This window comes from Stenotrophomonas sp. STEN031, assembly GCF_056759975.1.
Genome location: NZ_JBRREA010000005.1, coordinates 113,069 through 167,551 on the forward strand (window position 1 = coordinate 113,069; position 54,483 = coordinate 167,551).

The window sequence follows — 54,483 nt, forward strand, 5'->3', positions numbered from 1 at the left end:
TCGCAGGCCTGGTGGATCTCCGGCTCTGGCCGCTGCTCCGGTAGGACCAGTGCGGGCAAGCCATCGATCTGGGAGGCGTTGAACACCCGGGGGAAGAACACCTTGGGGTGGGCCTTGGCGATGAGCTCGGGGTCGCCGCTCTTCTTCGCTTCTTCGACCGGTGACCAGTCCCAATACTCGATGACACTGGCCCTCTCCCCCTTGCGCACCTGGGCGCCCACGGCCGCGGCTTGCTTGTAGGTCATCCAACGGTTGTCCTTCACGTCCCAGGCGTTCTGCAAGGTCCAGAGGTGGAGCAGGTTGCCGCCCTTGTAGGTCTTGCCGGTCGTGGGGTTCATCGGGCGCCCCAGGTCCATGCGGGCGTCCCAAGGTTGGACGAAGGGGCCGGTGCCCTCCTCCATCTGGCGGATCAGGCGCTCGACGACGTCGCGCGAGTGGCGCTGAAGGAAGCTTTCGTTGGTTGAATCGGACACGACAGGGATCTCCTGGGAAGAAGACGCACCCTGTCGGCGGTGCGGATGGTGGTGGGTGGGCTAATCGTGGAGGGTGACCGCGCGGCCTTGCTCCAACGCGCTCTCCAGCAAGGTCAACACGCGGTCGATGGTCAGCCGCGTGTCGGGGTCCCCATCGTCGTCCTGGAGCTGGAGGCGGACGCCGCCGGGGGTCTTGAGGACCACGAAACGGGGGGATGCCGCCAGGGCGTCCTGGCGATCGAGAGCGGATTCGTGGAGGGCGTCGGAATGGTCCATCGCTTCAGCATGCGACGGCGTCGGGATTTGGCAAGCCCCGGTCACAAACGCATCCTTGAGCCAGGAGATGCTTGGCGCAGCTGCCTTTCCAAGCGCTTGTGTCGCTCACCCGCGCGCATTTCATAGGCTCGATGAATCAGCATGCCAGGTTGAATGCCTACCCATTCCATGACGGCGCACGCGCCTTCTGTCAGTTCATACCCCTCTTTGAGCAGAAAGGCAGCGATGTCTAACCCGCTCCTGCCTTGGAGCATGCGCACCACACTGACGATGGGTGAATCGCTCCTGTTCCTGGGGGATCCATGGGCAACAAGCAACTTGGCCATCTCCAAAGTGCCCGCATAATTGAGGGGCACAAAGGTTCTGACCAGTTGAGGCTCGTCGCATATGACGCCTGCCGCCACCCGAGTCTCCGTCGTCACTTCTTCCGCACCAACATTGCTCCCTGCTGCCAGCAGCAGTTGTGCGCATCCAAGGTGGTCGGGGCACATTGGCGTTGAATATCGCCCTCCCGCCGCTGCAGCAAGGTGTAACGCTGTCGTTCCGATGACTTGCCTCAGAAACCCTGTCTGCTGCCTCTGCGCACCTACAAATGTGGAATGTTCGATGCGAGCATTCACATCGGCACCCGCGCCGATCAAGGCCTTCAAAGTCTCTTTGGACCCATAGAGCGCGGCGAGGCATAACGGGGTTCGACCTTCCTCATCCGGCCTTTCAATGTCGGCGCCAGCCTCCAACAGGGCAAGCACCAGGTCCGGGCGGTTCAAACGTGCGGCCTCGTGAAGAGACATCTCAAACCTGTCACGCGATCTCATAGGCGCATCCGTTGGCGGGGTGCTTCTTGGACGGCGACTGGCTGCGCCTTGACGTCATTGCGGGCGCTCCATAACGCCCCGCCGATGACCATGCATGGAGCACTTGGGCTGCTGCCATGGGCTACGGCGGGCGAGGCCTGATTCAACGTTTCTTCCAGGCGCCTGTGCCGTTCCTCCGAGCGCATCTCATGAGCCCGGTGGTCGAGCGCACCTGGCTCCATCCCCACTCTCGCCATGACCTTTCGATCGTGATCGTTGGGCCGGTAGCCCTGGTTCAACAGGAAGGCCGCGATGTCCATGCCTTGCTGCCCCTTCACAACGCCCACGGCACTGGCAAACGGGGATGGGTTGCCTTCCAGGGGTGACCCGTGAGCCACGAGGAGCTTGGCCATGTCCAGGGTGGTGGCCGCGTTGAGCGGCAGCAGCGCGAACGAGGATTCAATCTCATCCCCAGTGGGCAGCACGTTCTTCAACGTCGCCCTCACCCGCTCTTTCGCGCCGATGCCCGCCCCAGCGGCCAGCAATGATTCTGCGCAACCCAAGTGGTCGGGCCGGTTGGGCGATGAACAGTTGGCGCCGGCTTGAGCGGCTGCGTGCAGAGCCGTGCCGTTGGTGAACGTCGTTTCCCGCACGACCTGGGCGTCGTAGATGAGCTTCCGGGTCACAGTGTCCCACTTCGTGTGGCAGATGCGGGCGTGGACGTCCGCCCCCTCGGCAATGAGCGCTTCCAACGCATCCTTGGACCCGTAGAGCGCGGCTTGATACAGCGGAGTTCGTCCTTCGTAACCCGGGCGTTCAAGACATGCACCTGCGTTGACCAGGGACGTCACTGCTTGGGGTTCGTTGAACCGAGCGGCTTCGTGGAGGGGGGTGTTGTTCGTCTTGTCGACCGCGTCTACCTGCGCCCCCTGCCCGATCAACCATTCGCACACCTCGGGATGTCCGCCTTGGGCGGCTTCGTGCAGCGGGGTGAACCGGTCCTTGTCGGCATGGTTCACGTCGGCACCAAGGGCATGGAGCCGCTGGCACTCGGCGAGGTTGCCGGCCAGGGCGGCTTCGGCAAAGCGAGATTGGAGATCGTCGGATGAGGTGCTCATACAGGCATTTCCAGATCGGCCAAGTCCCTCAACGGCTTGATCCCAGCAATCCGAATCTCTGCCACACGTGGCTTCTTGCCCCCATGGGAGATTTGGTAGATGCCGGCCTCGGGAAACTTCTCGCGAACGCGCTTCCAGAAGTCTTCCGCGTTGACGGGCTTCTTACCCAGTTCCTCCAACACGTATTGGCGGTAATCGGCATAGATGGCGGTCTTGTCGGTGCAAACACCGCTGTCGTAGGTTGCCTCGCGGTCCGCCATGTAGGCCATGGTCGTGTCCGACTCCATTCGGTTCTGCTCGGCCAGTGCGACCACGGCATCGGGCAGCTTCTCGGAGAACCCGCCTCGCTCCATGAGGCGCAGCGCTCCTTCCAGCACCCAGTCCAACACCTGGGCCATCTCCTCCTCGCTTTCGGTGATCTGCAGGTGGAAATCAGGCTCGCGCTTCTTTCCACTTCCACCGTTCGCACTCTCGTGGGTCTTCTCCCCCATTCGAACGTTGAAGGGGATGGCCAGGACCTTTCTCCAGAACCCGTGCTCGTGCCCTGACACCGTGAACCAGGAGTTGACGCTGGCAAACAGGGTGCCGATCGGCAGCGTGGTGTAAGCATCCTTGCGCTTGGCCTCCACTTGGATGGGGTCACGCGAAATGAGCGCCTTCAGCACTTCCTGGATGGATGCGGCAAGGACCTTGGGCGTCTCCGTGACGATGTAGGCGCTCTTGCCCACCAAAGGGGCCATGGCAAAAGTTCCGTCCAGCTTCTCCAGGCGCAGCGACACGTTGCGAGGGTGAAGGGCGCGCAGGATGTGGAGGAACGTGGACTTTCCATTGCTGCCCGACCCGACCAGGAAGAAGGCCTTTTCAAAGCAGATCGACATCAACGAGCTGGCCACCGCTTCCTGTAAGAGCGCGCGCACCTCCAGATCGGGCTGGAAGAGATCCAGGTATTGACCGAACTTCGAATGGGGGTCCAACGGCTTGGGGATGTAATACCCCTCTCCATCCACCTGGTCCAGCCGCAGCTTGGCCGGCACTTGGTAAGTGATGCCATGTTCCTTGCTCGGCGCCAGCACCCGGATACGCGTCCTAGAGGGCGCCACGTCTTCCGGAAACAGGATGGCCTGCCGCAGCCCCAAGCTCTGTCCGTAGGTGGGTGAGAAGACGTCTTGATCGATGACTTCTTCACCATCAGCCGCAGCTGGAGCACGGCTCGGTTCGTCCGGCTTGACGATCTCAAGGTAGCCCCCTTTGAGGGGAACGATGGCCCGGCGATCGGACTTCTTGGGCAGCCAGCATTGCCGATCACCCATCAACTCCAGCACGGCGGTGTTGATGCAGCTGGTGGCGTGACCGGCGTTCGCCTTGTCCTTGCGCTCCAATCGGAGCCAGGAAAGCGCCTTGGCGGCCATGTCCTTCTCAGAACACCGGTCCCAATAGCCCTGCTCAGGCAGCCATCGAAAGAAGCTGCAATCGTCATCGCCATCTGGCAGCTTGCCGCCGATCGCATACTCCTCCGTCGCTTTCAGATGGTCGGCGAAATCAGCCTCAAACGCTTGATCGCTCAAGGTTGCTTTGGGCGCTGGTGCGCCAAACGCGGCCTTGGGAGCCGCATTTCCTCGAAAGGAGAGGACATTGTTGGGGCGCCCATTGACACCCGAGGTTGTCGTTGTATCGTTCATGTGTGTGTTGTCCGTTTTAGAACCCCGGTTGGCGCCGGGGTTTTTTATTGATTACGCGGCTTGCTGGACGCGACTCATCCATTCCACCAGCGCTTGGCGCATGGCTTCCGATGGAGTCTTGCCCTGGGCATCAGCCGCCGCTTGTAGCCGCTGCTTGAACGCTCGGCTTACCCGAGCCTTCAACAATTCGTCTCGCGGTTGAGTCGCCTTCTTCGATCTCGGGATGTTCGTCATTGCTCGTTTCCTGGATGATGTGGCCTTGTTGTGGCCACAACTCCATCCAAACAGAGCTCACGAACTTGTCCATACCGATCATTTGACTAAAACCAATTTCTGCTTCCTCAACAGCATTTTCTGCAAATGCGTGAGGTAGTTCGCACTTTTGGACCAAGGTGTAACAGGTGCTTGTTACACCCCTTGTTACCGCTGGAACCCTTGTCAGATAAGGCTTGTCACGGGTGTAACAGGTGTAACAAGTGGATCCATCAGTTTGAAAAACTCATGAGTCATTCAAGCCCACACTTCCTATGCACTGGAAAGTAATACCCACCTACCCGTTACACCCGTTACAAGCACTGACACGACTGCAAAGCCATTGAATCAACGGGAGATTCCTCCGTAACAAGCACCTGGGACGGGTGTAACGGGTGCTTGTTACGGCGGGGCGGGAGGCCACACTTGACTAAACAACCATCACCGCCTTTTGCTCCAACAACTCCTCTACCGTTCCCTTCCACCGGTTGGTGATGTAACCCAGCTTCAGTGGGCCAGCCAAGGTGTTTCCTACCCAGAGCTCGACGTGCTTGAGCGGGACGCCATGCAGCACTTGGGCTGCCTGCAGCTGCAAGGCCGTCATCGCCACGCAGAACGGATCCAGGTCCACGGCGCTCACCTCGATCGTGTCGCTGGGAAAGCCTTCCATTCGCGAGCGAACAGCGCCCAACAGCAACCCACCGGCACCGCATGCCGGCTCGTGAATCCTGAAGCAGCGAGGGTTGGCCGGGTGACGGATGAAATGATCCTGAGCGATACCAGCGGTCAGTTCCACCAAATCCGTTGGCGTAAAGAACTGACCAATGCCTTCCCCGCCTTTGGTGGCCAACAACTCGGCATGCACCCAAACCAGCAAGTCTTCGAACGGGCGGCACTCGCCCACCAGGTCCGTATAGGCCTTGATGGCATGAGCCAACGGCTCGACCGGAGGGCTGTGTTCCTGCAACGTGGCGAAGCCGAGCGCCCGGCCGCTAAAGCATGCGCCCAGCTTGTCGATCGCCATCATGTTGCCCGCGTGGATGAGACTCACCAAGGTGTGCTGAACGAACAGCTCCATGGCCTCGCGGGCATTCCACGGACGGTTCGGTCGCGTGGGAATTCCACGGATTGCTTTGACCAGACCACTGGCCAGACCAGGGGACATTTCCTTATGCGTCATGGGGGTTCTCCTTGAAAGTGGTCGACTCAGTCGTCCAATGGGCGATCACCGTGCCAAACACCGGTTTCGGTTTCAGGTATTCCGTGATCGTGTCCTTGCACTCCACGTTGACCAGGCCAATCGGCTGTTCCCACACCAGCTGATTCATCAGCAACTGGAGGGCCGTCGTTGCGGCGCAAAGCGGGTCCCGATCATTGGCCATGACCACAAGGTTCTTCAGTGCGTCAGGACGGTTATGGCCATTCCGAAGATGGCCTTGGATCTGAGCCAACAGCAGCGTTCCAGAACCACACGCGGGATCCATCACCGTGACCGGCGCCACCATGGCGTCGCCCGTCAACGTCCTGCCCTCGGGGAGAAGTCGCGGAATTGCACTGGCCATGTCCCAGGGCGTGAAGTGCTGACAATCCGATTTTTGGCCCGCCCCCACTACGACGTTGAACACCTCTCCCAGCAGGCACTCAAAGGGCGCTGCATGCTGCATGGCAGTCACGTAGGCATCGGTCACCTGTCCGTGCCAATCGGCCTGCCCTTCCTTCACGGGCCCCAACAGATCCATGTCCACCCACGGCATCACGGGCAATCCCAAGTTGGCCTGGAACTTCTCAAGCTGCCGATGGACAGCCACTTTCAGCGCGTAATTCACAAACAAAGTCATTCGCTCGCGGTTGTTGCTGGCGGGAATGGCTCGGATGGCCTTCACCAAGCGCTTGTTCGCAGCTCCCTTGCGGTGGGCGACCTTCTGTTCCCACTCCTTGGCGTAATCCCTCGGACACGTGTGCATCGGAAGATTTCCGGGCACCTGACGCCAGCCCTTGGTATGCGAGTTGTTGACGCGAGCCTCCATGCTTCCAAGCCACTGCAAGACGCGCAGAGCGCCTTCGGTCTGATTACTCATCGTTGGCACTCCCCTGGTTGGCGTTGGCCACCTTCGTCACCCGCTGGATCGCAAAGAACTTCCCACGCAGCACACCGTCTTCCTGCGCCCTCTTGAGGTTGCGGGCAGCCCGCTGGCCGTAAGCCACGAACACCGACCCGGTCGGCGCGGCAGTTCCAGTGGTTCCGTCCGGACGCACGAACTTCAGTCGTCCGCGGGTGAGGAGGATGGCGGTGGTGTTGGGATGGTTGAGCACGAAGTCGTGCATCCAAGCCGGGTCCATGTGGGCCGGCACCAGCGCGATACCACCTCCGGGGTGGTTGGCCAGCATGGCCATCCACTTGTCCATGCCCTTCCCGTAGGGCGGGTTCATCCACACGAAGGCCTGCGGCCACCACACCGTCGCCAGGCCATCCTGGCTGGGCGGGATCATCCGGCAGGCCGTCGGCGCCGGCAGATCGGAATGGTCTTCCGGCGTGCAAGGATCGAGGTCAAACCCCTCCTGGCCACCCAGCGCTTTGACGATTGCCGGCGGGGTATACCAATCGACGGCCGAGTAGTCTTTGTCGCACGCCTTGTAGCAAGCGGTGGTGAGCCGGGTGGCCTTCGGCGCCAAGAGGCGCTTGGTGCGGGTAGCCGGTTTGAACTGAAGAACGTTGGACTGCATGTCGATCTCGCCTGTCGTTCCCGATCGGAACGGACGCGAGCTTGCGGGCGCGGCGCTGTAGGATTTCCGCGCGAAAAGGCCGCTTTATCGGGACATTTGTCCCGATAACGGCCAGCATGCATTGATATGCCTCATCCGAGCGTTTCCCGATAAAAAGACGGGAACAAGGAGCAATCGGTGGCTTTCGCAACGCTCTCGGCGGCGGACTGGAGCACGTCCATGGCCCAGTTGTGGAACGGCTGACGCGCCTCGCTGCTCACCCAAGGGATTTCGAGGGCTTCAAGCACCGTGAGCGCACGCGCGGGTCGATGGGGATGAAATACGGCGAGCCCCATCAGTCGATCGGACTCGTTCAACGCCATGGGCAATTTCTGTTCCAAGCCGGGGATGCCCGCTTGTCGAAGAGCTGCAAGAGCTTCTGCCAGAAGCTTCTCAGCCGATTCCAAGCGGTCTTCTGTTCTCCGTAGCCGCTCATCCATCATGGACCGTTGATACCCTTCGGCATCGCGGCATTCACACACCGAAGACCAACGGTATTGCACTCCTTGACGGTTGCTTCTCGCCGGTCGGTGCACGGGGATCAACCCTTCGTTTCTCTGGCGTCGCTTTTTCAGCGCGTCCTTGGAAATACCCAGCATGTAGGCCGCCACACCAGGACCGACCCACTCCCGCTTTCCATCGATCGCTTGGGTAAGCTCAACGTCCTCTGAGTAGGTCAAGACGAAAGGACCAGGATCTTTCGGAGGGCGTCCTGGACGCCGCCCACCCATCCAGCCGGATTCGTCAGCGCTCAAAGCCGACTGCTCCCCTTCCCAAAGGGCCGAACCCCAGTGCTCTCCACCACATCGACGCTCAACCGCTCTTCCAGATCACTGGCACGCTGGCGCGACCGTGACGCATCGATGGCATGCTGGGTTGCGGCGAGGACGCCTAGGAATGCGTCCTGGTAGGGTTGTCGGCTCTCGGTGTTGATCCAGGGTTGGGCCAAGGCAACTTCCACGGTGCCTTCCCAAATGTTGCCATCGGCCAAGGCCTGAGCAAGCGTGGCGTCGTCCACAGCCAAGACATGGCCCGCAATGCGATCCCCATCCAGCGCCCAGTCGTGCGACACCACCGCCACGTCCGAAAGGGTGGCCAGGTTCGAGATGCGGCCCAGCTTCTTCTGGAGCTTGGCAAGTTCTTCCTTTGCCTGGCGGAGGGAAAGCTCCAGTTCCAGCTCGCGCACGCGCTGTTGCGCCATATCCAGCTCATTCTGCAGGCGGCGTTCTTTCGGTGACTTGCCCAACCGGGCGTTCTGCCACTCCACCAGGTCGCTGTAGAGGTAGCGCACGTGCTGGTTCAGCCCACCCCCAACCTGCCCCGCCCCTTTCTGGAAGGGAGGACCCAGTGGGGGCGAGCGCCGCCGCCATTCACCCAGGGTGTCGAAGTGGACGCCCAGGAACTTGGCCGCGGCCTTGGTGCTCACGGTAGGAGGCGGCAGGCCAGCCGCGGCCCGTTCCAACTCCCGGTCTACCGCCGTGGCCTGCAATGCCAGGTATTGCTCTTCGGCGCGTTGAAGCTCAATCGTCATCCAGCGCGGTGATCTGGTTGCGGGGAGCAAAGATGGTAACCGGTTCGTCCTTGGATTCGTCCAGCCGGGGCTTGTCCACGCCTTTGAGCCGGTTCCATACCCTGGGGCTGGTGGCGATCATCATTTCCTCCACCTCGGAGAACGCCTCACGCAATCGCTTCCACTCCTGGTCGGTGTAGCGCAAGCTCACCTCCGACATGCCCTTGTCGTCCGGCTGCGACACGTGGTGGTGGAGCATCTGGGAGACCACCCGGCTGTCTCCAAGGAGCAGGCCGGCGTAGCGTCCCAAGGTCCGGCGCAGATCGTGGGTGGTCAGGCCTTGGTCGACCTCGTCCCGAAGGTCAATGAGCCCGGCATCCCGGCGCACATTGGCCAGGATCGACTTGCTATCGGAGTAGTGCCCGGACTTGCTTCGGCTGGAGCGGGCGGGAAACACATATTTCGTTCGCTGAACCTCGTGCTCCGCCTTTTCCACGGCCTCCTGGAGGCCCACGATCACGGCCTTGCTCGCACCACTCTCGCGCGCTGACTCCAGCAGTTGACGAGCGGCGGCTAATTCCTTCTTTGCTGTGGCGTTGTCCAAACGGCCTTCGAAACGACGGCGCAGGATCCGTTCCGCAAAGTAGGTCACGGGCAAGAATCGGCTCTCGCCCGATTTGGTGTCGCTCATGAACACCTGCGGGCCGGTGCGGCCGGTGTAGGGATTCACCGCATCCGCTGCACCCAGCCAAACCCAGGACACTTCCCGCTGGGACAGCTCGCCCTTGGAACAGCGATCAAACCAACGCAGCTGCACCGCTTCACTGCGGCGCGAGCCCCAGAGCAGCGTCAGCAGCAGATAGTCCGAAGCGGCGGCATTGTGACCACCCTGCTCGTCTCGGCGGGCCACGATCGCCTTGAGCACCTTGGGGAGAGTGTCGTCGTTGAGAGGGTTTCGAACCTCGGCCCGTTCGTAATGTTTCCGCAGTGCCCTTGCGCCTCGCACCAGCTTCTTGCTGAAGACGACTGAGAACGGGTTGAAGGACAGCACGAGGGGACGCCCCTCTATGCTGGCCAACTCCAGCTCCTTGCGCAGTATGTGCTTCACGCCGCGGTATGCATCGGTGAAGGTGTGCTCGGCCGCGGCCACTCCGGCGGCTTTCACCCGCTGGATGTATTTGCCCGTGATGCCCAGTGATTCGAGCTTGGCGGTGTCGAGCTCCGCCCAGTCCTCATAGCCCTTGAGGACGGCTTTCATGTGAGTGGGGACGCGGTTGGAGCGCTCCATGGCGCTCTTCCGCATCTTACTGTAGGCGGCCGTGATGTCATTCTCGCGCAGATCCTTGACGACCCGGTCGGCCATGTTCACTTCCGGACGCTCCAACCGCGCCATGCTGTCCCGATAAGCCTCCACGCTGTTCGCCTTGACCTGCCCCAAGGCCAGGCGCTCTTCCATGTCCGCCAGGTAGGCAGCCATGCACTCGCGAACGGTGATGTTCGCCAGCCGTTTGATGCTCTGGGCTGCTTCCTTGGCCTTGGCCTGGTGGACCTTTGGGTTTTCCCCGGTGCTCAGCAGGATCGCCACGTGCTGCCGCGCTTTCTCGTGGGCCTCAGCCAGGCCCATGTCCGTCACGTTGCCCAAGGCGAAGCGGCGCACCCCGTTGGGGCCGCGCCGGACCATCTCGTAGGTCACCTTCGTCTTGCCCACGTAGAAGCCGAAACCCACGGGGGCACCCTGGCTGGCGTCCACGATCCGGTAGGGCTTGCCCTGGTCGGCCTTGGGACGGGGAACCAACTTGATCCGCCCGCCCCCAACGACCTCCGGCACGACGCTGGTGGAAAGCTGCATCACCTGCGCGTGGGTCAGACTAAACTTGAAGCCCGCTCGGCGGGCACCTGCCTTCGTCGCAACACCGTTGGCCATCGCCGAAACCCCGATCCTTGTCGTCGCAACAGGATTCTGGCCTCAACCGGAACCTGTCGCAACATGATCGCAACAGAAAACCCCGTTACTTGCCGTTTCTGACCGGTAACGACCGCTACAAACCGAGGCAGATTATTTTGCAAGCCACTGATTCCAATCAAACAAGCAAGCCCAGCAAGGGTGGCGCAGAACACACGCCTTTAATGAAGCAGTTCTTCGCAGCCAAGTCCGAGTATCCGGACCTGCTGCTGTTCTTCCGGATGGGCGATTTCTACGAACTGTTCTATGACGACGCGCGCAAGGCCGCGCGCCTGCTCGATATCACCCTGACCCAGCGCGGCAGCTCCGGCGGTGCGCCGATCCCGATGGCCGGCGTACCGGTGCACTCCTTCGAAGGCTATCTGGCGCGGCTGGTGGCAGTCGGCGAGTCGGTGGCGATCTGCGAGCAGATCGGCGACCCGGCGCTGGCCAAGGGCCTGGTCGAACGCAAGGTTGTGCGCGTGGTCACCCCCGGCACCGTCACCGACGAGGCCCTGCTGGACGAACGCCGCGATACCTTGCTGATGGCGCTGTCGCGCAGCAAGGCCGGCTACGGCCTGGCCTGGGCCGATCTGGCCGGCGGTCGCTTCCTGGTCAATGAAGTAGACAACGACGACGCGCTGGAAGCCGAACTGGCCCGGCTGGAACCGGCCGAACTGCTGGTGCCCGACGAGGAGAACTGGCCCGAATTCCTGCGCCACCGCAGCGGCGTGCGCCGCCGCGCACCGTGGCTGTTCGACGCCGACAGTGGTCGTCGCCACCTGTTGAACTTCTTCAAGCTGCACGACCTGAGCGGCTTCGGCATTGACGACAAGCCGCGCGCCACTGGGGCCGCCGGCGCCCTGCTCGGCTATGTCGAGGAAACCCAGAAGCAGCGCCTGCCGCACCTGACCGCCATCGCGATGGAGAACGCTGGTGAGGCGATCGCGATGAATGCTGCCACCCGCCGTCATCTGGAGCTGGATACGCGCGTTGATGGCGACACCCGCAACACCTTGCTCGGCGTGCTCGACAGCACGGTCTCGCCGATGGGCGGGCGCCTGCTGCGGCGCTGGCTGCACCGCCCGTTGCGCCTGCGCAACGTGCTGCAGCAACGCCACCATGCCGTAGCCACGCTGATCGATCGCGGCGCCGATGCCGACCTGCGCGACAGCTTCCGCGCGCTTGGCGATATCGAACGTATCTTGACCCGCATGGCACTGCGCTCGGCGCGGCCGCGCGATTTCTCCACCCTGCGTGATGGCCTGGGCCTGTTGCCGGCCATCAACGCGCAGCTGGACACGCTGGATTCGCCGCGCCTGCAGCAGTTGCGCGCCGAGCTGGGCTCGCACGATGAAAGCGCGCACCTGCTGGCCAGCGCTATTGCCGAACAGCCGCCGCTGAAACTGTCCGACGGCGGCGTGATCGCCGAAGGCTACGACACCGAACTGGACGAACTGCGCCGCCTGTCCACCCACGCCGACCAGTTCCTGATCGACCTGGAAGCGCGCGAGCGCCAGGCCAGCGGCATCGCCACCTTGAAGGTTGGCTACAACCGCGTGCATGGCTATTACATCGAGATCAGCAAGGGCCAGGCCGACAAGGCGCCGGTGCACTACACCCGCCGCCAGACCCTGACCAATGCCGAGCGCTACATCACCGAGGAGTTGAAGAACTTCGAGGACAAGGTGCTGTCGGCACGCGAGCGCTCGCTCAGCCGCGAGAAGCTGCTGTACGAAGGCCTGCTCGACATCGTCGGCGAGCAGCTGGAGCCCTTGAAGCGCTGTGCCGGCGCCCTGAGCGAGCTGGACGTGCTGGCGGCATTCGCCGAGCGCGCGCAGGCACTGGACTGGGCGCAGCCGGAACTGCAGGAAGACGCCTGCCTGCGCATCGAGCGCGGCCGCCACCCGGTGGTGGAAGCAGTGCGCGAAGCACCGTTCGAGCCCAATGACCTGGACCTGCACCCCGACCGCCGCATGCTGGTCATCACCGGCCCGAACATGGGCGGTAAATCGACCTATATGCGGCAGAACGCACTGATCGTGCTGCTGGCGCATATCGGCAGCTTTGTGCCGGCCAGCCGTGCGGTGATCGGCCCGATCGACCGCATCCTGACCCGCATCGGCGCCGGCGACGACCTTGCCAAGGGCCAATCCACCTTCATGGTGGAAATGGCCGAGACCAGCTACATCCTGCACCACGCCACCGCGCACTCGCTGGTGTTGATGGACGAAATCGGCCGCGGCACCTCCACCTATGACGGCCTGGCCCTGGCCGACGCGGTGGCCCGCCACCTGGCTTACCAGAACCGCTGCTACACCTTGTTCGCCACCCACTACTTCGAGCTGACCGCGCTGGCCGACGAGAGCCATGAAGGCGGCGCCAGCGGCATCGCCAACGTGCATCTGGATGCGGTGGAACACGGCGACACCCTGGTGTTCATGCACGCAGTGAAGGACGGCCCGGCCAACCGCAGCTTTGGTTTGCAGGTAGCTGCACTGGCCGGCCTGCCCAAGTCGACGGTGGCGCAGGCGCGCCGCCGTCTGGCCGAGCTGGAACAGCGCGGCGGTGAAACCCAGAGCGCGGCGATGGCTCCGCAGGCCCTGGATGCGCCGCAGCAGTTTGGTCTGTTTGCCGCGCCGAGCTCAGCGGCTCTGGATGCACTGCAGGCGATCGATCCGGATGAGCTGACACCGAAGCAGGCGCTGGAAGCGCTGTACCGGGTGAAGTCTCTGATCTGAGCAGCAGCGGCCCTGTAGTGCCGAGCCATGCTCGGCAAGGGACTTTCTCGGCACCGCTCAATGCCGAGCATGGCTCGGCACTACAACTGCCACTCCCTCCCTTTGGCCGAAGGCCAAGGGGAGGGTTGGGGAGGGGTTGGCTCTTTCCGCCTTTCGAGCAATCCCCGACTCGCGGCTTACGCCGCTCCTACAAGCGGTAGCAAGGCATCATCCAACTCGCCCGCACGCACCGACGCCGGCCGCTGCAGATGCACATCACAGTAATCGGTGAACACCGGCTTGGCCTCCAGCTCGCCCACGCGCATGTAATAGCTCAGGAACGAGGCCATATACAGGTCGGCGACGGTGAAACCATCACCCACCAGATAACGTTTACCGGCGACGGCAGTTTCCAGCGTGTGCAACAGGTCCTCTGCGGTGCCGTAACCCGCCTCCATCGGCGGCGCCAAGCCGCCATGGCGACGATCCGTAACGAAAGCTTCCAGCGGCCCGGCCGCAAACAATACCCAGCGGTAGCATTCGCCGCGTTCCGCACTGCCTACCGGCGGCAGCAAGGCCTTTTCCGGCGCCAGATCGGCCAGGTGCAGGCAGATCGCGGCATTCTCGGTGATCACCGTCTTGCCCTGCAGCAAGGCCGGAACCTTGCCCATCGGATTGATCGCCAGATACTGCGCGGACTTCATGCTGGTGCCGTATTCGAGCATGACAGCGTCGTAGCGCAGGCCGGTCTCCTCCAACATCCAGCGGGTGATGCGGCCGCGCGAATGCGGATGGGTGTAGAAGGCGAGCGTGTCGGTCATGTCAGGCACCTGCGTTTGTTGGGAGCCGTCAGTGTGCGCAGGGGCTGCTGACAACCACTGTCAGCAGTGATGCATCAGTTGTCCATCATGCATTGCGCACGCCAGCGCTTCAGCAACTGATGGCGCTGCGCCGGATAGCGTTGCGCAGTGTCCTCCAATGCCAACAATCGATCAGCGCGGAAGTGACGGAAATCACCGCGCATCTCGCACCACGCCGCCAGCATCCGTACATCGGCCATGAAGGCCATCGCGAACGGCCAGATCATGCGCTCACTGACCCTGCCCTCGACATCGCGATACTGGATGCGCACAGCGTTGCCGTCGCGGATGGCACGGCGCAGAGCCGGCAACCATGGCTCCGGTGGCACCGCGTGCCAGTGCGGCGCGAACAGGCCGCTGGTTTCCACCTGCAGCCGCAGCGTCTCCGGTAACACGCCAATGACACGCTGCAAGGCCGTGTCGGCGGCAGCCGCCAGTTCAGGGTCGCCGTGCGACGCCACCCAACGCGCGCCCAACAACACCGCTTCAAGTTCTTCGGCGGAAAACATCATCGGCGGCAACAGAAAGCCCGGCCTTAGCTGATAGCCGACACCAGGATCACCCGCGATATCGGCGCCCTGCCCGCGCAACGCATCGATATCCCGATACACGGTGCGCAGGCTCACCTCCAGCCGCTGCGCCAGCTCGGCGCCGCGCACCGGCGTGCGGCGCCGCCGCAATTCATCCAGCAGGTGCAGCAATCGGGCGGCGCGTTGGCTCATGGGTGGATCCGGGACAGTCAGCTGACCAGCATAACGGCTGGCAGCCGGTGGATTGCTCCCGGGGCTTCAACAGAGCGCATTTATGTGGGCAAGCTGAGCAATAGATAAGCCCTATCAAAGCGAACGTTTCATTTGATTACTCATTTAACGCTTCCATGGTTACAGTCGGTGAAAGCAAAACCCCAACGCCAGCAGGAGCCAGCCATGAGCAATGACACCAAGCCCACCTGTCCGTACCACACGGCCCCATCCCCCGAGCAGGCCGCGCAGTCGCAGCGCGATACCAGCACCACGCCTGCACAGAAGCATGGCGACGCGCCGGTAACACCCATGACCACCGCCTTTGGTGCACCGGTGGTGGACAACCAGAACAGCAAGACCGCCGGCCCGCGTGGCCCGCTGCTGATGGAAGACGTGTGGCTGCTGGAGAAGCTGGCCAACCTCAACCGCGAAATCATTCCCGAACGTCGCATGCATGCGAAGGGCTCAGGCGCATTCGGCACCTTCACCGTCACCCATGACATCAGCAAGTACACCCGCGCCAAGCTCTTCTCGGCAGTGGGCAAGCAGACCGAGATGTTCGCCCGCTTCACCACCGTGGCCGGTGAGCGCGGCGCGGCCGATGCCGAGCGCGACATCCGTGGCTTCGCGCTGAAGTTCTACACCGAGGAAGGCAACTGGGACCTGGTAGGCAACAACACGCCGGTGTTCTTCCTGCGTGACCCGCGCAAGTTCGGCGACCTCAACAAGGCGGTCAAGCGCGACCCGCACACCAACCTGCGCAGCGCGCGCAACAACTGGGATTTTTGGACCCTGCTACCGGAAGCACTGATGCAGGTGACCGTGGTGATGAGCGATCGCGGCATCCCGCGCAGCTTCCGCCATATGAACGGCTTTGGTTCGCACACCTACAGCTTCACCAATGAAGGTGGCGAACGCTTCTGGGTGAAGTTCCATTTCGTCACCCAGCAGGGCGTGCAGGCACTGACCGACGCGCAGGCCGAAGTGCTGGTCGGCAAGGACCGCGAAAGCCACGGCCGCGATCTGTTCCAGGCAATCGAGCGCGGTGAGTTCCCGAAGTGGAAGCTGTTCGTGCAGGTCATGCCGGAGTTGGAGGCAGAGACCTACCGCATCCATCCGTTCGACCTGACCAAGGTCTGGCCGAAGAGCGATTACCCGCTGATCGAAGTCGGTGAGTTCGAGCTCAACCGCAACCCCGACAACTGGTACATGGACGTGGAGCAGTCGGCATTCGCACCGAGCAACCTGGTACCGGGCATTGGCCCGTCGCCGGACAAGATGTTGCAGGCACGTCTGTTCGCTTACACCGACGCACAGCGCTACCGCCTGGGCGTGAACCACCACCAGATCCCGGTCAACGCCGCCCGCTGCCCGGTCTTCAGCAACCACCGCGATGGCGCCATGCGCGTGGACGGCAACTACGGCGGCCTGCCGCACTACGAGCCCAACAGCTATGGCCAGTGGCAGGAGCAGCCGCAGTACCGCGAGCCGGCCCTGAAGATCCGTGGCGATGCCGACTTCTGGAACTTCCGCGAAGACGACAACGACTACTTCAGCCAGCCCGGTGCACTGTTCCGCAGCTACAACGCCGAGCAGAAGCAGCGCCTGTTCGAGAACACCGCCCGCGCCCTGGGTGATGCCCCGGACTTCATCAAGCAGCGCCACATCGACAACTGCAACAAGGCTGACCCGGCCTACGGTGCCGGCATCGCCGCTGCGCTGCAGAAGCTGGCCGCGGCAACCGCCCCGGCCGATCCGTTCGCACCGCCGCCGCACCCGGGCAGCGATTTCCCGACCGCCACCCCGGGCGCCGAGGACATCGAGCTGTAAGCCCGATTCACTGATCCAATGACGAAACAGCACCGCCCGCCCTGCGCGGGCGGTGCTGTTTCTGCCCACAAACCAACACGTCATTGCCCCCTTCACCTACGCCCCCTTGCGGGGGTTACCATGCCGCTCGGCAACCCACCCATTCAAGGATCTCCCGATGAGCCTGACCGACGACCTTCTCTCCCAGCTGCAAGGCGCACCGCTGCAGCAGGTTTCCCAGCAGCTGGGCATCGACAGCCAGCAGGCGTCGGGCGCCATCAGCGCCGCGCTGCCGCTGCTGATGGGTGCGCTGGGCAACAACGCAGCCAAGCCACAGGGCGCCGAAGCGCTGTTCGGCGCGCTGCAGAACAACCACAGCGGCCTGGACATCGGCAGCGTGCTGGGTGCGGTGATGGGCGGCGGCAACAGCCCGGCCGCCAACGGCGCCGGCATCCTCGGCCACATTTTCGGTGGCAACCAGGACCGCGCTGAAACCGGCCTGGCCCAAGCCACGGGCCTGAGCCCGAGCAGCTCCAGCCAGTTGCTGAAGATCCTCGCCCCGATCGTGATGGCTTATATCGCCCAGCGCATGAGCAGTGGCGGCCAGGCCAGTGCCGGTGGGCTGGCGCAGATCCTGGGGCAGGAGAAGCAGCAGGTGACGCAGGCCGGCGGTATCGGCGGAGGCCTGCTGGGCAGCGTGATGGACCAGGATGGCGACGGCCAGTTCGGCGTCAGCGACCTGATCAAGCTGGGCAGCGGCTTGCTGGGTAGCGGCAAGCGTTGAGCTGATGAAGATTGATTGAAAACGCCACCGCAAGGTGGCGTTTTTGTTTCTGTAGTGCCGAGCCATGCTCGGCAGAGGCTTCACTGGTAGAGCCCAATGCCGAGCATGGCTCGGCACTACAGGGTTGGCTTCTTCGGTAAAGCCCCTGCCGAGCATGGCTCGGCACTACAGGTGAATCGCTTGGGTCAGAGTGCGTCGAGGTCGCCCAGGGCGCGGATCAGGCGGCGGGCGCGCTTGTCGGGTTTGTGCTCCGGGGCCTGGTAGCCGGTGCGTTCAGCGGCGCGGCGAAGGTGCAGTTCGTGACGCGCCTGCTTCGAAGCTGCCGATTCTTCGTACATGGCCTGCGCTACCGGCGCCGAGCCGCGTTTGTCGCTGAGCCCGCGTACCGCGATCTCGAAGATCTCATCGCCACGCTGCACCCGCAGCGCATCGCCCACACGTATGGCGCGGGACGACTTGGGGCGTTGACCATCCACATCCACCTTGCCGGTCTCCACCGCCTGTTTGGCCAGGCTGCGGGTCTTGAAGAAACGTGCCGCCCACAGCCATACATCAAGACGAATGCTTGCTACCGCTACGACTTCACCACTCATCGCGTTGCCATCACTCCTGTGTAAGCGACCTACCGTTGATACCTGACGCCGGCACCCTCACCTGCAAGATGCTAGTGTGCCTGCCCCGATCCCGACAACGTTGTCCATGTCGAAAACCAAGCAAACCCGCTCGCTGACCGAAGGCCCGATCGGCACCAGCCTGCTCATGTTCGCGCTCCCGATTCTGGCTGGCAACATCGCACAGTCGCTGAACGGGTCGGTCAATGCCATCTGGGTCGGCAAGTTCCTCGGCGAGGCAGCGCTGACCGCCACGGCCAACGCCAACAACATCATGTTCTTCCTGATCGGCTCGGTGTTCGGTATCGGCATGGCCGCGACCATCCTGATCGGCCAGTCCATCGGTGCCAAGGACCTACCGCAGGCGCGGCGGGTAATGGGCACCAGCGCCACCTTCTTCATCAGTCTGTCTGCGGTGATCGCGGTGCTGGGCTGGTTCCTGTCGCATCGCCTGCTGCTGGCGATGGGTACACCCGCCGAATCACTGCCGATGGCCGATGCCTATTTGAAGGTGATCTTCCTGGCGATGCCGCTGCTGTACGCGTTCGCCTTCATTACCGCCGCCCTGCGCGGTGCCGGCGACGCGCGCACGCCGTTCCGCTTCCTGCTGTTGGCGGTGCTGATGGATATCGCCTTCAACCCATTGCTGATCTTCGGCGTCGGTCCGTTCCCGGAACTCGGCATTGCCGGTGCAGCGTGGGCCACCTTCTTCTCGCAGGGCCTGGCACTGGCCGGCCTGATGCTCTACCTGCGCAACAAGCGGCACATGCTGTGGCTGGGACGCAAGGACATCGGCCTGCTGAAGATCGACACGGTCATCCTCAAGGCGCTGGTGGTCAAGGGCGTGCCGATGGGCCTGCAGATGATCCTGATCTCGCTGGCGATGATCATGATGATCAGCATGGTCAATGGCTACGGGGTGGAAACCGCCTCGGCCTATGGCGCGGCGATGCAGTTGTGGACCTATGTGCAGATGCCGGCCATGGCCATTGGCGCGGCCTGCTCGACGATGGCCGCGCAGAACGTCGGCGCCGGCCTCTGGCCACGGGTGGAAGCCACAGCGCGTACCGGCGTGCTGTTCAATTTCCTGCTGACCGGGGCCTTGATCGCGCCGATCATCCTGTTTGATCGCAGCACCCTGGCGTTGTTCCTGCCAGCCGCCAGCGAGGCGCTGGAGATCGGTCGCCACCTGAACCACATCGCGGTGTGGTCGTTCCTGTTCTTCGGGGTCAACTTCGTGCTGTCCGGCGTGGTCCGCTCCACCGGCGCGGTGCTGCCGCCGCTGTTGATCCTGGCAATCGGTATGTGGGGCATCCGCGTGCCGTTCGCGCTGTGGCTGCAGCCGCGCTTTGGTGCCGATGCGATCTGGTGGAGCTTCCCGGTCAGCGCGCTGTGCTCGATGCTGATGATCATGGCCTATTACCGCTGGGGTAAATGGCGCAGCGCCAGCATCCTCGACAAGCCGGCGCAGGCCACCCCGGCGGAAGTCCCGGCTACGCCGCCGTCGCCGGTGGCGGATCCGGACGTGGAATTGGAACGCTAGTCAGCGCTGTAGGAGCGGCGTAAGCCGCGAAGCTGGCATTGCGGGAAGGGTCTAAAACCTCAACCCCTCCCCAACCCTCCCCTACGCCTTCGGCGCAAGGGAGGGGGCTGAAACCCGGCTGATCAATAACTGCCGTCGAAGGCGAAGATCGGCTTGCGCTGCTGCCACAGGCCCTTGGTGAAGTCCGGGAACTCCAGGGTCTGGAAGCTGTTGGCAATCGACTGCTCGGACAAGGGGGTGATCGCGCTCCAGGTCACCGCATCGTAGATGTCGATCGGCATCGGTGCCTTGGCCTTCAGTGCTTCCACGAAAGCGTGGATCACGAACCAGTCCATGCCACCGTGGCCGGCGCTGGCGGCGGTATCGGCATGCTGCTTCCACAGCGGGTGCTCGTACTGGTCCTGGTAGGTCTTGAACTCTTCCCACTGGTGCGGCGGGCTGCGGCCTTCGATGTGGATGCCGTGGTTGACGTCCATCCACAGGCCCTTGGTGCCCTGCACACGGAAGCCCATCGAATACGGGCGCGGCAAGGAGGTGTCGTGCTGCAGCAGGATGGTCTCGCCGTTCTCGCAGGCCAGCGTGGTGGTGACGATATCGCCGAGCTTGAACTTGACCTTGGTGCTCGGATGCGTAGTGCCACCGCTCTTGGCCACGGTGTACTCATGCAGGCCACGCGCCTTGCTGGCGAAGGCATTGATATGGGTGAAACGGTTGCCACGGTTGATGCCGGTATACATCGCGCAGGGGCCGATGCCGTGGCTGGGATACAGCTCGCCATTGCGCTGTACCGAGTGCTCGGTGCGCCAGCGTGCTTCCGACCAGCCCTTGGCGCCGAACTCGACGCCGCTGTCGTAGGGATGCTCCGGCGTGCCGTCGTTGAACTTCACCCCGCGCAGGTCGTGCTGATAGCCACCCTGCAGGTGCACCAGTTCGCCGAACAGGCCCTGACGCACCATCTGCAGCGCGGCCATCACGTCACGGCGGTAGCAGACGTTCTCCAGCAGCATGTACGGGGTGCCGGTGCTGAGCTGGGTATTGAGTACATCCCAATGGTCCTGCAGGGTGATGCCGGCAACCACTTCGCAGCCCACCGCGACCTTGGCCTGCATCGCCGCGATCGCCATCGGTGCATGCAGCTCCCACGGGGTGGCGATGATCACGCCGTCCAGGCCGCGCTGCTCCAGCAGGCGCATCCAGGCATTCTGGTCACGGTCGGCGCCATAGGCCTGCGGTGCCGGCTTGCCGGCCTTGGCCACCATGTCCATGGCGCGGCCGAGCATGATCGGTTCGATGTCGCACAGGGCAACCACTTCGACGTCGTCGCGGCGTACCAGTTCCTTCAGCAATACCAGACCGCGCATGCCGGTGCCGATCACACCCAGACGCACCTTGCGGCCACGTGCCCAAGCCGGCGTGTTCGGCAGCAGGCTGGTGGCGGCAAGGGCCGCGCTGGCCATGATGAATTCCCTACGCTTCATTGTGTTTCCTCTTTCAGGGGTCGTGCCGGTCATGGCAGGCGTGCCGCGACCATGCTGACGGTGTCACTGTCTTCCCCCTCATGCAATGCATGAGGGGGAAGCGCTGTTGCGGTGGATCAGAACTTGTAGGTGGCGGTCACGCTGTAGATGCGACCAAAGTTGTTGGCATAGCCGGAGAAGTTCATCCAGTCGTTCGGGTCATAGAACGGCAGGCGGTTGAACAGGTTCTTGACGGTCACGCCGACGCTCAGCTTCTCGATCGGACGCCAGTTCACGCTCAGGTTTGCAGTCCACCAGGCCGGTGCGCCGCCGCAATGGCCGGGGGCCAGGTCGAGGAAGCTGCCGGTGCAGGTCTGCGCGTTGTTGTCCTGCGCGTCGATGCGGTCATAGGCCCACTTGGTGCCACCCACATAGTTCACGTAGAAGCCGGTGTCCCAGTTGCCATAGGTCCAGTTGGTATTGAACGTGGCGCGCACCTTCGGGTTGTTGTAGTAGCCAACCAGGTTGCCGTAGTACCAGCCGTCACCGTTGTCGGAGTTGTACATGTTGCGATTGGCGATGGTAGCTGCCACGCCAATGTTCAGGCGGCCCCATTCACCCAGGTCGAAGCGGCTGCGCAGATCGACGTCGAAGCCGTCGATCAGGGTGCGGCCACGGTTGCTGTACTGGCCGATCACGCTGGCCACGTTGCCGATGCTGTAGCCCGGCAAGGTGCCCGGACAGGTCACGCCGCTGGCAGGGTCGCTGCACATCGCAGCCAGTGCAGCGAGGTTGGACTTGTCGGACTCGGTGATCGGGAAGCGCGTCATCGAATCGATGTCTTCTTCCTTGCTGTAGTCCGGCGCGACGATTTCATCGCGACGGTACACGAACCAGTAATCCGCCGACACCGACAGCCAATCGGTCGGCTCCAGCACGACGCCCAGCGTGGCGATCTTCGCCTTCTCCGGCTTCAGGTCCTGGTTGGGCTGGGTCATGCGCGCCACGTTGCGGCTGCAATCGCTGTTCCACAGGCTGTTGCCCAGATCCTTGTCCACGACGCGGTTGGACTGCCGCAGCAGGCCGGCAATTGCATTGGTTTCGGCGCAACGGACTTCATCGCGGTAACCACCGATCTGCGCATACACGCCACCGCTGCCGGCCTCGGCCAGACTGGGTGCACGGAAGCCTTCCGAATAGGTACCACGCAGCATCAGCTGCGGCAGGGCCTGGTACTTCAGGCCGATCTTCGGCGCGGCATTGGCGCTGAAGCCCGGGTACTTGTCCAGGCGCAGTGCCAGGTCCATTTCGAGCTTCTCGGTGAGCGGCACCACGGCTTCGGAGAACAGCGCGTAGGTGTTGCGCTTGCCGTCGAACCACGAGCCGCCCTGCTGGGTGATCAGGCCGTTGGCGGCATCCGGGTTGCCCGGCGTGTAGAAGGTTTCGCGGGTGGCATTGAAGCCGAAGGCCGCACGCACTTCGCCGGCCGGCATGTTGAACAGCGGGCCTTCGATCTTGCCGTCCAGGGTGTGCAGGCGCGTCCACGACTCGATGTCGAAGGTCGGGAAGGCTTCGCGGATCAGCGCCGCGTTGGCTTCACTGATCTCACCGAACTTGTAGGCCGGATGATCGGAAATGATGACGCGACCGGTACCCGGATCGATGGTGTACGGACCGAAGGCTTTCTCGAAGCCCTTCAGGTTGACGTTGGTGGTCTGGTAGGTGACCGAGTGCGAGCCGGCGGTGGCGAACGCGGTTTCCCAGTTCCAGTCGCCGGCAGCACCACGCAGGCCTGCCACCACACGGTAGCTGTCGTCGGTATTGCGCTGACCGAAGTGGCCACCGCCGACGTCCTGCAGCAGGTAACCCAAACCGACCACACCGCCATTCATCGCCTTCAACTCCGGGCTGGCGTGGTTGTATTCGTTGTTCGGGCCAAGCCACGGGGTCAGGAACTGGTTGACCGTATTGCCGGTGTTGCGCGAGAACCAGCTCTGCGGATTGCCGGTGGTGGTGCCATACGCGCGTGGGGTGCCGCCATTGGCGTGCAGGTCGATGTCGGTATAGGTGACTTCGGCGAATGCCTCGGTGCTGTCATTGAGCTGGTAATGACCATTGACGTAGGCAGTGACGCGCTTGGAGTCCGCGCCGCCGTTGATCTGCCGGTTCATCCAGGTCTGCCAGATGCAACGGGTGCCACTGCTGACCTGCAGCACGTTGTTGCAGCCCGGTGCAGCCTCGTCCTTGCGCACGCCGGTGACCGGATCGATGGCGTAGTAATAGCCGGGGTTGAACACGCCCGGCGCACTGCCGGTGTCCAGCCGCAGGTTCTTGATGTAGTCCGGATTGTTGACGTAGAACTGGCCCGGATGCTTCAGGTACCACTCGCTGTCCGGAATACCGTCGCGCTCATACAGGTTGACGCTGGCATAGACGTTGTAGCCATCCTCGGCCATGTCGCCGAAACCGCCGGTGACACTGGCCTGCTTTTCACCGAAGGAATCAAAGCGCGAAGCGGTATCCCAGGTACCGCTGACTTCCAGGCCCTGGTAGCTGCTCTTGGTGATGACGTTGATGACGCCGGCCACCGCGTCGGTGCCGTATACGGCCGAGGCGCCGTCGGTCAGCACTTCCATGCGCTCGATGACGGCGGCAGGAATGGCATCGATGTTGACGAACTGGGTCTGGAAGCCAGCCGGTGCGCCGTAGTACGACAGGCGGCGGCCATTCAACAGCACCAGCGTGCCCTGTGCGCCGAGGCCGCGCAGGTTGGCCTGTGAAGCGCCGTCGGAACCGGTGAACAAGGACTTGGAATCAACCTGGCCCGGTCGTGCCGCTGGCAGATTGTCGAGCACCTGCAACAGCGTGCGCGCGCCCATGTTTTCGATGTCCTGCTTGCTGATCACCTGCACCGGCGAGGCGGTTTCCACATCGGTGCGGCGGATGTTGGAACCGGTGACCTCGATGCGGGACAACTCGGTGGTCTTGTCCTTTTCCTTTTCAGCCTTGTCCTGCGCGAAGGCAGGTGCGGCGATGGCGAACAACACGCTGGCGACAGCCAACGATAGTGGAGCTTGCAAACAGCGTTTGGCACTGCGGTTGGCTGGCAACATCGGGGTTCTCTCCTGGCAAGGGCACGCAAAAAAAACAGCAGTTGGCGGGCAAAGCGATCCCATGCCACGGTTCTTGGACCGTAGCCGGGGGTAATCCGGTGGGAGGAGCGGTGTTACGGGTGGGTCATGGGGCGAGGATGTCGGCGGAATCGCCCTCCTCGCCGATCAGTACGGCATTGGCCCAGTTGGCGCAGACCTGGGACGGTTGGCTACCCTGCGCGCCCAAGGTGCGCAGACTCAATCTGGACAGACCACGGATGTCGAGCTCGGGCTTGACCACGCCCGGTGCTTTCACAAAACCGCTGTCATAGAGCAGGCGGTCATCGCCCCAGACCTGGAACTGCAGACCACCGGCTTGACGGCATTGGTCATCGACGCCCAGGTCGGCACGTAGCGTTTTCCACTGCCCCTTCAAGTTCATGTCGATGCGGCTTTGCGCACCGACGCCGAGACCGCGGCGGAACTGCAGGCCGTTCATGCGCATCGGCACGGCCGCAGCGAACGAACGATCGGCATGCACCTGGGTGGCCAATACGGCCGGCAGCGGCAGCTGGGAGAGGTATTGCTGCCGCGCCGGCCGTTCGGCCGTTTGCTGCTCGAGGATATGGAAGGTGGACAGTGCAATCGGGCCAACATCGCGCGGCTGCAGTGCATCCACCGCACGCGCGGTGCTGCCCTGCGCTGCGGTCACCATCGGATCGGCACCACTTGCGCCGTCACCGTCGGGGTTCTGCACGCTGAGCACGCGGAAGCGCAACAGGCGCCCGGCATGGGCAGGGAAGTCGATGCGCTGCAGTTCCTGCTTCAGCTGCAGGTGACCGCTGGCAATCGGCTTGCCCCACTCGCCATTGCTGTCAGCCATGTAGATTTCGTAGTCACGGACCTGACCGTGCTTCCAGTGCTGGTCGTTGCGCGGTGCCAGCTCGATGCCGTCGATCAACTTGCGCTCGCCAAAGCCCACAACCCACTCATGGGCGCCGGTGCGGATGGCCTGGTTGCGCACGCTGCGGAACCACGTCGCCGGATCGTCGTCGAAGGCATTTTCCAGCGGATGGCCGGGCTCTTCGGCCGGACGGTTGACCACCAGCAGACTGTCGGACGGCAGCGCGCGGCCCAGCTCCGGCGCATTCGGGAAAGCGTCGTCAGCCAGCGCGGCGGCTACCGGGAAATCCAGCTGCAATTTCAACGGCGTGCGGATGTCCTGGCTGGCGGTACGCACATGCAGCGTGCCCTTGCGTTCCTTGCCATCGAAGTACCAGCCTTCGCTGGCTGCCTGCAGTGCGGCCGCGTCAGCAAGCTTGGGCAACGTACGACCATCCAGTTGCACGGCAGTCGGTGCGCTGCGATTCAACACGCGCAGGCCGTAACGGCGCTGCGCCAACTGACCTTGATACTCGCCCTGCACCGGCGCTATCTCGACCTGCACCGGGCCACTGCCCTGCGCCGGTGCCTGCACGCGAATCTGCTGCGTGCTCGACTCGCCCTTCTGGTAGCGGCGGGTGCTGCCATCGTCTTCGTACAAGGTGTAGCTGGATTCGCCCTGCGGGTACAGATCGAAGGTCACTTCATCCAACGGCTTCTCGCCGTCGAACAGCATCTCCGGGTACATCGGCAGGATCGCACCGGCACGCACGAATACCGGCAGCGTCGCCAGTTCGACCGGACGGTCCAGCTGCCTGCCTGCGGCACCGGCCTGTAGATGGCGGCCGTCCCAATAGTCGTACCAGCCGCCGGCCGGCAGATGGATGTCGCGGCGCCAGCCACGGCTCGCGGCTTGGCTGCGGTACACCGGCGCAACCAGCAGATCACGGCCGAGCAGGAACTGATACTTGTAGGTTTCGTCCTGCGCGTGCGGGTCCTGCGGGTTGTCCCACATCAGCCCGCGCACCGGCGGTGCACCGCTCTGCGCGGCATCGTGCACCAGCCCGTACATATAAGGGGTCAGGCGCATTTTCAGCTTGAGGTAGTCGCGGTTGATCGAACGGTAGGGCTCGTCGAAAGCCCAGGGGTGTTTGCGCGCGTTCGACGACCAACCGGACATGCCCATCAACACCGGAGTGAAGGTCTTCCACTGCAGGTCGCGGGTGAAGGTCTCGGCGCTGCCGCCGAAGATCGCATCGACGTCGCCGCTGGCATAGGCCATGCCCGACAGACCGGAACCCACCAGGGTCGGCACGTGCCAGCGGATGTAATCCCAGCTGCTGCTCTGGTCACCGGTCCATGCAACCGCATAGCGCTGGATGCCGGCCCAACCCATCACCGTCCACAGGAAGGGGCGCGAGTCGGAATTATTGAGGATGCCGTCAAACGCCTGGCGGTTGGCATCCATCGCGAACTGATAGCCCTGCCCGGTCCAGGCCACGTCCAGCTTCTGCACGCGGGTGCCGGCCTTGCCGACTTCCCATGCGATCTTGTCGACGCCATTCTCGGTCCACAGGCCGGTCTTGAAGCCGTACTTGGCCAGGCCCTGTACGGTCTCCGGCAGCTGCTTGTAACCGCAGCCGTAACCGTCATTGGGCAGGATCCAGCCGCCCGGCATGTCGTTCTCGCGGTACTTGGCAGCGACGCTGTTGACCACGTCGATGGTGGTGCCGGTGGGGCCATCGCTCCAGCCTTCGGGCACGCTGCCGGGCTTCTTGATGTTGTCGCCGTCGTTGTAGCAGTCGGCGTCGCCGTAGGACAGCGCCCAGCGCGCTACCATGTTCGGCCGGCCGGTCAGCTGGGTGTAGCGTTCCAGCAGCCGCTGCAGATCATTGCCGACGAAGTAATAGGCGTCGAAGCGGTCCTCGCGGTGCAGCAGCGTGGCCTGGTCCGGCTGGCGCAGGTCATAGCTGCCGTCGCTCCAGGTATTGCGCAACATGCCCCAGCCGCGTGAGCTGAGCAGCATCGGTGCCGGGCTCGGGCGGTCGCCCTCCTCCCAGCCACCGGAATAGGAAACTTCAAGTTCGCGGCCCTTGAACTGGAAACGGCCGTTCTGCTGGCCGCCGCCGTAGAAGGCTTCATCGGCCTGCGAGGACAGTACCTGCACGCTCTGCTCGGCGGACAGGTCCAGCGGCTGCTGTTCCTGCCATAGCGACACCGCCTTGCCACCGTCCAGACGCTCCAGCCGCAGCTGCAGGGGCTGGCGCTGCACATGCAGGACCAGCGCCGGGGTACGCACGCGGATTTCCTGCGCGTCTTCTTCCAGCTGCGCCTGCACCGGCTGCACGGGCTGCGGCAACACGATGGGCGCGGCCTTGTCACCAGCGCCGGTCAGCTTGCCGTTGCGGCCAGCCTGCACATGCACGATGTCGTTGGCCAACACCTCGATGCGCAGGGTGCTGCCATTGTCACTGCGTACGTCCCAGGCACGCACGCCGTCGCGGCCATCGCTGGCGGTGACGGAGCGCAGATTGCCGATGGGCTCGGCCTGTGCGGTCACTGCCGGCAACAACAAGGCCGAAAGCAGCGCCAGCAACAGCGGCGATTGACGAACGCAGTGTTCCACCTTGCCTCCAACCCGTTCAACGGGCGTTTCGAAACCGAGTGCGCCGACTCTAGGGCAGGAAATCGAAAGATGTCAACAAAATGAAAGCAAAAGATAAGTAAGATTTCTTACAATCGAAAGATGGTGCGGAGCAGCAACTTTCACATCATCAAGCTGAGCGTATTCATTGCTGCGAAAGGGTTTCCCGGGAAACCTTTCGCTTCGGACGATTCTCAAGAGAATAAAGTCTAATCAAATTATTTCTTTCGTTTTGCTTTCGGTATTTGACATTTCGAAAGAAAAGAAAGATGGTGCGCTGGCCAATCAGGAATCACACATGGATGCCACCCTGCTTCACGATCTGACCGCCTGGCAGCGCCTGGGCGGAGCCGATACCGCTACCGAAATCGCCCAGCAGCCCGCGCTGTGGGAGACCCTTGCCCTGGATCTGCAACAGGCCAGCACGCGCCTGCAGGATTTCCTTGGGCAGCGCCTGTCCGACCCGCGCCAACGGGTGATCTTCACCGGTGCCGGCAGCTCGGGTTTCATTGCCGAGATGGTGGCCGACACCATCAACGCGCAGTGGCCGGCCGAAGTGCGCGCCGTGCACACCACCAGCCTGCTCACCCACCCGGCGCTCTACCTGCAGCGTGACCGCCCGACCCTGCTGGTGTCGTTCGGCCGCAGCGGCTCCAGCCCGGAAAGCGTGGCCGCCGTCGACCGCGTCCGCGCCGACGTCGACGATGCCCGCTTCCTCGACATCACCTGCAATGCCGAAGGCGAACTGGCCCGTCGTGGCGCCGGCCGCGACGACACCTGCACGCTGCTGATGCCGGCCGCCAGCTGCGACCGCGCCTTCGCCATGACCAGCAGCCTGAGCTGCATGCTGCTGGCCGCGCTGTCCGTGTTCGACAGCGCGCCGTGGGCCGAGCGTGTGCAGCGCCTGCAGCAGGTTGCCGCACTCGCGCGCCAGGGCCTGGCCAACTGGGATGCAGCAGTCGCCGCACTCGCTGCGCAGCCGTACAACCGCGTTATCTATCTGGCCAGTGGTCCGCTGGAAGCGCTGGCTCGCGAGGCTGCGCTGAAGGTATTGGAACTCACTGCCGGCCGCGTGCTGGCATTGGCCAATACCCCGTTGGGTTTCCGCCACGGTCCCAAGTCCACGCTCAATGATGAAACCCTGGTCGTCGTGCTGCGCAGCGCCGAACCGCTGTCGCGTCGCTACGAGCAGGATCTGCTGGAAGAACTGCGCGGTGATGGCGTTGCGGGCAAGGTATTGTCGATCGGCCCGCATTCGGACCTGGGCATCCACGACGATTACACCTTGTCCGTGCCTGCCCTGCCCGACAGCTGGCTGGCGCCGGTGTGGCTGCCGTTCGCACAGCTCTACGCACTGCAGCGCTCGGCCGCACTCGGCCTGACCCCGGACAATCCGTTCCCGGACGGCACCGTCAACCGCGTGGTCAAGGGCGTCACCATCCACCATGGCTGATACCCGCGCCCCGGCCTGTTATGGCATCGACATTGGCGGTACCAAGATTGAACTGGTGGCCTGCGATGCCACCCTGCAGGTCGCGTGGCGCAAACGCATCGCCACCCCGCAGGGCGACTACAACGGCTTCCTGCAAGCGGTGGAAACGCTGGTCGCAGATGCCGATGCCCAACTCGGCCAACGCGCGCAGGCCATCGGCATCGCCCTGCCCGGCGTGCGCGAGCGGCGCAGTGGCCGCCAGCTCAGTGCCAACGTACCGGCACTGACCGGCCAATGCGTCAGCGCCGACCTGCAGGCGCGCCTGCAGCGGCCGCTGCATTTCGGCAACGACCTGCAGTGCTTTGCTTTGTCCGAAGCACACGGCGGCGCGGCTGACGGTTATGCCAGCATGTTCGGCGCCATCCTCGGCACCGGTGCCGGCGGCGGTTACTGCCTGCACGGCAAACTTGTCGGCGGCTTCAATGGCCTGGCCGGCGAATGGGGCCACTGGAGCGTGCCGGCCAACCTGCTGCAACGGCATGGCCTGCCGCTGCTGGATTGTGGCTGCGGCCTGCGCGGGTGCGTGGAGCGCTATGTCTCCGGCAGCGGCGTGGCCATGATCGAACGCCATCTTGGCGGCACTGCGGCCAACGCCAGCGAGGTCATCGCCCAGGCCGAGGCCGGCGACATCCGCGCCATGCAGGCGCTGGACATCCACCGCGACCTGCTCGGCCACAGTTTCGCCGCGCTGATTCTCGCACTGGACCCGCACGTCATCGTGCTCGGTGGCGGCCTGTCGCAATACGCGCCCCTGTACCAGCAGCTGCCTGCGGCCATCGCCGCACATCTGTTCAACGGCGTGGAAGTGCCGCCCATCGTGCCACCGCGCTTCGGCGATGCCGGCGGTGCCCGTGGTGCCGCCCTGCTCGCCTGCCAACCCGCTTACCTGATTCCCGGAGCTTGACCATGTCACCGCTGCAATCCCTGCTTGCCTCTCATCGCCAAGGCCACAACGTCGGCCTGTACAGCGTCTGCTGCAGCAACGAACAGGTGTTGCGTGCGGCCATGCACGTGGCCGCGCAGCACGGCACTGTGCTGCTGATCGAAGCCACCTCCAACCAGGTCGACCAGTTCGGCGGTTACACCGGCATGACCCCGCCGCAGTACCGCGCCTACGTGGAAACGCTCGCCGATGAAGAAGGCTTCCCGCGCGGGCAGCTGATCCTGGGCGGCGACCATCTCGGTCCCAACGCCTGGCAGAAGCAGCCAGCCGCCGAAGCGATGGCCAATGCGCGCGTATTGATCGAAGCCTATGTCGCCGCCGGTTTCCACAAGATCCATCTGGACTGCAGCATGTCCTGCGCAGATGACCCGACCCCATTGCCCGATGCCACTGTCGCCGCGCGCTCGGCCGAGCTGGCGGTCATTGCCGAAGCCACCGCCAAGGCCAATGGCCTGCCGCCGCCGGTCTACGTGATCGGTACCGAAGTGCCGATCCCCGGTGGCGAAGCCTCGCTGGCAGGCGGCCTGGCGGTGACCACGCCGGCCGCGGCCGCGCAGACCCTGGCCATCCACCAGCAGGCCTTCGACACACCGGAACTGCGCGATGCGTGGCAGCGCGTGATCGCGATGGTGGTGCAGCCGGGCGTGGACTTCGACCACAGCAGCGTGCACGAATACGACGCCGCCGCTGCCAGCGAGCTGGCCGATTTCCTTGAACAGCAGCCGCGCATCGTGTTCGAAGCGCACTCCACCGACTACCAGCGCGAATCCGGCCTGCACGCGCTGGTGCGCGATCACTTCGCCATCCTCAAGGTTGGCCCCGCGGCAACGTTTGCCTACCGCGAAGCGCTGTTCGCACTCGCCGCGATCGAAGCCGAACTGCTGCCCGCCGCGCAGTGCTCGAAGCTGCCACAGGTGCTGGAACAAGTGATGCTGGCCAAGCCGAAGAACTGGCAGGCGCATTACCACGGCGATGAAGCCACGCTACGTCTGCTGCGCTCCTACGCCTTCAGTGACCGCTGCCGCTACTACTGGGGCGAGCCGGAACTGCTGCAGGCGGTACAGACTCTGTTCGCCAACCTCGAACAGCACACCCCGCCGCTGGTGCTGCTCAGCCAATACCTGCCGGGCCAGTACGTGGCCGTGCGCGAGGGCCAGCTGGCCGCCACGCCTGCGGCCCTGGTGCAGCATCGCGTCGGCCAGTGTCTGGGCGAATACGCGCGCGCCTGCAGCGCCAATCAGGCAGGTACGCGCAAGCAAAGCGAAAGTTTGCGCACCCAAAACCTTGCGAACGGTTAATCTCCGCTTTCAAACGCACACGAGAGCTGACCATGCGCAATACCCGTCCCCGCCGACAGCAGATCCTGCAACGCCTGATCGACCAGGGCTCGGTGCAGGTTGCCGAACTGGTTGACCAGTTCGGTGTGTCGGCGGTGACCATCCGCACCGACCTGGGCCACTTCGAGGCGCAGGGCCTGGCCACGCGCACCCATGGCGGCGCGACCCTGGTGCGCATGCCACCGCAGGAACAGGACATCCACGAGAAAGATGCGCTGAACCTGTCGCTGAAGGAATCCATCGGCATGCGCGCCGCGCAGCTGGTGCAACCCGGCGACAACATCATCATCGACTCCGGCTCCACCACCATGACCCTGGCCCGGCATCTGCGCGACCACCGCGATGTCACCGTGATGACCAATGGTTTGAACATCGCCTGGGAACTGGCCAACGCACCGGCGGTCAATGTGCTGCTGACCGGTGGCCTGCTGCGCAAGCAGTCGCTGTCGCTGCAGGGCAGCCAGGCCGAAGCCAGCCTCACCTCCTACAGCTTTGACACCTTGTTCCTTGGCGTGGATGGTCTGGACCTGCAGTTCGGCCTGACCACCCATGACGAAGCCGAAGCCCGCCTCAATCACCGCATGGTCGAGCGCGCCCGCCGCATCGTGGTGCTGACCGACGCCTCCAAGTTCGGCCGCGTCAGCCTGCACCGCATCGCCCGCCTCGACCAGATCCACGCCATCATCACCGATACCGGCATCGACGATGCCACCCGCGAGGGACTGCAGCGCCAGGGCATCGAAGTGATCACCGCCGAGCCACCGCTATGACCGCTATCCGCAGCCTGTTCGGCCGCATTCTCACTCCCTTGGGCTGGCGCCGCGGCCACGTCCACTTCGACCAGCAGCTGCGCACGCTGGACGTGGAAGACCACGCAGGTAATGGCGGCGATCTGCCGATCATCCTGCCCGGCTTCATCGACCTGCACGTACATGGCGCAGCGGGTGTGGACCTGATGCAGGGCGGCGATGTCGCCCGCCGCATCGCCCACACCCATGCCCGCTACGGCACCACCACCCTGCTCGGCACCACGATGACCGCCGAGTACGGCGAGATCGAAAATGCCCTGCGCGGTGTCGCCCAGGTGATGGCCACGCCGGATGTGGATGCCGCACAGATCATCGGCGTGCATCTGGAAGGTCCCTTCATCAGTCCGCAGCGGCTGGGCGCACAGCCGCCACGCACGCTGGAAGCAACGCTGGAGTCGGTGCAGCACCTGCATGCACTGGCCCCGATCAAGGTGCTGACGATTGCACCGGAGATCGGCCAGCACACCGCCTTGATTCCAGCCTTGGCAGCGATGGGCATCCGCGTGCAGATCGGCCATAGCGCCGGCACGTACGACGATGCGGTCGCCGCATTGCAGGCTGGTGCGGTTGGCTTCACCCATCTGTTCAACGGCATGACCGGCGTTGATCACTACAAGCCCGGTATCGCTGCTGCCGCCTTGGCACATGCCGAATACGCCGAATTGATTCCCGATCTGCAGCATGTGCACCGCGGTGCCATCCGCATGGCCGTGCGCGCGATCCCGCGCCTGTATGCTGTCACCGATGCGACCGCCGCCACCGGCATGCCCGATGGCGAATACGCGTTGGGCGAGCAGCGCGTGCACAAGTGCATGGGCTGCGTGCGGCTTTCGACCGGCTCGCTCGCCGGCAGCGCACTGACCATGGATCAAGCACTGCGCAATCTGGTCGATGTCGGCCTGGACCTTGCCGACGCCTCGCAACGTGTTTCCACCATCCAGGCCGATTACCTGGGCCTGGAAGACCGCGGCCGCATCGCGCCGGGCCTGCGCGCGGACATGGTGGTGCTGGACCCGCAATTGAAATTGCAGCAGGTATGGATAGCCGGCCACCCGGTCGACCCAAACTGACCCGCCCCATGTAGTGCCGAGCCATGTTCGGCAGCCTTCCGTTCCGATAGCCGTATCACCGGAACACGCCGCGCATCCGCGCGGCGAGCCGAGCTTGGCTCGGCACTACAAAATCTTGCCCCAGGAACGCGCCGATGACCGACACCACTTTTGCCGTGCCCGCCAGCGACGCCGCCCCGCGTTGGCCCGTGCGCTATCTCCTTTTCATCGCCGGTCTTGGCGGCCTGCTGTACGGCATCGACATCGGCATCATTGCCGGCGCCCTGCCCTATCTGGAAGCCACCGCCAGCCATGCGTGGCAGCTGAGCAGCCAGCAGATGGGCTTCGTGGTTGCCGCGGTGCTGCTGGGCAGCGTGTTGTCATCGCTGTTCGCCGGCATGATCGCCGACCTGATCGGCCGCCGTGGCGCGATGATGCTCGCTGGCCTCCTGTTCACCGCCAGCATCCCGATCATGGCGCTGGCCTCCGGCTATACACCGCTGCTGCTTGGACGCCTGTTGCAAGGCATCAGCGGTGGTTTGATCGGCGTGGTAGTGCCACTGTATCTGGCCGAAGTGCTGGGACCGGAACGACGCGGTCGCGGCGCAGCGATGTTCCAGCTGCTGCTGACGGTTGGATTGGTGCTGGCCGCCTTGATTGGTCTGTACCAGGCGCATTCGGTGGATGCGGCGACCGAGTCGGTGCGCAACCTGCCACTGGTGCAGCAGGCACAGCATCTGTTCGCGGTGAAGGACCAAGCCTGGCGTACGATTTTCTGGACCTGCCTGCTGCCGGGCGTGGTGTTCTGCATCGGCCTGTTCTGGCTCAATGAATCACCGCGCTGGCTGGCGCGCCGCGGCCGCATCGATGCCGCACGTCGCGGCCTGCAGGCAACCCTGCCGCCGTCGCAGGTGGAAGCCACGCTGGCGCAGATCCAGAATCCAGTCATCGCGAAAGCCGAAGGCGAGCGCGATCGGCTTTTCAGCCGCCGCTACATGGTGCCGTTCGTGCTGGCCTGCCTGGTATTGGCTTTCACCCAGGCCACCGGCATCAACTCGATCCTCGCTTACGCGGTCAACATCCTCAATCAAGCTGGTTTGCCGGGTGCGGCAGCCAATGGCGCCGACGTGGCAATCAAGCTGCTCAACGTGATCATGACCCTGGTGGCGCTGTTCCTGGTGGACCGCAAGGGCCGCAAGTTCCTGTTGATGATCGGCAGTGGCGGCATCTGTCTTGCCCTGCTGGCTGCAGCGATGCTGTTCTTCAAGGCCGAACAGGGCCGCGCCGATGTGCAGCAGGTATTGCAGCACGCGGTGCAGGCTGATGGCCTGCAGTTGCAGCTGGATGCGGCGCAATGGCACCAGCTCGCCGGTACCCGCAATCGCGATGGGCAACCGTCGCAGCTGACGGTGTCGTGGAGTTACGGCGGATTCAGCGATGTGCGCTCACTGCGCAGCGACAACCCCAGTGATCAGCAGTTGCTGATCGAGCGCTCCGGTACGGTGCGTACTGACAGTGTGATCGGGCGTTTCTTCCGCAGCCTGCATCTGAATCCCTTCCCCGACCCGAGCGCCGCAGCCAATGCACCGTTGCGCATCGAACAGGCATGGATTGGCGCGGTGCCGCCGGCTTCGCACGGCTGGGCAGTGGCGGCCTGCATCCTGGTATTCGTGGCGTTCTTCGCCGTCGGCCCGGGTGTATGCGTGTGGCTGGCCTTGTCGGAGCTGATGCCGAACCGCATCCGCTCGAACGGCATGAGCATCGCGCTGCTGATCAACCAATTCGTGTCGACCACGATCGCGGCGGTGTTCCTGCCGACGGTGGGCCATTACGGCTACGCCAGCATGTTCCTGTTCTGGGCGGCGTGCACGTTTGCCTTCTTCCTGATCGCCGCGTTCTGGCTGCCGGAAACCAAGGGCAAGACGCTGGAGCAGATTGAGGCGCATTTCCGCTAAGTGGCCATATGGCGGAAAGCCAGAGCAAGGATCAAAAACGCCCTCATCCGCCCTCCGGGCACCTTCTCCCGCAAGCGGGAGAAGGGAAGGCTGGCATTGCTGGGGGCTGGTGCATTGCTTGTGCTCTGCGCAGCCAACTATCCGATAGCAGAAAAGCCCAGCTGTCCCTTCTCCCGCCTGCGGGAGAAGGTGCCCGGAGGGCGGATGAGGGGGCTTCTACGCTTCTACGCTTCTACGCTTCTACGCTTCTACGCTTCTACGCTTCTGAGCTTCTGAGCTTCTGAGCTTCTGAGCTTCTGAGCTTGAGAACCTCAAAGCTTTCCCAGCTTTCAACCTTCACCCAACCCCACAAACGCAAACGGCCACCCGAAGGTGGCCGTTGCTGCAAACAGGCGGGGCCTGTTGGCGGGATTACTCGGCGGCCTTGGCAGCCAGGCGAGCAGCCTTGGCCTGCTGGGCAGCAGCCAGGTCTTCCTTGATGCGGGCAGCCTTGCCTTCCAGGCCACGCAGGTAGTACAGCTTACCGGCGCGAACCTTACCGCGGCGCTTCACTTCGACCGAGTCGATGATGGCGCTGTGGGTCTGGAAGACGCGCTCGACGCCGTAGCCGTGCGAGATCTTGCGCACGGTGAAAGCGGAGTTCAGGCCAGCATTCTTGGTGCCGATGACGACGCCTTCGTATGCCTGCACGCGCTCACGGTTGCCTTCCTTGACCTTCACGTTCACCACGACGGTGTCGCCCTGGCTGAACTTCGGCAGTTCGCGGGTGATCTGGGCGGATTCGAATTCCGCGACGATGGACTTGTTCAGCTTGCTCATTGGGTTACACCGATTGTTCGGGGTGGGCGTGTCTGATCGACAGCTTAGGCTTATACAGTCGCCGGATTGCGCTGCACGTTATTGTTCTGGCTCCACATCAGGCCATTCAGCCGACGGGAACTCGCAATTCTAACCTACTGACCGCCGCCGGCGCCAGTAGCTTGCTTGAACGAATCTGCAAGCGCTTGCCGGGCTTCGCCCAGCAGCTTGCGGTCGGCCTTGTTCAGGCCCGCCTCGTCCAGCAGGTCCGGGCGCCGCAACGCGGTGCGCAGCAGGGACTGCTGGCGCCGCCAGGCGGCAATGGCGGCATGGTTGCCGGAGCGCAGCACGTCCGGCACCTCGCCCAGCGCATGGCTGGCCGGGTGGCTGTAGTGCGGGCAGTCCAGCAGACCGTCGCCTTCAAAACTGTCCTGGACTGCAGACTCAGCGTCGTTCAAGGCGCCGTCCTGCAGACGGGTGACCGCATCGATGATCACCGCCGCACCCAGCTCACCGCCGGACAGCACGTAGTCACCGATGGAGATCTCCTCGTCCACCTCGCCCGCCAGGAAGCGCTCGTCCACGCCTTCATAGCGGCCACAGAGCAGGATCATCCGCGGCAAGGCCGCCAGCTCGCGTACCTTGGCCTGGTCCAGCGGTCGCCCCTGCGGGCTGAGGTAGATCAGCGGTGCCGGGGTCGGATCGGCCGCTCGGGCCGCCGCCAGGGCCGCCCGCAGCGGCTCGATCAGCATCACCATGCCCGGGCCACCGCCGAACGGACGGTCGTCCACCCGCCGGTAATTGCCCTCGGCATAGTCACGCGGGTTCCAGCCGTGCAGTTCCAGCAGTCCCCGCTCCTGCGCGCGACCAACCACGCCCAGCGCGGCCGATTGGGCAAGGAACTCGGGGAACAGGCTGATGACATCTACACGCACGGCTTCAGAACTCCGGATCCCAATCAACCACGATCAGGTTGGCGTCGAAATCCACCGACTTGATGAAATCGTCCATCACGAACGGCACCATCCGTTCGCGGTCACCACGCACTACCAGCACGTCATTGGAGCCGGTATTGAACAGGTGCGACACCTGGCCCAGCTTGACGCCCTCGACGGTCTGCACGTCCAGGCCTTCCAGATCCACCCAGTAGTACTCGTTCGCGCTCGGCGGCGGCAAGGCACTGCGCGCAACGTAGATCTCGGTGCCACGCATGGCCTCGGCCACATCGCGATCGGTCACGCCCGGGAAGGTTGCAACCAGCGTCTTGCCCGACTCCCGGCCACGCACGCCGGTCAGCTCGGACTCCTGCCCCGCAGGGGTACGCAGGATCCAAGGCTGGTATTTGAAAATGGCGGAACGGGGCTCGGTCCAGGACTCAAGCTTGATTTCGCCGCGCACACCAAAAACGCCGGCAACCCTGCCCAGCAGGATCCGGCGCTCGATATCTTTCTTCATATAGCAGTCGGGCCGCGCTTGCGAGCGGCCCGCCAGGATCAGGCCGCGGTGGCCTGGGCCTTGGTCGCTTCCTTGTACAGGTTGCGAACCTTGTCGGTCAGCTGAGCGCCGTTGGCAACCCACTTGTCGACAGCGGCGATGTCCAGCACAACGCGCTGCTCAGCGCCCTGGGCAACCGGGTTGTAGTAGCCGACGCGCTCGATGTTGCGGCCGTCGCGGGCGCTACGGACGTCGGTAACGATGATGTGGTAGAACGGACGCTTCTTGGCGCCGCCGCGGGTCAGTCGAATCTTGACCATGGTGGTGTTTTCCTATGTTGCCCAGTCGCCAGGATGGCGCGGTAAGCCGGCGATTATAGCGACCACTCCTGCTCATTCCAACCCCGGCCCTGACAGAAAACCTGAACGCCCCCGAGCTTCTACTGGCGGCAGGCGAGCGCAGCAGTCCAGACCTTTACAGCCGATCGCCAACTACCCGCCTCCTTTGCTTGGCAGGCGCCACCGCCCGGCCTTTCTTGTGTTCCGCCCAGTGCAAACATAATATGGTTCGTATATGGACCATATATTCAATCAATGGAGCGACCAATGGGCATCGTGAACATCGACGACGAACTGCACGACAACCTGCGCAAGGCCAGCACCGTGTCTGGCCGCTCCATCAACGCCCAGGCCGGGTTCTGGATCAGGATCGGCATGCTCTGCGAACTGAATCCGCAGCTGAGTTTCCAGGAGCTGGTGGCACGCGAACTCGCGGCTGCCGGGGTAAGCCCCGCCGGCATGCGGACGGCGGAAGCATGATCAAGCAGCCGCATGAACTGGCATTGATGGCCGAATCCGGACGTCTCCTGGCGTCGGTGTTCGAGGCACTGAACCAGCTGCCGCTGGAAGGCATGAGCACGCTGCAGGTAAACGACTGGGTCGAGCGCTTCATCGTCGACCGTTTGCAGGCACGCCCGGCCAGCAAAGGCCAGTATGGCTTTGCCTATGTCCTCAACAGCTCCATCGATACCGTTGTCTGCCACGGTGTGCCGTCATCGAAGGACATCCTCCGCAATGGCAGCATCGTCAACCTGGACATCACCCTGGAGAAGAACGGTTACATCGCCGATTCCAGCCGCATGTACCTGATCGGCGAGGTAAGCCATCATGCCAAACGCCTGGTACGCGTCACCAACGAGGCCATGTGGAAAGGCATCGCTGCGGTACGTCCCGGCGCGACCCTGGGCGATATTGGCTTTGCGATCAACCGCCACGCCAAGGACGCCGGCTATTCGGTGGTGAAGGAGTATTGCGGTCATGGTATTGGCCGCGAGATGCACGAAGAGCCGCAGGTACTGCATTACGGGCATCGTGGCGCCGGACTGGAACTGCAGGCCGGCATGACCTTCACCATCGAACCGATGATCAACCAGGGCCGTGCGGCGATCGACAACCACGATGATGGTTGGACCGTGACCACACGCGATGGAAAGCTTTCGGCGCAGTGCGAACATACCGTCGAGGTGACGGAGACCGGCGTACGCGTACTGACCCTGCGCGATGAAGAACGGGCCATCGCACAGAAGCTGCTAGGCGTCGTCGCGTAGGACGCGCTTTTGTAGGAGCGGCGTCAGCCGCGAAGCTGGCATTGCTGAAGCCCTTGGCAGATACGCCATCTGATGATGCACCTGCTTCGCGGCTGACGCCGCTCCTACAAAGGCCGAGCTGCGCGTGTGAACCAGCCAAAAAGAAGGCCCGGCAATGCCGGGCCTTCTTCATTCACAGATCGTGTTCAAACAACAAACATCACCAGATCACCACCCGCTTGTCGTCGGCCCGTACCATCGCATCGCCGGCCTTGCACTGGAACGCGGCGGCATACGACGGCATGTTGGACGGCGCACCATTGGCGCGGAAGTTGGCCGGTGCGTGCGGATCGGTGTTCAGGCGAACACGCAGCTCGCCATCGGTGAAGTTGCGGCGCCACACGGTGGCCCAGTTCATGAAGAAGCGCTGGTCCTGGGTATAGCCATCAACCGGTACGTTGAGCTTCTCGTCTTCCTTCAGCGCCATCTGCAGCGCGTCATAGGCAACGGTCAGGCCGCCGAGGTCACCAATGTTCTCGCCCAGGGTCAGCTTACCCTTGACGTTCACGCCCGGCAGCGATTCATAGCCGTCGAACTGCGCGACCAACTGGTCGGTGCGGCTGTTGAACGCGGTGCGGTCAGCATCGGTCCACCAGTTGTCGAAGTTGCCGTTGGCGGCGAACTGGCTGCCCGAGTCGTCATAGCCGTGCATCATTTCGTGGCCGATCACCGCGCCGATGCCACCGTAGTTGAGTGCCGGATCGGCCTTGGCGTCGAAGAACGGCGGCTGCAGGATGGCGGCCGGGAACACGATCTCGTTCTTGGTCGCGTTGTAATAGGCATTCACCGTCTGCGGGGTCATACCCCATTCGGTCTTGTCCACCGGCTTGCCGATCTTGGCCAGCATGTAGCGGTAGTTGAACGCCTGCGCGGCCTGCATATTGCCCAGGTAGCTGTCGCTGTTGGTGGTCAGGCCGGAGAAATCACGCCACTTGTCCGGGTAACCGATCTTCGGGGTGAAGCTGGCCCACTTCTCCAGCGCCTTCTTCTTGGTGTCTGCACCCATCCACGGCAGGCCTTCCAGACGCGCCTTCAGCGCGACCGACAGGTTCTCCACCAGGTGCTGCATCGCCACCTTCGATTCGGCCGGGAACACCGCGTCCACGTACAGCTGGCCCAGCGCCTCGCCCATCGAGCCATTCACCGAATCCAGCACGCGCTTCCAGCGCGGCTGCATTTCCTGCTGGCCACGCAGGGTCTTGCTGAAGAAGTCGAAGTTGGCCTGCTCGAAGTTCTTGCTCAGGTACGGTGCGGCGTTGTCCACGGTGTGGAAACGCAGGTAGGCCTGCCAGGTGGTCGCCGGCACGTCGGCCAGCATGGTGTTCAGCTCGTTGAAGAAGCCCGGCTGGGCCAGCGAGAACTTTTCCTTGGCCGGGACCTGCAAGGTGTCGAACAGCGCGCTCCAGCTGAAGTTCGGGGTCTGCTTGTCGGCATCGGCGGCGCTGACCGGGTTGTAGCGCTTGGCCGGGTCACGCAGTTCAATGCGCGACAGCGAGGCCTTGGCCAGACGGGTTTCGAAATCCATCACCGCCTTGGCCTGCTGCTTGGCCTGCGCGGGATCGACGCCGGACAGGGTCAGCAGTTGCTCGATATAGGCCACATAGGCCTCGCGGATCTTGGCCTGCGATTCGTCGAAGTAGTAGCCCTTCTCCGGCAAACCCAGGCCGCCCTGGCCGACGTAGGCGATGACATTGGCCGAGTCCTTGAAGTCCGGGCTGGCGTACAGCGAGAACAGGAAGCCATTGCCCTGCGCATAGGCATCACGCAGGTAGCCGGTGATGGCGGTGCTGTCGTTCAGCGCGGCGATCTTGTCCAGTTCCGGCTGCAGCGGCTTGATGCCGGCCGCCTCGATGGCCGCCTCGTCCGAGCCGGTCTTCCAGATGTCGCCGATCTTGGCTTCGTTGGAGCCGGCTGCGGCCTTGCCAGCGGCAGCCTGCTGGACCAGCGCGTGCTGCACTTCCAGCGAGCGCTCACGCAGGATCTCGAAGCTGCCCCACGTGGTCTGGTCGCCCGGCACCGGATTGGCCTTGAGCCACTTGCTGTTGACGAAGCCGTTGAGGTCGGCACAGGCCTGCACGGCCGGATCGAGATCGGCAGCGTTGAGCGAGATCAGCTGGGTCTTCAGCTGCGACTGGTCGAACGCGGCCTTGGCTTCGGCAGCCGGCGTGGCAGGCGCTTCGGTCTTGCCGCAGGCGGCGAGCGAGGCGGCGATTGCAACCGTCAGGGACAACGGGACGAGCTTGGAAAACGACATGTACATCTCCGGCCAAACAGGGAAAGGCCGCACAAGGTGGCGCGGCGCAACCTTGGAGGGTAAAGGATCAGCACGTGTCGCGGGACCCGCCGAAGGTCACGCCCGCCTCCCCTTGCGCCGGCAATGTCGACGGACGCCAGCGCTGCAACGCCGGCAGCGCACAGGTCAATGCAGCCAGCGCGCGCTCCCGGGCGTCTGCCACTCCACCCAAACCGCCCCTGTGCGACACTGCCGCGACGCGGACAAGAGCGTCCACCCCTCGGGAATCGCCCATGCATTGGCTACGCGCAGCTGTGCTCTGTTTCGCCGTGGCCTGCTGCCATGTCGCCCACGCGCAGGCAGGCTCGCCGCCTGACCCTGCCACAGCGCCGACCGCTGCGCAGCCGAAACCAAACACCCCGGAACCCATCGACAGCGCGCTGATCGTGATCCGTGCCGATACCGACGAGCGTCTTGCCATCTCCGCGATCGATCGCGCCGGCCAGCTCGATCCCACCGCCGCACTGGGCCCAGGCCTGGAAGCGATCACCCGCTCGGTGGACCAACGCAGGCAAGCCTTGTCACCAACGCAACTGCGCAGGGTCCCGATCATTCGCCTGGAGAGCCTTGACCGACACTGGCAGTTCGACGGCAAGCGCTTTGCACGCTGGCGTGATGCCCTGCAGACCGCTACCGAGCCGTATGCCGCGGACGCCGCAGAGCTGGCACGGCGCCGCGCCAGTTGGCAGCTCACCCGTGAACACCCCAGCGATATCCCGCCGGTGCTGCTGAGCCGCATCGATGCGCTGATCACGCTGCTCACCCGAGCCGAGCAGGCACTTGCTGTACCGCTTTCCCGGCAAATGGAATTGAGCGCGCGCGCCAATGCCCTGGAGACCCGGCTGCAATCCGGCCACGCCGCTGTCACCGATGCCATTGCCTACCTCGACCACCAATTGCTGCAGATAGATTCGCCACCGCTATGGCAGGCTGATGCAGGTTCTGCTGATCAGCCCGCAGCAGCCAGCGACGCCCTTGCCTCCGGCCTGCAGATCGAACTGGAGTTCAGCCGCGCCTACGTGAGCGAGCACCGGCGCACACAGTTCCTGTTCCACGGGATCCAGATACTGCTGATCCCACTATTGCTATGGGGCTGGCATTACCGTCGGCGGACGCCCGCCAACGGCAACCTTGAAGCTGCCGCACAACGCGTACTGGCCCGGCCCGTATCCACCTGGCTGCTGCTGTCGACCATGGTGATGCTGGCCATCGAGCCCGACGCCCCCTTGCTGACCTTGCAGATAGGCATGCTCTTCGCGCTGGTCCCCGTGCTGCGACTGCTGCCGCCGGGCAGCCGGCGATTGCTGGGCTACTGGCCCTTGGTCGCATCATTGCTGTACCTGCTTGGTGGCCTGGGCATCTTCTTCCTGTCCAGCAATGTCGCATTCCGCTACTACACACTGGCGCTGACCATCGTCGCGATGCTGCTGACCGGACTGGTGCAATGGCAGGCTTACCGCAGCGGCCACACCAGTGCCACCGGGCGCACGGGGCAGGCCTTGCGCATGGCGGCATGGGCCGCACAGGCCTTGTTCGCCGTTTCCCTTGCAGCCAACGTTGTCGGCAACCTCACGCTGGCGGAGATGCTGACCAGCGCGATCATCGACAGCGCCTACTTTGGCCTGCTGCTCTACGTCGGCATCGCCGTGCTGTTGAGCATGTTGCACCTGCTGCTGAGCCGGCCCAGCCTGGCCCGCTATCGGCTTACCCGTGATCATGCGCCGCCGCTGTTGGCGCTGCTTGGCCGGCTGGGCATATTCGCCGCCGTCATCGGCTGGGTGGTCTATGCGATGGACAGCTTCCGCATCCTGCGGCCGACCTATGCCTTGCTGAGCAGGCTGCTCTCGCATGAATTCTCCATTGGTGAATTCAGCTTGTCACTCGGCCACGTGCTGGCCTTCATCGCGGCAATCACCATCGCCTTCTGGGCCGCGCGGATAACCCGCTTGCTGCTGCAGGATGTGCTCCAGCACGGCGCCAACATGTCACGTGGCATCGGCAACAGCATCGCCTCGCTTGCCTCGTATGCGGTACTGATGCTCGGCGTGATCATCGCCTTGTCGGCCGCAGGCTTCAAAGGCAGCCAGCTGGCGCTGCTGTTCGGCGCATTGGGCGTCGGCATTGGTTTTGGTTTGCAAAACGTGGTCAACAACTTCGTTTCCGGCCTGATCCTCATGTTCGAGCGGCCGATCCAACCCGGCGACGTGGTGGAGGTCGGCACCATCAACGGCCGCGTGCGCGACATCGGCATGCGCTCCACCCGCATCAAGACCTTCGATGGTGCCGATGTGGTGGTACCCAACGGCACCCTGCTGTCCGAGCCGCTGGTCAACTGGACCCTGCTCGACCGCAACCGGCGCATTGAAGTGAATGTCGGCGTTGCCTATGGCAGTGACCCACAGCAGGTTCTGGCACTGCTTTCCAATTGCGCCAGACAAACCAGCGGTATCGCCAACGAGCCGGCCATCGCCGCGCTGTTCGTTGGCTTCGGCGCCAGTTCGCTTGATTTCAGTGTTCGCGCCTGGACCCGCGACTACGACAACTGGCTCAACATCCGCAGCGAGCTCATCACCCGCATCCACGCAGCATTGCAGGAAGCCGGGATCGAAATCCCTTACCCGCAGCAGGATGTGCATGTACGCAGCTTGCCGACGGCGGCGACGCAGCCATCAACCGAACCACCGCCAGCGACTGCTTGAAAATGGCGATGACCAGAAGTACCAACGCAGGCCCCAGTTATCCGACAAAGCAGCCTTGCTCAGCGTACCCGCAACATCGAACCAATTACCGCGACAAGCGCAAGCGCCGCCGCTGCCATCAGGAATGCAGACGGCAGCGACCACTGCTGGGCAACGAAACCGATTGCCGCCGGGCCCAGCAGCACGCCCGCGTACCCCATCGTGGTGACGGCTGGAATGGCGACGCTCTCCGGCATGCGGGTCTGCCGCCCGGCAAGGCTGAACATCACCGGCACGATATTGGCGCAACCAATGCCAACCAGCGCGTAGCCCAGCAGCGCTACGCCGAAGCTTGGCACGAGAGTCGCCAACACGAAGCCAGCGCATGCGAGCAGACCACCCAGCAGCACCGCCTTGCTCGGCCCAAGCTGGTTCACCAGCCGGTCGCCAAACAGCCGCGTGGCAGTCATGGCGATGTTGAAGGCGACGAAGCCCCAGCCGGCATGGGCGAGCTCGACGCCTCGCACGTCATGCAGGAACACGGCGCTCCAATCGAGCATCGAGCCTTCGGTCAGGAAGCTGATGAAGCACACAGCACCAATCACGATCACCACGCCACGCGGCCGGGCGAAACTGCTTTCGCTCTGCTCTGCACGTTCACTGCGCCACCAGCGCGATGACAATGCCGTGATCGCGACAACGCCGGCGGCCACCACCAACGTGGACAATACGGCACCGCCACCAATCGACACAGCAGCAACGTCACCAAGGCTGCGCCTGACAGCGCACCAATGCTGTAGAAGGCATGGAAGCCCGACATCATCGCGCGGCCGGATTCGCGCTCCACCACCACCGCCTGCATGTTCATCACGCAGTCCATGGCACCGATGCCGGCACCGAACACCAGCAGTACGGCACCGATGGTCAGGGGCGTGGATGCAAGTGCCAGCAAGGGCAGCATCAGCACCATCATCAATACGGTAGCCAGCATCACCTTCCGGCAACCATGGCGCGCGGCCAGCATGCCTGCCAGCGGCATGGACAACAGCGAGCCCAAGCCCAGGCACAGCAGCAACACCCCCAGCAATGCGTCATCAAGACCAGCGCGGGCCTTGGCAAACGGCACCAGCGGTGCCCAGCATGCAATCGCGAAGCCGGGAACGAAGAAGGCTGCGCGCGTGGCCATCTGCTGGCTGCGCTGTAGTCCTGTTGGATGCGTCACTTGTTGTTCCTTGTTGTTTCCATTGCCGGTGCGCGCGATCAAGCCACTGCATCAGTCTTTTGCGACGACAACCCGGTGCAGCCGCTGGGCGAAGGGGGCCAGCCGTTCCTGCATTTCCGTGCCGACGCGGTCGCTGATCAGCAGTTGATCAACCTGCTCGATACCGGCGATGCGGAAACTGCCACGCGCGCCAAGCTTCTCGTTGCCGGCGACGATCAGCGTGGTAGCGCTGACCCGCAGCATCGCCTGCTTGAACGCACATTCCTCTGCATTGATGCCCCAGATGCCGGTCTCAGGATCGACCGCGCAGATACCGGGGATGCAGACATCGGCCTGCAGTTCGGCCAGCTGCTGCAAGGCAATGGAGCCGATGGCGCCGCCACTGCGCGGATCGATCCTGCCACCGATCATCACCACCTCGGCGGCCTGCGCACCAGACAAGGCATCGGCAACGGCCGGTGAATTGGTGACCACGGTCAAAGCCGTGCCCCGCAGCGCGCGGGCGATAGCGACATTGGTGGAACCGGCATCCATCAGCACCACCTGCCCCGGTAACAGCAGCGAGGCGGCGTGGGCGGCCAGGGCACTGCGCTCCGGATCATCCCGCCCCACCCGTTCGGGCAAGGCGTCGAACTGCGGCGTCGGCAGCAACGCCCCGCCATACACCCGCCGACACAGGCCCTTGGTGGCCATCTCACGCAGATCACGGCGGATGGAATCCTCGGAAACCGCGAACGCCAGTGCCAGCTCATTGGCCACCACCCGGCCCTGCTTGCGGAGCAAGTCGAGGATGCGTTGCTGGCGCTCCTGCGGCAGCGCGTCGGGGTCCGGGGCAGTCATGTGATGGCGTTCTGTAGTGATGTGGATCTGGCTGGGAATAAGCCCAAGCGGCATCGGGATCGCAGTGGGGTGCGAACGGATCCCTCAACCAAATAATGCACAAACACTACAAAACGTGCAACACCATGCATAAATGGAAGAGCGCACGCATCACAATCCGGCACATGCGCCCCCACCTCTTGCACTGATGCACAACCAGATCACGAGCCACTGCATGCGTGATCGGACGATTCGGGTGCAAACGCAAGGACTGTCCCTCCCCAGCCCTCCCCTGCGCGCAGCGAAAGAGAGGGGGGCAGGTCGCGGCAACTCAGGGCGCGTTGGCTTCAACCACCCCCGCCGCGCGCGCCAGCTGGGCGGCTTTGGCTGCACCCTTGCGCTCGCTGTAGCGGCTGACCAGGTAATCGCTGCGCCCGCGCACCATCATGGTGAACTTCATCAGCTCTTCCATCACGTCGACCACCCGGTCGTAGTACGGCGAGGGCCGCATGCGCCCTTGCTCATCAAATTCCTGCCAGGCCTTGGGTACCGAGGATTGGTTGGGGATGGTGACCATGCGCATCCAACGGCCAAGCACGCGCAGGGTGTTGACCACATTGAAGGACTGCGAGCCTCCGCAGACCTGCATGACCGCCAGGGTCCTTCCCTAGGTAGGACGCACGCTGCCATCTTCCAGCGGCAGCCAGTCGATCTGGTTCTTGAACACCCCCGTCAGCGTGCCGTGCCGCTCCGGCGATACCCATACCTGCCCTTCCCACCATAGGGAAAGCGCCCGCAACTCCTGCACCTTTGGATGCTCCTTGCCACAACTATCGAGCAGCGGCAGATCGTGCGGATCGAACAAGCGGGTTTCCGCGCCCAGTTGCTGCAGCACGCGTTCGGCTTCCAACGCCAGTTTGCGGCTGAACGATTGCGGCCGCAGCGAGCCGTAAAGCAACAGGATGCGCGGCCGGTGCGTGCACGATTCGGCACCCAACAGGTCGGCCTGCAGGTCCGGGAGCAGTTGGGGATCGATGTTCGGGAGTGGATCAGACATGGCTTGCTCGCTCTTATTCATTCGACTATTATAGAAATATGGAAATGAATCAGGCAATAGCCGGCCTCACCGCGCTCGGCCACGCGACCCGTCTTGCCGCCTTTCGCCTGCTGATTGAGGCCGGCCCGCAAGGACGCATGGCCGGCGACATTGCCGCGGCACTGTCCGTGCCCAACGCGACGCTGTCCTTCCATCTCAAGGAACTGGTGCAAGCCGGACTGGTACAGAGCGAGAACCTCGGCCGCAATGTCTGTTACCGGGCCAACTACCCGGCCATGAATGCCTTGCTGGCGTACCTCACGGAGAACTGCTGCGCAGGCTCGCCCGACCCGATCTGCAACACCACGCAGCAGGGCAAGAGCTGCTGCTGAACCCACCCGCCGGCATGCGCGCAAACCGCGCCGCCGGCATGCACAAATCACTTGTCTGCACCGAGCCATCGCCATGACCCGCAACGTCCTCTTCCTGTGCACCGGCAACAGTGCCCGCAGCGTGCTTGCCGAAGCCAGCTTGCGGGCCTGGGGCGGCGACCGGTTTACTGCCTTCAGTGCGGGCAGCCAACCCACGGGCACGGTCAACCCGTTGGCGATCGCGCAACTGCAATCCGAAGGTTTCGCCAGCGACGGCCTACGCAGCAAATCCTGGGACGAATTCACCGTTGCCGATGCCCCACCCCTGCATCTGGTCGTCACGGTCTGCGACGCCGCAGCCGCCGAAACCTGCCCGGTGGTGTTTGGCGACTTCGTGCGCACGCACTGGGGGCAGCCGGATCCGGCTGCGGTTGCAGGCGATGACGCGGCCAAGCGTGCCGCGTTCGCACGGGCACACCGCATCATCAAAGCGCGCCTGCGGGCGCTGCTTGCCCTGCCCCCTACCGTATGGGATGACCGTCAGTCACTGCAGTCCGCATTGGATGCCATCGGCGTGATGGCAGCCGACGATGGGGACACGCCGTGACCGGACAAGTCGTGCGCATGGGCCTGTTCGAGCGCTACCTCAGCGTCTGGGTGGCCTTGTGCATCCTCGCCGGCACCCTACTTGGCCATCTCTTCCCGGCGACATTCGCGCGGCTCGGCGGCATGGAACTGGCCAAGGTCAACCTGCCGGTGGCCGTACTGGTGTGGCTGATGATCATTCCGATGTTACTGAAGGTCGATTTCGGCGCGATGCGCCAGGTGGGCCAGCACTGGCGCGGCATCGGCGTCACCGTGTTCATCAACTGGGCGGTGAAGCCCTTCTCGATGGCACTGCTGGGTGGCGTGTTCCTGCGCCACCTGTTTGCGGCGTGGTTGCCGGCCGAGCAGATTGATTCGTATATGGCCGGCCTGATCCTGCTGGCCGCCGCGCCTTGCACCGCAATGGTGTTCGTGTGGAGCAACCTGTGCCGTGGCGATGCCAACTTCACCTTGAGCCAGGTGGCCTTGAACGACGCCATCATGGTGCTGGCGTTCGCCCCGTTGGTGGCGCTGTTGCTGGGCATTTCGGCAATCAGCGTGCCCTGGGCAACGCTGGTGTTCTCGGTGGCGCTGTACATCCTGCTGCCGGTCGCAATTGCCGTGCTGCTACGCCGATGGCTGCTGCGCAGTGGCGGGCAGGCGCGTCTGGATAGCGTGCTGGAACGGCTGGGGCCGCTGTCATTGACTGCCTTGCTGGCCACGCTGTTGCTGCTGTTTGGCTTCCAGGGCAGGCAGATCATTGAGCAGCCGCTGATCATCACCCTGCTCGCCGTGCCGATCCTGCTGCAGGTCTATTTCAATGCAGGTCTGGCCTATCTGCTCAACCGCAAGCTGGGTGTGGCCCATTGCGTCGCCGGCCCTTCCGCGCTGATTGGTGCCAGCAACTTCTTCGAGTTGGCGGTGGCTACCGCCGTCAGCCTGTTCGGTGTGCATTCCGGTGCAGCCCTGGCCACTGTGGTCGGCGTGCTGATCGAAGTGCCGGTGATGCTTTCCGTGGTGTACCTCGTCAACCGCAGCCAACACTGGTACCAAGCCGCGCAGAACCGAGCGGCACCCTGAAGTTCCCAGGGCAACAACGCCCGGCCACGGCCGGGCGTTGCATATCCACACCTCAGCGCGCGCGCGGGTTGGGCAGAAAGGCGGCGACGATGCCCAGCAGCGGCAGGAACGAGATCACCTTGTAGACCCAGAGAATGCTGGTGTGGTCGGCGAGCACGCCCAGCACCGCGGCACCCAACCCACCCATGCCGAAGGCGAAGCCGAAGAACAGGCCGGACACCGTGCCGATGCGGTTGGGCATCAACTCCTGTGCATAGACCAGGATGGCCGAGAACGCCGAGGACAACACAAAGCCGATGACCATCGTCAGGATCATGGTCCATTGCAGGTCTGCGTACGGCAGGATCAGGGCGAACGGTGCCACACCCAGGATCGAGGCCCAGATCACCGGCTTGCGACCGATGCGATCCCCCAACGGCCCGCCAAGCAGAGTGCCAGCCGCCGACGCCGCGAGGAAACCGAACAGGTGCAACTGCGCGCTCTGTACCGACACGTGGAACTTCTGGATCAGATAGAAGGTGTAGTAGCTGCTCAAGCCAGCGATGTAGAAGTACTTGCTGAAGATCAGCACCAGCAGGATGCCGATCACCCAGGCCACGGTTTTCGGCGGCAACAGATTGGCCGGCTTGGCCGCGGCCTTGGGCTGCGCGGCCACGGCCAGCAGATGCTGCTGGTACCAACGGCTGACGTAGGTCAGCAAGCCAATGCCCAACAGCGCCGCACAGGCAAACCAGGCCACGCTGCGCTGCCCATTCGGCACGATCACCGCCGCAGCCAGCAGCGGGCCCACCGCAGTGCCGGCGTTGCCTCCAAGCTGGAACACCGACTGCGACAGACCATGGCGACCACCGGAAGCCAGCCGCGCGATGCGCGAGGATTCCGGATGGAAGATCGCCGATCCGATGCCGACCAACATCGCCGCCACCAGCACCGTCACGAAGTTCGGCGCGAACGCCAGCAGCAACAGGCCACACAAGGTGGACAACATGCCCATCGGCAGCGAATACGGCGCCGGCCGCTTGTCGGTGCGCAGGCCGACCAAGGGCTGGAACAGCGACGCGGTGAGCTGGTAGGTCAGCGTGATCAGGCCCACCTGGGCGAAGCTCAGGTGGAACTGGCCCTTGAAGATCGGGTACAGCGCCAGGATCAGCGACTGCATCATGTCGTTGACCAGGTGCGAACTGCTGATCGCCGCAAGCACGCCCACCGCGACCGGGCGACGCTGAGGGGACGGAGCAGCACTGATATCGGAAGCGGTGGACGACATGGGATGGCCATGAAACCGAGGGGAGGCCGGCATGGTAGATTCCCCCTCGCCGCCCATCCTGCGCGATATGGTCATGCATCTTCTTGAAAAGGACACCAGCAACCGTAAAGGCCGGCGCTTGCCGCTGCCGGCCGGCCCCAACACGGCGGTGTATTGCAAGGCCCGCGACTACGCCGCCACCACGCTGATCCCGCTGCACCACCACCCGGACCGCCACCAGTTGGTGTACGCGGAAACCGGCGTGCTGGTGGTACGCGCGGGCATGGGCCGCTGGGTGGTGCCGAGCACACGTGCAATCTGGATGCCGGCCGGTGTCGGCCACCAGGTACATTGCATCGGTGCGGTACAGATGCGCAGCCTGTACATCCTGCCGCACTGCATGCCGCAGGCACCGGCAACGCCATCGGCGGTCTCGATCACGCCCTTGCTGGCCGCGCTGATACGCGCCGCCGCGCAGATCGCCCCTTCCTATGCCGAAGACTCCCGCGATGGCCGCCTGATGCGCCTGATCCTGGACGAAGTGCAGACCTTGCCGGTCCTGCCACTGCATCTGCCCGAACCGCGAGACCCGCGCCTGCGCCAGATCGGTCGGCGGCTGGAGCGGCATCCCGACGATGCGTCCACCCTGCAGGACTGGGCCGCGCGCCTGCAGGTGGACGTGAAAACCATCCAGCGCCTGTGCGCGCGCGAGCTGGGCATGACCTTCGGCCAATGGCGGCAACAGGCGCGGTTGCTGCGTGCCCTGGAACAATTGGCAGTTGGCGAGAAGGTCATCGACGTGGCCTTGGCGCTGGGCTACGAGAGTCCCAGCGCTTTCGCCACGATGTTCAAGCGCCGCTTTGGACTGACACCGAGCCAGTTCTTCCGCTAAGACCGTCGCCCTGCCGACTGCCAGGATGCAGCCACACTTGCCGGCGCATCTCTTCAGCCGGCTGTAGCTGCCGCAGCCTCATCGATCAAGGCCGCAACCTCCGCCGGATGCGATGCCAATGACGCATGCCCGGCCTCCAGGGTGATCACCTTGCGCGCATTGAGGCGGGCGGACATGGCCTGCTGATTCTCCGGTGCGATCATCCGGTCCTGGCTGGATATCTGGTACCAGCTCGGCTTGTGCCTCCAGGCGGGGTCACTGACGGCGTCACCGAAGGTGCTGGCCAAGGGCGCCTTCTGTGTCACCGCCATGACGAAACCCTGTTCTTCGGGCAGGTCCTGACAGAAACTCTCGTGGAATTTGTCGGCCTTCAACCACAGGTAACCATCACTGTCAGGCGCCAGGTTCGGGGCCGCGGCGGGAAGATGTTGCTGGGTGATGCCGCCGGGGCTTTCACCGGCATCCGGAGCAAACGCGGCAATGAACACCAGCGCTGTCACATTGGCCTGGTTACCTGCCTGGCTGATCACCGCGCCGCCGTAGGAATGCCCTGCCAGGATCACCGGTCCCTCGATCTGCGCCACCATCTTGCGGGTGCGTTCGGCGTCATCGGCCAACGAAGTAAGCGGATTTTCAACCGCACGGATATCCTGGTAACCCAGCCGCCTGAGTTCCAGTATCACCTGCGCCCAATGCGCGGCCCCGCCCCAGAAACCATGTACCAGAACCACTGCCGGCTTGTTCATGACGTGTGCTCCTGCTGATTGTGATGGCCAATGGTGGAAAGGCGCCCTCCCCTGTCTGCATGGGCACGCGTCCGTTGAGGGCCATTCTGCGACTTGCCCGTAAACTGGCCGTGACGGTTCCATTGCCGCTTTCCGCAGCGGGTGGACGCCATGCTGACAGGCGTGCCAACAGCCTCCATCCAGTGCGAAATGAAGGCCTCCTGCGCGCACTGCCGCGCGCATTGACCGCGCTATCCAACACCTGCCGCCGTAACAGGACGCGCTGTTGCGGGCCGCATACCTGATTGGTTCGCATACGCTCAACTGTTTTCGTTATGCTGCGCGGCCGCTCGCCCTGGCAGGACCGGTGCGGGCTTTGCTTTTGTAGAAATCGTTACTTCATTGGATGAGAAATGGCTGCAAACGTAAAACTTGATGCTTTGAGCGAAATTGCGGGTTTCATCGGCGCCGCACTGGTGGACAGCGACAGCGGCATGGCGCTGGGCACCCTGGGTGGCGGCTCCATCAATATGGAGGTCGCCGCTGCCGGCAACGCGGATGTCGTGCGCGCCAAGCGCCGCGTAGCCAGTTCACTGGGCCTGAGCGACGTGGTGGAAGACATCCTGCTCACCCTGTCCAAGCAGTACCACCTGATCCGCCCGCTGGACGGCAGCAAGGATCTGTTCCTGTACGTCGTGCTCGACCGCACCCACGCCAACCTGGCAATGGCGCGGCATGAACTGAAGTCCTTCGAGAAGACTCTGGATTTCAAGTAAGCCGCAACGGATCACCTTGCTGCACGAGAGCCCGGCGTAATGCCGGGCTTTTACGTTGTGCGGCTACGCAGGTTCTGGTCGTGCGCGTGTCGGTGCATGCGCTCACCCGGCGCGTACCAGCTGACCCGTGCAGCCAGGTGCTCGCCGCTGAACACCCGGCGTCGGCTTGGGCCCTGCGCGGCATCGATCCGATGCGTGGTTGGCGGCGAGGACATGGCGTGGCGCGGGTGGCAGGGATTGAACGCAGTCTAGCCAAGCCGCAGGTCGGCACACCTGCCGTTGGTCGTGGTAGCGCAAGCCCGGCCCGGCCGCTGTGGGTGCCGGGCCCGACCCTGGGGATTGGGCGACTCAGCCCTTTGGCGCGGACAGCAGGTACTTCAAGCCATGCATGAAGCCACGCGGCGCAACACTGAGATGGTCCTCGTCATTGAGCACGTCCAGCTTCAGCTCCAGTGACTGGCCGCCACGCGCGCCCAGCAGACCGATCATGCGCTGCGCATCCACCACCATGTCGGCATCGCCGCCGTGCTGCATCGACTCATACTCGCCGACATACATATAGGCCCGCACCGGAAGCTCGGCGGGCTTGCCTGCCACTGCCAGTCGACGCTCCATCTCGTGCTTGTCGAACCAGTACGACGGGCTGCCGAGGATGTAGCCATTGAACAATTGCGGGCGTTCCAGCAGCACCTGCGTCCCCAGCAAGGCACCGTAGGAATGGCCGAGGAACATGCGCCGGCTTTCGTCACTGCGGAAGCGCTTGGCCACGAAGGGCAGCACCTGCGTTTCCAGGTAGCTGATGTAGTCGCTGGCGCCACCGTGCACGGCATCGGCCGGCGATCCACTCGGGCCCCTGGTGGTTGGCGTGTAATCGCGGCGGCGGCTCTGCATGCCGCCCTCGCCCTTGGCATAGGACAGGCCGACCAGGATGAAGTCCTCGATCTTGCGGCCTTCGACATTCAAGCGCCGCGCCATCTGCCAGACAAGCGGGAAGGCATAGTCGGCATCGGTGACGTACAGCACCGGGTAGCGCTTGTCCGGGTTGTCCGCGTAGCCGGCTGGCAGGGCGACGAACACCTGGTAGTTGCGACCACTGACCGGATCCGGCACGTCCCAGACTTCACTGCCCAGCACTTCATAAGGGCTGCCTTCGCCACGCTGCGCGCTTGCTGCTGCAGGCTTTGCGGCGGCCGCTTCCGATGTGGCGTTGGGTGCAGCTTGGTGAGCACCACTACTGAATCGCCCCGGCTTCTCCGGAGGCCATTTCGTTTGAGTCACGCCGCGATGGCGTGACCCGTGTTGCCGGCGTAGTACGCCGCCTCCGCTTCCGCCGGGGGTATGTTGCC

The 54,483-nt window shown here is 63.7% G+C and carries 46 protein-coding genes and 2 pseudogenes (1 of these 48 running past the window's edge); 18 read left to right on the forward strand and 30 right to left on the reverse strand.

Going from position 1 to position 54,483, the window contains the following annotated elements:
• The 12 genes from ACVOLQ_RS03835 to ACVOLQ_RS03890 all read right to left on the reverse strand — a co-directional run.
• Positions 1 to 473 carry the 5' end (the start) of an ArdC family protein gene (locus ACVOLQ_RS03835; protein ID WP_481527140.1) on the reverse strand. Its footprint begins 553 nt before the window's first position, so only the first 473 of its 1,026 coding nucleotides appear in the window; it begins with the start codon at positions 471 to 473; the stop codon falls past the left edge of the window.
• Positions 474 to 533: 60 nt separating this feature from the next.
• A complete protein-coding gene (locus ACVOLQ_RS03840) occupies positions 534 to 749 on the reverse strand; it encodes a hypothetical protein (RefSeq protein ID WP_481527141.1) in 216 nt (71 codons plus the stop codon).
• Between the two features lie 41 nt (positions 750 to 790).
• Complete coding sequence (locus tag ACVOLQ_RS03845) at positions 791 to 1,564, reverse strand: ankyrin repeat domain-containing protein (protein ID WP_481527142.1); 774 nt, start codon at positions 1,562 to 1,564, stop codon at positions 791 to 793.
• Entirely contained in the window at positions 1,561 to 2,661 is a 1,101-nt protein-coding gene (locus ACVOLQ_RS03850) for an ankyrin repeat domain-containing protein (RefSeq protein ID WP_481527143.1), read from the reverse strand. Before ACVOLQ_RS03850 ends, ACVOLQ_RS03845 begins: the two co-directional genes overlap by 4 nt.
• Positions 2,658 to 4,340, reverse strand: coding sequence for a DNA primase family protein (locus ACVOLQ_RS03855; protein WP_180849838.1), 1,683 nt, complete (start codon positions 4,338 to 4,340; stop codon positions 2,658 to 2,660). The genes ACVOLQ_RS03850 and ACVOLQ_RS03855 overlap by 4 nt, the downstream gene beginning before the upstream one ends.
• Before the next feature lie 130 nt (positions 4,341 to 4,470).
• Positions 4,471 to 4,656: a hypothetical protein gene (locus tag ACVOLQ_RS03860; protein ID WP_481507525.1), complete on the reverse strand. Its 186-nt coding sequence runs from the start codon at positions 4,654 to 4,656 to the stop codon at positions 4,471 to 4,473.
• A 366-nt stretch (positions 4,657 to 5,022) separates the two neighbouring features.
• A complete protein-coding gene (locus ACVOLQ_RS03865) occupies positions 5,023 to 5,772 on the reverse strand; it encodes an N-6 DNA methylase (RefSeq protein ID WP_180849840.1) in 750 nt (249 codons plus the stop codon).
• Positions 5,762 to 6,670, reverse strand: a complete 909-nt coding sequence (locus ACVOLQ_RS03870; protein WP_481507524.1) for a DNA methyltransferase family protein — start codon at positions 6,668 to 6,670, stop codon at positions 5,762 to 5,764. The genes ACVOLQ_RS03865 and ACVOLQ_RS03870 overlap by 11 nt, the downstream gene beginning before the upstream one ends.
• Positions 6,663 to 7,316 carry a DNA N-6-adenine-methyltransferase gene (locus ACVOLQ_RS03875; protein WP_481527144.1) on the reverse strand — a complete coding sequence of 218 codons (654 nt, stop codon included), beginning with the start codon at positions 7,314 to 7,316 and terminating at the stop codon, positions 6,663 to 6,665. Before ACVOLQ_RS03875 ends, ACVOLQ_RS03870 begins: the two co-directional genes overlap by 8 nt.
• Positions 7,317 to 7,447: 131 nt before the next feature.
• Positions 7,448 to 7,954: a hypothetical protein gene (locus ACVOLQ_RS03880; protein ID WP_180849842.1), complete on the reverse strand. Its 507-nt coding sequence runs from the start codon at positions 7,952 to 7,954 to the stop codon at positions 7,448 to 7,450.
• Between the two features lie 152 nt (positions 7,955 to 8,106).
• A complete protein-coding gene (locus ACVOLQ_RS03885) occupies positions 8,107 to 8,886 on the reverse strand; it encodes a nucleotide-binding protein (RefSeq protein ID WP_180849843.1) in 780 nt (259 codons plus the stop codon).
• The gene (locus tag ACVOLQ_RS03890; protein WP_180849844.1) at positions 8,876 to 10,789 is read right to left on the reverse strand and encodes a site-specific integrase; all 1,914 of its coding nucleotides are present in this window, start codon (positions 10,787 to 10,789) and stop codon (positions 8,876 to 8,878) included. Before ACVOLQ_RS03890 ends, ACVOLQ_RS03885 begins: the two co-directional genes overlap by 11 nt.
• 203 nt (positions 10,790 to 10,992) lie before the next feature.
• On the opposite strand from ACVOLQ_RS03890, the gene mutS reads away from it, so the two are divergent.
• Complete coding sequence (mutS, locus tag ACVOLQ_RS03895; protein ID WP_481527145.1) at positions 10,993 to 13,548, forward strand: DNA mismatch repair protein MutS; 2,556 nt, start codon at positions 10,993 to 10,995, stop codon at positions 13,546 to 13,548.
• 176 nt (positions 13,549 to 13,724) lie between these two features.
• Here the strand turns inward: mutS and ACVOLQ_RS03900 are convergent, their stop codons facing one another.
• Positions 13,725 to 14,348: a glutathione S-transferase family protein gene (locus tag ACVOLQ_RS03900; protein WP_481527146.1), complete on the reverse strand. Its 624-nt coding sequence runs from the start codon at positions 14,346 to 14,348 to the stop codon at positions 13,725 to 13,727.
• A 74-nt stretch (positions 14,349 to 14,422) separates the two neighbouring features.
• On the reverse strand, positions 14,423 to 15,109 hold the full coding sequence (locus tag ACVOLQ_RS03905; protein ID WP_481527147.1) for a helix-turn-helix transcriptional regulator: 687 nt from the start codon (positions 15,107 to 15,109) through the stop codon (positions 14,423 to 14,425).
• A 204-nt stretch (positions 15,110 to 15,313) separates the two neighbouring features.
• Between ACVOLQ_RS03905 and ACVOLQ_RS03910 the strand changes: the two genes are divergently transcribed.
• Both ACVOLQ_RS03910 and ACVOLQ_RS03915 read left to right on the forward strand, forming a co-directional pair.
• The gene (locus tag ACVOLQ_RS03910) at positions 15,314 to 16,960 is read left to right on the forward strand and encodes a catalase (protein WP_481527148.1); all 1,647 of its coding nucleotides are present in this window, start codon (positions 15,314 to 15,316) and stop codon (positions 16,958 to 16,960) included.
• 157 nt (positions 16,961 to 17,117) lie between these two features.
• The gene (locus tag ACVOLQ_RS03915; protein ID WP_313170596.1) at positions 17,118 to 17,723 is read left to right on the forward strand and encodes a DUF937 domain-containing protein; all 606 of its coding nucleotides are present in this window, start codon (positions 17,118 to 17,120) and stop codon (positions 17,721 to 17,723) included.
• Positions 17,724 to 17,908: 185 nt separating this feature from the next.
• Here the strand turns inward: ACVOLQ_RS03915 and ACVOLQ_RS03920 are convergent, their stop codons facing one another.
• Positions 17,909 to 18,316, reverse strand: a complete 408-nt coding sequence (locus tag ACVOLQ_RS03920; RefSeq protein ID WP_312368208.1) for an RNA-binding S4 domain-containing protein — start codon at positions 18,314 to 18,316, stop codon at positions 17,909 to 17,911.
• A 106-nt stretch (positions 18,317 to 18,422) separates the two neighbouring features.
• Here ACVOLQ_RS03920 and ACVOLQ_RS03925 point away from each other — a divergent pair, with 106 nt between their 5' ends.
• Positions 18,423 to 19,877, forward strand: a complete 1,455-nt coding sequence (locus tag ACVOLQ_RS03925) for an MATE family efflux transporter (RefSeq protein WP_481527149.1) — start codon at positions 18,423 to 18,425, stop codon at positions 19,875 to 19,877.
• 122 nt (positions 19,878 to 19,999) lie between these two features.
• Here ACVOLQ_RS03925 and ACVOLQ_RS03930 read toward each other — a convergent pair whose 3' ends face one another.
• From ACVOLQ_RS03930 to ACVOLQ_RS03940, 3 genes are all read right to left on the reverse strand, one after another.
• A complete protein-coding gene (locus ACVOLQ_RS03930; protein WP_313170590.1) occupies positions 20,000 to 21,355 on the reverse strand; it encodes a Gfo/Idh/MocA family protein in 1,356 nt (451 codons plus the stop codon).
• A 116-nt stretch (positions 21,356 to 21,471) separates the two neighbouring features.
• Positions 21,472 to 24,447 (reverse strand): TonB-dependent receptor plug domain-containing protein, encoded by a 2,976-nt coding sequence (locus ACVOLQ_RS03935; RefSeq protein WP_313494314.1) that lies wholly within the window; start codon positions 24,445 to 24,447, stop codon positions 21,472 to 21,474.
• A 124-nt stretch (positions 24,448 to 24,571) separates the two neighbouring features.
• Entirely contained in the window at positions 24,572 to 27,934 is a 3,363-nt protein-coding gene (locus ACVOLQ_RS03940; RefSeq protein ID WP_481527150.1) for a TIM-barrel domain-containing protein, read from the reverse strand.
• A 316-nt stretch (positions 27,935 to 28,250) separates the two neighbouring features.
• Here ACVOLQ_RS03940 and ACVOLQ_RS03945 point away from each other — a divergent pair, with 316 nt between their 5' ends.
• The 6 genes from ACVOLQ_RS03945 to ACVOLQ_RS03970 all read left to right on the forward strand — a co-directional run bounded on the left by ACVOLQ_RS03945 (position 28,251) and on the right by ACVOLQ_RS03970 (position 35,537).
• On the forward strand, positions 28,251 to 29,405 hold the full coding sequence (locus ACVOLQ_RS03945) for an SIS domain-containing protein (protein ID WP_481527151.1): 1,155 nt from the start codon (positions 28,251 to 28,253) through the stop codon (positions 29,403 to 29,405).
• Positions 29,398 to 30,348, forward strand: a complete 951-nt coding sequence (locus tag ACVOLQ_RS03950; RefSeq protein WP_481527152.1) for an ROK family protein — start codon at positions 29,398 to 29,400, stop codon at positions 30,346 to 30,348. Before ACVOLQ_RS03945 ends, ACVOLQ_RS03950 begins: the two co-directional genes overlap by 8 nt.
• A 2-nt stretch (positions 30,349 to 30,350) precedes the next feature.
• On the forward strand, positions 30,351 to 31,685 hold the full coding sequence (locus ACVOLQ_RS03955) for a D-tagatose-bisphosphate aldolase, class II, non-catalytic subunit (protein ID WP_481527153.1): 1,335 nt from the start codon (positions 30,351 to 30,353) through the stop codon (positions 31,683 to 31,685).
• 26 nt (positions 31,686 to 31,711) lie between these two features.
• Complete coding sequence (locus ACVOLQ_RS03960; protein WP_282270845.1) at positions 31,712 to 32,494, forward strand: DeoR family transcriptional regulator; 783 nt, start codon at positions 31,712 to 31,714, stop codon at positions 32,492 to 32,494.
• On the forward strand, positions 32,491 to 33,603 hold the full coding sequence (gene nagA, locus ACVOLQ_RS03965) for an N-acetylglucosamine-6-phosphate deacetylase (protein ID WP_481527154.1): 1,113 nt from the start codon (positions 32,491 to 32,493) through the stop codon (positions 33,601 to 33,603). Before ACVOLQ_RS03960 ends, nagA begins: the two co-directional genes overlap by 4 nt.
• 134 nt (positions 33,604 to 33,737) lie before the next feature.
• A complete protein-coding gene (locus ACVOLQ_RS03970) occupies positions 33,738 to 35,537 on the forward strand; it encodes an MFS transporter (RefSeq protein WP_481527155.1) in 1,800 nt (599 codons plus the stop codon).
• Positions 35,538 to 35,948: 411 nt separating this feature from the next.
• Here the strand turns inward: ACVOLQ_RS03970 and rplS are convergent, their stop codons facing one another.
• The 4 genes from rplS to rpsP all read right to left on the reverse strand — a co-directional run bounded on the left by rplS (position 35,949) and on the right by rpsP (position 38,089).
• Positions 35,949 to 36,356 (reverse strand): 50S ribosomal protein L19, encoded by a 408-nt coding sequence (gene rplS / locus ACVOLQ_RS03975; protein WP_293716960.1) that lies wholly within the window; start codon positions 36,354 to 36,356, stop codon positions 35,949 to 35,951.
• Positions 36,357 to 36,490: 134 nt separating this feature from the next.
• The gene (gene trmD, locus ACVOLQ_RS03980) at positions 36,491 to 37,270 is read right to left on the reverse strand and encodes a tRNA (guanosine(37)-N1)-methyltransferase TrmD (protein WP_313170575.1); all 780 of its coding nucleotides are present in this window, start codon (positions 37,268 to 37,270) and stop codon (positions 36,491 to 36,493) included.
• Positions 37,271 to 37,274: 4 nt separating this feature from the next.
• Positions 37,275 to 37,790 carry a ribosome maturation factor RimM gene (rimM, locus tag ACVOLQ_RS03985; protein ID WP_481527156.1) on the reverse strand — a complete coding sequence of 172 codons (516 nt, stop codon included), beginning with the start codon at positions 37,788 to 37,790 and terminating at the stop codon, positions 37,275 to 37,277.
• Between the two features lie 38 nt (positions 37,791 to 37,828).
• Positions 37,829 to 38,089, reverse strand: a complete 261-nt coding sequence (gene rpsP, locus ACVOLQ_RS03990; protein ID WP_232149769.1) for a 30S ribosomal protein S16 — start codon at positions 38,087 to 38,089, stop codon at positions 37,829 to 37,831.
• Positions 38,090 to 38,374: 285 nt separating this feature from the next.
• Between rpsP and ACVOLQ_RS03995 the strand changes: the two genes are divergently transcribed.
• Positions 38,375 to 38,587, forward strand: a complete 213-nt coding sequence (locus ACVOLQ_RS03995) for a ParD-like family protein (protein WP_481527157.1) — start codon at positions 38,375 to 38,377, stop codon at positions 38,585 to 38,587.
• Positions 38,584 to 39,375 carry a type I methionyl aminopeptidase gene (gene map / locus ACVOLQ_RS04000; protein ID WP_481527158.1) on the forward strand — a complete coding sequence of 264 codons (792 nt, stop codon included), beginning with the start codon at positions 38,584 to 38,586 and terminating at the stop codon, positions 39,373 to 39,375. Before ACVOLQ_RS03995 ends, map begins: the two co-directional genes overlap by 4 nt.
• A 199-nt stretch (positions 39,376 to 39,574) precedes the next feature.
• Here map and ACVOLQ_RS04005 read toward each other — a convergent pair whose 3' ends face one another.
• Positions 39,575 to 41,668, reverse strand: coding sequence for a M13 family metallopeptidase (locus tag ACVOLQ_RS04005; protein ID WP_481527159.1), 2,094 nt, complete (start codon positions 41,666 to 41,668; stop codon positions 39,575 to 39,577).
• 272 nt (positions 41,669 to 41,940) lie between these two features.
• On the opposite strand from ACVOLQ_RS04005, the gene ACVOLQ_RS04010 reads away from it, so the two are divergent.
• Complete coding sequence (locus ACVOLQ_RS04010; protein ID WP_481527160.1) at positions 41,941 to 44,406, forward strand: mechanosensitive ion channel family protein; 2,466 nt, start codon at positions 41,941 to 41,943, stop codon at positions 44,404 to 44,406.
• Positions 44,407 to 44,465: 59 nt separating this feature from the next.
• Here ACVOLQ_RS04010 and ACVOLQ_RS04015 read toward each other — a convergent pair.
• The 3 genes and pseudogenes from ACVOLQ_RS04015 to arsH all read right to left on the reverse strand — a co-directional run bounded on the left by ACVOLQ_RS04015 (position 44,466) and on the right by arsH (position 47,483).
• A pseudogene (locus tag ACVOLQ_RS04015) lies at positions 44,466 to 45,571 on the reverse strand (MFS transporter).
• A gap of 87 nt (positions 45,572 to 45,658) precedes the next feature.
• Positions 45,659 to 46,447, reverse strand: a complete 789-nt coding sequence (locus ACVOLQ_RS04020) for a DeoR/GlpR family DNA-binding transcription regulator (RefSeq protein ID WP_481527161.1) — start codon at positions 46,445 to 46,447, stop codon at positions 45,659 to 45,661.
• 310 nt (positions 46,448 to 46,757) lie between these two features.
• Positions 46,758 to 47,483: pseudogene (arsH, locus tag ACVOLQ_RS04025) on the reverse strand (arsenical resistance protein ArsH).
• A 38-nt stretch (positions 47,484 to 47,521) separates the two neighbouring features.
• On the opposite strand from arsH, the gene ACVOLQ_RS04030 reads away from it, so the two are divergent.
• The 3 genes from ACVOLQ_RS04030 (at position 47,522) to arsB (ending at position 49,498) form a co-directional block, all read left to right on the forward strand.
• On the forward strand, positions 47,522 to 47,854 hold the full coding sequence (locus tag ACVOLQ_RS04030; RefSeq protein WP_481527165.1) for an ArsR/SmtB family transcription factor: 333 nt from the start codon (positions 47,522 to 47,524) through the stop codon (positions 47,852 to 47,854).
• Between the two features lie 73 nt (positions 47,855 to 47,927).
• Positions 47,928 to 48,440, forward strand: coding sequence for an arsenate reductase ArsC (locus tag ACVOLQ_RS04035; RefSeq protein WP_481527162.1), 513 nt, complete (start codon positions 47,928 to 47,930; stop codon positions 48,438 to 48,440).
• Positions 48,441 to 48,457: 17 nt separating this feature from the next.
• Entirely contained in the window at positions 48,458 to 49,498 is a 1,041-nt protein-coding gene (gene arsB, locus ACVOLQ_RS04040) for an ACR3 family arsenite efflux transporter (protein WP_481527166.1), read from the forward strand.
• A gap of 52 nt (positions 49,499 to 49,550) precedes the next feature.
• On the opposite strand, the gene ACVOLQ_RS04045 is transcribed toward arsB, so the two are convergent.
• Positions 49,551 to 50,765 carry an MFS transporter gene (locus ACVOLQ_RS04045; RefSeq protein WP_481527163.1) on the reverse strand — a complete coding sequence of 405 codons (1,215 nt, stop codon included), beginning with the start codon at positions 50,763 to 50,765 and terminating at the stop codon, positions 49,551 to 49,553.
• Positions 50,766 to 50,796: 31 nt separating this feature from the next.
• On the opposite strand from ACVOLQ_RS04045, the gene ACVOLQ_RS04050 reads away from it, so the two are divergent.
• On the forward strand, positions 50,797 to 51,636 hold the full coding sequence (locus ACVOLQ_RS04050) for an AraC family transcriptional regulator (RefSeq protein ID WP_313170550.1): 840 nt from the start codon (positions 50,797 to 50,799) through the stop codon (positions 51,634 to 51,636).
• Between the two features lie 53 nt (positions 51,637 to 51,689).
• Here the strand turns inward: ACVOLQ_RS04050 and ACVOLQ_RS04055 are convergent, their stop codons facing one another.
• Positions 51,690 to 52,382: an alpha/beta hydrolase gene (locus tag ACVOLQ_RS04055; RefSeq protein ID WP_313493833.1), complete on the reverse strand. Its 693-nt coding sequence runs from the start codon at positions 52,380 to 52,382 to the stop codon at positions 51,690 to 51,692.
• Positions 52,383 to 52,774: 392 nt separating this feature from the next.
• Between ACVOLQ_RS04055 and ACVOLQ_RS04060 the strand changes: the two genes are divergently transcribed.
• Positions 52,775 to 53,137 carry a roadblock/LC7 domain-containing protein gene (locus ACVOLQ_RS04060; RefSeq protein WP_313170546.1) on the forward strand — a complete coding sequence of 121 codons (363 nt, stop codon included), beginning with the start codon at positions 52,775 to 52,777 and terminating at the stop codon, positions 53,135 to 53,137.
• 50 nt (positions 53,138 to 53,187) lie between these two features.
• On the opposite strand, the gene ACVOLQ_RS04065 is transcribed toward ACVOLQ_RS04060, so the two are convergent.
• A complete protein-coding gene (locus ACVOLQ_RS04065; RefSeq protein ID WP_313170544.1) occupies positions 53,188 to 53,352 on the reverse strand; it encodes a hypothetical protein in 165 nt (54 codons plus the stop codon).
• A gap of 133 nt (positions 53,353 to 53,485) precedes the next feature.
• Positions 53,486 to 54,415, reverse strand: coding sequence for an alpha/beta hydrolase (locus tag ACVOLQ_RS04070; protein WP_481527167.1), 930 nt, complete (start codon positions 54,413 to 54,415; stop codon positions 53,486 to 53,488).
• Positions 54,416 to 54,483: the final 68 nt, after the last annotated feature.

Coding starts and splice junctions, on each gene's coding strand:
- rplS (WP_293716960.1), bottom strand. CDS start 36,356: ATGAGCAAGCTGAACAAGTCCATCGTCGCGGAATTCGAATCCGCCCAG.
- ACVOLQ_RS04010 (WP_481527160.1), top strand. CDS start 41,941: ATGCATTGGCTACGCGCAGCTGTGCTCTGTTTCGCCGTGGCCTGCTGC.
- ACVOLQ_RS03865 (WP_180849840.1), bottom strand. CDS start 5,772: ATGACGCATAAGGAAATGTCCCCTGGTCTGGCCAGTGGTCTGGTCAAA.
- ACVOLQ_RS04020 (WP_481527161.1), bottom strand. CDS start 46,447: ATGACTGCCCCGGACCCCGACGCGCTGCCGCAGGAGCGCCAGCAACGC.
- ACVOLQ_RS03995 (WP_481527157.1), top strand. CDS start 38,375: ATGGGCATCGTGAACATCGACGACGAACTGCACGACAACCTGCGCAAG.
- ACVOLQ_RS03905 (WP_481527147.1), bottom strand. CDS start 15,109: ATGAGCCAACGCGCCGCCCGATTGCTGCACCTGCTGGATGAATTGCGG.
- ACVOLQ_RS03915 (WP_313170596.1), top strand. CDS start 17,118: ATGAGCCTGACCGACGACCTTCTCTCCCAGCTGCAAGGCGCACCGCTG.
- ACVOLQ_RS03885 (WP_180849843.1), bottom strand. CDS start 8,886: ATGACGATTGAGCTTCAACGCGCCGAAGAGCAATACCTGGCATTGCAG.
- ACVOLQ_RS03870 (WP_481507524.1), bottom strand. CDS start 6,670: ATGAGTAATCAGACCGAAGGCGCTCTGCGCGTCTTGCAGTGGCTTGGA.
- rpsP (WP_232149769.1), bottom strand. CDS start 38,089: ATGGTCAAGATTCGACTGACCCGCGGCGGCGCCAAGAAGCGTCCGTTC.
- ACVOLQ_RS03935 (WP_313494314.1), bottom strand. CDS start 24,447: ATGTTGCCAGCCAACCGCAGTGCCAAACGCTGTTTGCAAGCTCCACTA.
- ACVOLQ_RS03855 (WP_180849838.1), bottom strand. CDS start 4,340: ATGAACGATACAACGACAACCTCGGGTGTCAATGGGCGCCCCAACAAT.
- nagA (WP_481527154.1), top strand. CDS start 32,491: ATGACCGCTATCCGCAGCCTGTTCGGCCGCATTCTCACTCCCTTGGGC.
- map (WP_481527158.1), top strand. CDS start 38,584: ATGATCAAGCAGCCGCATGAACTGGCATTGATGGCCGAATCCGGACGT.
- ACVOLQ_RS03950 (WP_481527152.1), top strand. CDS start 29,398: ATGGCTGATACCCGCGCCCCGGCCTGTTATGGCATCGACATTGGCGGT.
- ACVOLQ_RS03930 (WP_313170590.1), bottom strand. CDS start 21,355: ATGAAGCGTAGGGAATTCATCATGGCCAGCGCGGCCCTTGCCGCCACC.
- ACVOLQ_RS03845 (WP_481527142.1), bottom strand. CDS start 1,564: ATGAGATCGCGTGACAGGTTTGAGATGTCTCTTCACGAGGCCGCACGT.
- arsB (WP_481527166.1), top strand. CDS start 48,458: ATGGGCCTGTTCGAGCGCTACCTCAGCGTCTGGGTGGCCTTGTGCATC.
- ACVOLQ_RS03840 (WP_481527141.1), bottom strand. CDS start 749: ATGGACCATTCCGACGCCCTCCACGAATCCGCTCTCGATCGCCAGGAC.
- ACVOLQ_RS03860 (WP_481507525.1), bottom strand. CDS start 4,656: ATGATCGGTATGGACAAGTTCGTGAGCTCTGTTTGGATGGAGTTGTGG.
- ACVOLQ_RS04065 (WP_313170544.1), bottom strand. CDS start 53,352: ATGTCCTCGCCGCCAACCACGCATCGGATCGATGCCGCGCAGGGCCCA.
- ACVOLQ_RS03955 (WP_481527153.1), top strand. CDS start 30,351: ATGTCACCGCTGCAATCCCTGCTTGCCTCTCATCGCCAAGGCCACAAC.
- ACVOLQ_RS03925 (WP_481527149.1), top strand. CDS start 18,423: ATGTCGAAAACCAAGCAAACCCGCTCGCTGACCGAAGGCCCGATCGGC.
- ACVOLQ_RS03850 (WP_481527143.1), bottom strand. CDS start 2,661: ATGAGCACCTCATCCGACGATCTCCAATCTCGCTTTGCCGAAGCCGCC.
- ACVOLQ_RS04055 (WP_313493833.1), bottom strand. CDS start 52,382: ATGAACAAGCCGGCAGTGGTTCTGGTACATGGTTTCTGGGGCGGGGCC.
- ACVOLQ_RS03910 (WP_481527148.1), top strand. CDS start 15,314: ATGAGCAATGACACCAAGCCCACCTGTCCGTACCACACGGCCCCATCC.
- ACVOLQ_RS04050 (WP_313170550.1), top strand. CDS start 50,797: ATGGTAGATTCCCCCTCGCCGCCCATCCTGCGCGATATGGTCATGCAT.
- ACVOLQ_RS04045 (WP_481527163.1), bottom strand. CDS start 50,765: ATGTCGTCCACCGCTTCCGATATCAGTGCTGCTCCGTCCCCTCAGCGT.
- ACVOLQ_RS03920 (WP_312368208.1), bottom strand. CDS start 18,316: ATGAGTGGTGAAGTCGTAGCGGTAGCAAGCATTCGTCTTGATGTATGG.
- ACVOLQ_RS04060 (WP_313170546.1), top strand. CDS start 52,775: ATGGCTGCAAACGTAAAACTTGATGCTTTGAGCGAAATTGCGGGTTTC.
- ACVOLQ_RS03875 (WP_481527144.1), bottom strand. CDS start 7,316: ATGCAGTCCAACGTTCTTCAGTTCAAACCGGCTACCCGCACCAAGCGC.
- ACVOLQ_RS03900 (WP_481527146.1), bottom strand. CDS start 14,348: ATGACCGACACGCTCGCCTTCTACACCCATCCGCATTCGCGCGGCCGC.
- ACVOLQ_RS04005 (WP_481527159.1), bottom strand. CDS start 41,668: ATGTCGTTTTCCAAGCTCGTCCCGTTGTCCCTGACGGTTGCAATCGCC.
- ACVOLQ_RS03970 (WP_481527155.1), top strand. CDS start 33,738: ATGACCGACACCACTTTTGCCGTGCCCGCCAGCGACGCCGCCCCGCGT.
- ACVOLQ_RS04030 (WP_481527165.1), top strand. CDS start 47,522: ATGGAAATGAATCAGGCAATAGCCGGCCTCACCGCGCTCGGCCACGCG.
- ACVOLQ_RS03880 (WP_180849842.1), bottom strand. CDS start 7,954: ATGCTGGGTATTTCCAAGGACGCGCTGAAAAAGCGACGCCAGAGAAAC.
- rimM (WP_481527156.1), bottom strand. CDS start 37,790: ATGAAGAAAGATATCGAGCGCCGGATCCTGCTGGGCAGGGTTGCCGGC.
- ACVOLQ_RS03890 (WP_180849844.1), bottom strand. CDS start 10,789: ATGGCCAACGGTGTTGCGACGAAGGCAGGTGCCCGCCGAGCGGGCTTC.
- mutS (WP_481527145.1), top strand. CDS start 10,993: ATGAAGCAGTTCTTCGCAGCCAAGTCCGAGTATCCGGACCTGCTGCTG.
- ACVOLQ_RS04035 (WP_481527162.1), top strand. CDS start 47,928: ATGACCCGCAACGTCCTCTTCCTGTGCACCGGCAACAGTGCCCGCAGC.
- ACVOLQ_RS03945 (WP_481527151.1), top strand. CDS start 28,251: ATGGATGCCACCCTGCTTCACGATCTGACCGCCTGGCAGCGCCTGGGC.